The organism is Serratia sp. 22278, assembly GCF_052045405.1.
Taxonomy (GTDB): Bacteria; Pseudomonadota; Gammaproteobacteria; order Enterobacterales; family Enterobacteriaceae; genus Serratia; species Serratia marcescens.
This window is the reverse complement of record NZ_JBQEOW010000018.1, coordinates 1-57,671: the sequence shown is the minus strand read 5'-3', so window position 1 is coordinate 57,671 and position 57,671 is coordinate 1. Positions and strand designations below refer to the sequence as shown.

The following is a 57,671-nucleotide window of genomic DNA, read 5'->3' as shown; positions in this document are numbered from 1 at the left end:
TACCGGAACGGAACCGGCGGAGCAGGAAAGCATCAGGATGATGCAGCTTCAGGACGAAGAAAAGGATGCGCTCAGGCAAGAGCGAAGGATGGCGTCAGGAGATGCCCAGGATGTTTCAGGATAGAAACCAGGGACACCTCCAGGACGGAGATTGAGAGCCGACACAGGACTGTCGGCGGGTCAGGAAGGCTGAGGAACCGCGTCAGGACGATGCTGCAGGATGATGCAAGGATCACTTGGTCAGGATGGCCGCAGGAAAAGTTTTCAAGGATTGAGCAGGGAGCACACTGTGTAGCGGGATGGCTATAAAACGAACCGGGGGCACTGTTAACGCAGTGCCCCCAACTTTTTGTTCTCTCCCGCCGTGCGTGCTCTTCTGCTGCTTAATCCATCGTCAGCGTTAACCAATCGCGCCCAGCGTATCGCCTGCGCCCTGTTTTTTCGGCAGCAGGAACAGCGTGGCGTAGATATCCAGCAGGTAAATCGCCGCCAGCAGGCTGATGGCGGCGGTGAACGACACCTGCGTCACCAGCGCGCCGATCACCAATGGCCCCAGGCCGCCGACGCCGCGCCCGAGATTGAACAGAATGTTTTGCGCGGTAGCGCGCGCCTGCACCGGGTAGGTATCGGAAATCAATGCGCCGTAGCCGCCGATCATGCCGTTAACAAACATGCCCATCACGGCGCCGGCGAACAGCATCAGCATCGGATCGCTCAACTGGGCGTAGCCGATCACCATCACCACCGCGCCTATCTGATACAACACGAAAATCTTCCAGCGGGCGAAGCGATCGGCCAGCATGCCAAACAGCCAGATGCCGAACGTCATGCCGACCACCGTCACCGCCGTCCACAGGCCGGACTTGGTGAGCGAGAAGCCGAAGTTTTTCGCCAGGTAAGTCGGCATCCAGATCATCAGCCCGTAGTAACCGAAGTTCTGCACCGAACAGAGAATGAAGATGCCGATGCTGGCCTTGCCGGTGGCGCGATCCTTAAACAGCAGGCGCAAACGCTGGAGGAAGGAGAGCGGTTGTCCGGCGTCTTTCTGCCGCACGAATTCCTCCGGTTCGCCCAGCGTGCGGCGGATCAGGAATGACGCCAGCGCCGGCAGCAGGCCGACCAGGAACATGCCGCGCCAGCCGATATGTTCCAGCAGCAGCGGCGTCAGGAAAGCGGCCGCCAGCACGCCCAATTGCCAGCCCATGCCGACGTACGCCGAAGCGCGGTTGCGCTTCTCCGCCGGCCAGGCTTCCGCGATCAGCGCCATGCCGATGCCGAATTCGCCGCCCAACCCGATGCCCGCCAGGGTGCGATAGGCCAGCAGATCCCAATAGCCTTGCGCCACGGCGCACAGGCCGGTGAACAGGGAAAACATCAGAATGGTGATGGTCAGCACCCGGATACGGCCGAAACGATCGCTGAGGTGGCCGAAGATCACGCCGCCCAGCACCGCGCCGATCAGCGTCCAGGTGACCAGCGAACCGGCGGCCGATGAGGATAATCCCAATTCGATGCTGATGGCCGGCAGCATAAAGCCGAGGATCAGCAGGTCAAACCCGTCCATGGCATAACCGGTGACCGAGGCCAACATGGCCTTACCGGGCGTCGCGTGGTTTTTTTTCTCTGTTATTACGGACATGAATCTTTATCTGTGTGGTGAATTCGGTGGCCCTATTGTGCCGCGCGACGGTGAACGTCACCAGATAAAAACGGTGAGCTGTCTCAGGCGCGCCGAATTTGGGCTATAAAAATGCTATGCTTTGCCGCCTTTCAGCCAGAGCGCTGAATACCATGATGAAAAGAGATCGGGAATGCAGATGAGTATACATAACCAGGTGCGCCGCAGTTTGCAGGCGATTGAACAATCCATGCGCGATCTGGCGCTGTGGCAGGCCGCGCCGCCTGAGCATGAGGCTTTCTCCAGCACCGAGCCGTTCTGCATCGACAGCATGTCGGCCGAAGCCTGGCTGCAGTGGGTGTTCTTGCCGCGCATGTATGCGTTGTTGGACGCCGAAGCGCCGTTGCCGACGCGCTTCGCCATCACGCCTTATTTCGAAGAGGCGTTGAAAGATCGTGAACCGAGCAGTCTGCCGCTGCTGGTGCTGCTGCAACAGCTGGATTTGATGTTGAATAAAGAGCCGTAATGCGCCGGCGGCGCGCAGATTTTTGCCGCCCGGCAGTGTAGAGTACTCGCGCGGATGCCGGGCAGGAGAGCCGACGGCGTCTTTCGGCTCGGTTTAACCGCAGCGGTTGACCGGGGGCTGCATTAGGATGATGAGGTGCTGCAATAATGGATTTATTAAGGTTTATCCTGCGTTTGCCTTTTACCCTGGTTAAGGGCGTTTGTCGCCTGCTGGGCGGGGCGTTGTCGCTGTTGGGGCGGTTGCTGAGACCGCTGGTCGGCAACCTCAGCTGGCGCGCGCCGGCCTGGTGGGCTGCGCTGCCACGCGGTTTTTTGCGGCTGGAAAGCGGCGTGGATAAACACCCGAAAGCGATCGGTCTGGGCCTGCTGCTGTTGGCAGGCGCTGCGGGCGGCGCATTTTACGGTTGGCACTGGTGGCAAAACCGGCCCCAACCGATTGAACCGGCGCCGATGGTGGTTCAGGAGATCAACGCCGAGGTGGCCAACCCCGAGCCGATAGACTACACCGCCGCCCGGCTGGCGCCGCAAACGGTGAGCCTGACCTTCAGCGGCTCGGCTGCGCCGATAACCGCGGCGGGCAAAACCGTGAGCGCCGGCATCACTCTGAAGCCGACGGCGGAAGGGCAGTGGGCGTGGAGTAATGAATCAACGCTGGTGTTCACGCCGAAAAAACCGCTGCCGATGGGTGCGAAATATGATGTGACCCTTGAGCCCGCCACCTTGCTGGCACCGCAGGTCAAGCTCGCCAAAACCCGCTATGCCTTCACCGTGCCCGCGTTCGATTACCGTCTGGGGCAGGCCGAGTATTACCGCGATCCGCAAAATGCGCAGAAACGCAGCGCGATTTTCAATCTGCAGTTCAACGCGCCGGTCGATGTCGCCAGCTTTGAAAAACAGATTTCGCTGGGATTGAAGGAAGGCAGCACGTCCTCCGAGAAAAAGCTGAATTTCTCTCTGGTCTATGACGAGAAAAAACTGAACGCCTGGGTGCATTCCGAGCCGCTGCAGGCGCTGGATCAGGGCGGCGCGGTACATCTGACCGTCGGCAAGGGCGTTAAATCGACGGCGGCCGGCAACGCGGTCGAAGAGGCGAAAAGCAACTGGGTCAAGGTACCGACGCTGTACAGCCTGGCGCTGAGCGACGCCAGCGCCCAGGTGGTGGACACCGACGCCGGCCAAGGGCAGCGTGCGCTGGTGGTCGGTTTCAGCGATGCGGTGAAGGATAAAGAGCTGGCGCGGGCCGCGAAAGCCTGGCTGCTGCCGCAGCACGATCCGAGCGATGCCGAGGCTGCCAACGATGCTGAAGATTTCTATCAATGGACGGTCGACAGCGTCGGCAAAAACGTGCTGGCGCAGGCGACGGCACTGCCGTTGGCGCTTAACGAGGCGGAAGAGGCCTACCAACCGCAGTTCAGCTTCCGTTTCGACGCCCCGGCGCACCGCTTTGTGCTGCTCGAGATCGATAACCAACTGGTTTCCGCCGGCGGTTACAAAATGCCGAAGAAGGTTTACCGCGTGGTCGAAGTGCCGGAGTTCCCGAAATCGCTGCAGTTCATGTCGCAGGGCTCGCTGCTGTCGGTCAACGGCGACAAGCAGATCAGCGTGGCGGCGCGCAACGTGGCGGGCCTGCGGCTGGACATCAAGCGGGTGATCCCGAGCCAGCTGCAGCACATCGTCTCCTTCAAAAGCCGGGAATACTCGTCCACGGAATTCAACCGGCTCAACGACGAATATTTCACCGAGCATTTCAAATACCAGACGGCGCTCAACAACGAGCGGCCGGGGGAAGTGAACTATCAGGGCATCGATCTCTCCCGCTATCTCTCCACCAACGCCAGTTCCCATCGCGGGGTGTTCCTGCTGACGCTGTCTGAATGGCAGCCGAACCGAAAACCGGCGGCGGAAGAGGCGGGCGCCGAACAGGATCAGGAACAGGATGAGAGCGAAGGGGAAGAGCAGCCCGACGTCGGCGATTCGCGCTTTGTGGTGGTGACCGATCTGGGCATCGTCGCCAAGAGCTCGCAGGACAAGACGCGCGACGTCTTTGTGCAGTCGATTCAAAGCGGCGCGCCGGTCAGCGGCGCCACCGTGTCGGTGGTGGCCAAAAACGGCGTGACGCTGCTCAGCCAAACCACCGGCGCCGATGGCCACGTGCGTTTCCCGGCGCTGGATGTGTACACCAACGAGCGCCAGCCGGTGATGTTCCTGGTGGAAAAAGAGGGGGATGTCTCCTTCCTGCCGACCGGCAGCTATAACGATCGCGGGCTGGACTTCTCGCGCTTCGACGTCGCCGGTGAACAAACGCCGACCGATCCGCGCACGCTCAGCAGCTACCTGTTCTCCGATCGCGGCGTTTATCGGCCGGGGGATACTTTCAATATTGGCCTGATCACCCGTGCCGCCGACTGGGGCGTTGGCCTGGCCGGCGTGCCGGTGCGCGCCGAAATCCGCGATCCGCGCGACAAGCTGATGTCCACCGTGCCGCTGACGCTGGGCGCCAGCGGTTTCAACGAGCTGAGCTATACCACCGATGAAAACTCACCGACCGGCGAGTGGAACGTCTACCTGTATCTGATCGGCAAAAACAACGACACCTCCACGCTGCTCGGCCATACCGCAGTCAATGTGAAGGAGTTCGAACCGGATCAGCTGAAAGTGAAACTGGCGTTGACGCCGGACCGCCAGCAAGGCTGGGTAAAACCGTCTGAGCTGAAGGCCAGCATCGATGTGCAGAACCTGTTCGGCACCCCGGCGCAGGATCGCCGCGTGACCACCAGGCTGACGCTGCGGCCGATGTATCCGAGCTTCGATCGTTTCCCGGATTATGCGTTCTATGAAAACCGACAAAACAGCGACGGGTTCGAGACCGAGCTGGAAGATCGCTCCACCGATGAGCACGGCGCGGCCGATATTCCGCTCGATCTGAAATCCTACGCCGACGCCACCTATCAGCTGCAATTGCTGTCGGAGGCGTTCGTCGCCGGCGGCGGGCGTTCGGTGGCGGCTACCGCCCGCACGCTGGTTTCCCCTTACGATTATCTGATCGGCGTGAAGGCGGACGGCGATCTGGGCTACATCAACCGCGACGCGGAGCGGCATCTGAACGTGATCGCCATCGATCCGGCCCTGAAACAGATCGCCATGCCGAACCTGAAGCAGGTGTTGATCGAGCAGAAATACATTTCGGTGCTGACCAAACAGGATTCGGGCGTTTACAAATACCAGTCGAAGATGAAGGAAGTGCAGTTGTCGGAACAGCCGCTGGCGCTGGGCGAGCAGGGCGCGGATCTGCGGCTGGCGACCGATAAGCCGGGCGACTTCGTGCTGGTGATTGAAGATGCGCAGGGCAAGACGCTCAACCGCGTCGCCTACAGCGTGGCCGGCAACGCCAACCTGAGCCGTTCGCTGGATCGCAACGCCGAACTGAAGCTGAAACTCAACCAGGCGGAATACCAGCCCGGTGAGGAGATCGAGGTGGCGATCAACGCGCCTTATACCGGCAGTGGCTTGATCACCATTGAAAAGGAAAAGGTTTACGCCTGGCAGTGGTTCCACACCGACACCACCAGCTCGGTGCAGACGATCCGCGTGCCGGTCGGCATGGAGGGCAACGGCTACATCAACGTGCAGTTCGTGCGCGACATCAACTCCAGCGAGATCTTCATGAGTCCGCTGAGCTACGGCGTGATGCCGTTCAAGATCAGCACCAAGGCGCGCCAAAACAGCCTCGAGGTGACGGCGCCGGAGGTCATCAAGCCGGGTGAAAACCTGACGATGACGGTCAAGACCGATGCGCCGCAGCAGGTGGCGCTGTTCGCCGTCGATGAGGGCATTCTGCAGGTGGCGCGTTACCGTCTGAAGGATCCGCTGGAGTTCTTCTTCAGCAAGCGCGAACTGAACGTGAGCAGCTCGCAGATCCTCGATCTGATCCTGCCGGAGTTCAGCAAGCTGATGGCGCTGACCGCGGCGCCGGGCGGCGATGCGGGCGAAGGGCTGGATCTCAACCTCAACCCGTTCAAGCGCAAGCGCGATAAGCCGGTGGCCTATTGGTCCGGCATTACCGAGGTCAGCGGCGAGAAACAGTTCGTCTATCCGGTGCCGGATTACTTCAACGGCAAGATCCGCGTCATGGCGATTTCGGTGACGCCGGAGAAAATCGGTAAGGCGCAAACCGCCGCCACGGTACGCGACAGCTTCATCATGACGCCGAACGTGCCGGCGATGGTGGCGCCGGGCGACGAGTTCGACGTCAGCGTGGGCGTCAGCAACAACCTCGAAGGGCTGAACGGCCAGTCGGTGGCCATCAACGTCCTGTTGACGCCGCCGCCGCAGTTGGAGGTGGTGGGCAACGCGACGCAAAGCCTGACGCTGGCGGCAAAACGCGAAGGCGTGATCACCTTCCGTCTGCGCGCCAAAGCCGTGCTGGGCGATGCGCCGCTGGTGTTCGACGCCCGTTACGGCGACCAGGCCAGCCGCCGCACCGTCAGCACCTCGGTGCGGCCGGCGGCGCCGTACCGCACCCAGTCGGTGATGGGGCGCATGAGCGGCGGCAGCCAGAACGTCGATGGCCTGCGCCAGATGTTCGACGCTTTCGCGCAGCGCCGGGCGGCGGTGTCGAATTCGCCGCTGGTGCTGACCAGCGGGCTGGCGCAATACCTGGCGGATTACCCGTATTACTGTTCCGAGCAGATCGTCAGCCGCTCCATTCCGCTGATGCTGCAGAGCCGTCATCCGGAGATGAAAAGCAGCCTGAGCCAGGCGGAAGTCAGCAAGCAGTTGCGCAATCTGCTGGGCGTGCTGCGCGCCCGTCAGAACGACAGCGGGGCGATCGGCGCCTGGCGTTCATCGCCGGATGCCGATCCTTTCGTCACGCCTTATGTGGTGCAATATCTGCTCGAAGCCAAAGCGGCGGGCTACGCCCTGCCGGAAGGCATGCTGGATGAAGCCAACGGCGCGTTGCGCGAGCTGGCGGCCAGCGGTTTCGACGATCTGTATCTGCTGCGCCTGCGCAGCTGGGCGGTTTACCTGCTGACGCTGCAGGGCGAAGTGACCACCAACTCGCTGGCGGCGGTGCAGGATACGCTGCAAAAACGCTATGGCGAAGAGTGGAAAACCGATCTGAGCGCGCTCTATCTGGCCTCTTCCTATCGCCTGTTGAAGATGGACGACGAAGCCGCCGCGCTGCTGCAACCGAGCTGGCAGCAACTGAGCAAGGCGTATGACAGCGCCTGGTGGACGCAGAACTATTTCGATCCGCTGGTGCAGGATGCGACGCGGCTGTATCTGATTACCCGCCACTTCCCGGAGAAGGTGGCGTCGATCCCGCCGCAGGTGCTGGAGAATATGGTCAAGGCGTTGAAAGAAGAGCGCTACACCACCTACTCTTCCGCGATGAGCATTCTGGCGTTGGAAAGCTACTCGGCCCAGGTGGCGGCGCAGTCCGCCAATGCGGATGCATTGGGCATCGCGCAGGTGGGCAAAGCCGGCGGCGAGCCGCAGCGCATCAGCGATCTGCAAGGGCTGTTCGTTCAGGGGCAATTTAACGCTGACGCCACTGCGGTGCGCTTCACCAACGGCGGCAGCGCGCCGGCCTGGTATGTGGTGACGCAGGCCGGTTACGACCTGAATGCGCCGCAAAAAGCGCTGTCGCGCGGGATTGAGATCGTCCGCGATTACACCGACGAACAGGGCAAGCCGGTGACGCAGGTGACGCTGGGGCAGAAGATCAATGTCCATCTGAAGGTGCGCGCCAACTCGAAAGAGGGGCAGAGCAACCTGGCGATCGTCGATCTGCTGCCGGGCGGGTTCGAAGTGGTGCAGCAGACGCCGCCGGAGCCGGCCGACGCCGGCGAGGAGAGCGACGATCGCGGCGGCTGGCAGTCGCCGCTGGCCGCCTCCGGCTCCACCTGGGCGCCGGACTACAGCGATATCCGCGAAGATCGGGTGATTATCTACGGCAGTGCCGGCACCGAGGTGCAGGAGTTTGTTTATCAGATCAAGGCCACCAATACCGGCAGCTTTATTGTTCCACCGGCCTACGGCGAAGCCATGTATGACCGTGAAGTGCAGGCCATGTCGGCCGGCGGCGGCAAGTTGGTGGTGGTGCCGGCGGGCAACGACTAGGCCATATCCGGCACCAGGCCAGCGTCTGGCGCCGGAATGCTGAGAACGTATGAAGATCCTGACCGGGCGCGTGCTGCAAAACGGCTTGATGGCGGCGTTTTTACTGGCGCTGCTGTTGGCCGCGATTCGGCTGTGGCCGCATCCGCCCCTGTGGCTGGGGCTGCCGCAGTCTTCCGTTTATTACGACAGGCACGGCGCGCTGTTGCGCATCACGCTGGCCAACGACGATCGCTACCGATTGTGGACCCCGCTGGAACAGGTGTCGCCGCTGGCGGTGCGCGGGCTGCTGCTGCACGAAGATCGCTGGTTCTACTACAACCCCGGATTTAACCCCGTCAGCCTGATGCGCGGCTTCTGGCGCAGCTATGTCGCCGGCGGCAAAATGCAGGGCGGATCGACCATCAGCATGCAGCTGGCGCGGATGCGCTGGCATCTCAATACCCGCACGCCAGGCGGCAAGCTGCTGCAGGTGCTGCGCGCGGTGCAGCTGGAATTGAGCTACTCCAAGCGTGATATCCTGGAAGCCTACCTGAATTACGCGCCCTACGGCCGCAATATCGAAAGCATCGGCGCCGCCAGCCTGATCTATTTCGCCAAGTCGCCGAAGGCGTTGACCCTGCCGGAGGCGCTGACGCTGGCGGTGTTGCCGCAGTCGCCCAGCTACCGTCTGGAGCCGAAAACCGGCGTGCTCGGCGCCGCATTGACGCAGGCGCGCAACCGTCTGTTCCTGCGCTGGCAACAGGTTTACCCGACTGACGCCAGCCAGCAAACGCTGTTCCGCCTGCCGCTGGCGCTGCGGCAGCCTGAGCAAGTGCCCTATATTGCGCCGCACTTTATCGAACAGCTGCGCCTGCAGACGCAGCAACTGGTGCAGCGCGACACTCGCGTCGACACTACGCTGGACGCCGGGTTGCAGCGGCTGGTCGAGCGACAGGTTAACGCCTTTATCGCCCGCAACCGCAGCCGCGGCATTCAAAACGCCGCGGTGCTGCTGGTGGACAGCCGCGATATGGGGGTGCGCGCGCTGGTGGGCTCGGCGGACTATTACAGCCGTCCAATTCAGGGGCAGGTGAACGGCACCAACGCCAAGCGTTCGCCGGGATCGACGCTGAAGCCGTTCATCTACGCGCTGGGCATGGAGCAGGGCGTGCTGCATCCGATGACCATCCTGAAAGACGTGCCTTCGTCGTTCGGCGCCTATGCGCCGGAAAATTTCGACCGGCGCTTCCTCGGCCCGGTGACCGCCACCGACGCGCTAAATTTCAGCCGCAATATTCCGGCGGTATATGTCGCCTCGCAGCTGCGCCAGCCGACTTTTTATCAGTTCTTACGCCTGACCGGCGTCGCCAATATGGCCAATGAGAGCCACTACGGGCTGTCGCTGGTATTGGGCGGCGGCGAGGTAACGGCGCAGGAATTGGCGAAGCTGTATGCGCTGCTGGCGAATCGCGGTGAGCTGCGGCCGCTTCGCATGCAGTTGAACCAGGCCGAATCGACGCCGGTGCGGCTGCTGAGCGAGGAGGCCAGTTTCATCACGCTGGATATGCTGCGCCAGCACCGGCGGCCGGGCGATACGCTGGCGCAGCGTTCTTCGTCGCTGCCGGTGTACTGGAAGACCGGCACCTCCTGGGGCTTTCGCGACGCCTGGAGCGTCGGGATTTTCGGTCCTTACGTGCTGGTGGTGTGGGAAGGCAATTTCGACGGGCGCGGCAACAATGCGTTGGTCGGCGCCGAGGCGGCCGCGCCGCTGTTTTTCAATATCATCGACAGCGTCAACGCCAGCTATCCTGCCCTGCGGGAACCGAAACATCCGTTCCCCAAGCGGCTGCGGCGGGTAGACATTTGTCTCGCCAGCGGCGATCTGCCGACGCCGTGGTGCCAGCAAAAGGGCAAGACCTGGTTCATTCCCGGCAAGTCGCCGATCAAGGTAGACAGCGTCTACCGGCCGGTGGTGCTGGATATTCACAGCGGCGAGGTCGTTTGCCCGCCGTATGATGCGGCGCAGACCCGCACCGAAATTTTTGAATTCTGGCCTTCCGATTTGGCCAACGTGTTCGCCCAGGCCGGGCTGCCGAAGCGGGCGCCGCCGGTCAATCGCTGCAAGGACAACGGCATCGCCGTCGGCGGCAACGCGCCGCGCATCACCTCGCCGTTGAAAAACACCACTTATACCCTGCGCCAGTCGCAGCAGGGACGGGACAACATCGCCTTCAATGCGGTGACGGACGCCGACAGCAAGACGGTGTACTGGTTCGTCGATGATATCTATCTCGGCAGCAGCGCCAGTAAAAAACCGATCGACTGGCGGCCGATCAACAATGGGCGTTACCGCATTCGGGCGGTGGACGATCGCGGCCGCGCCGATACGCGCCTGGTGACCATCGAATGGGTGAACTAGCGTTGCGTCTCATGCCTGTTATACTCGCGCCCGAAACGGCTATTGACCTGGGAACGCGATGTGATTGAGATTTTGTATCAGGATGAACACCTGGTGGCGGTGAACAAACCGTCGGGCTGGTTGGTGCACCGCAGTTGGCTGGACCGTCATGAAACTCGCTTTATGATGCAGACGGTGCGCGATCAGCTCGGGCAGCATGTCTTTACCGTGCACCGTCTCGATCGCCCGACGTCCGGCGTATTGCTGATGGCGCTCTCCAGTGAGGTGGCGCGCCTGCTGTCGCAGCAGTTCGAGCAGCACCAGGTGCAGAAAACCTATCATGCGGTGGTGCGCGGTTACGTGCAGGAGGAGGCGACCCTCGACTACCCGCTGACGGCTGAGCTGGATAAAATCGCCGATAAACATGCCGATGCCGACAAGGGGCCGCAGCCGGCGGTGACGCACTACCGGCCGTTGGCGCAGGTAGAGATGCCGGTGGCCATCGGCCGCTACGACAGCGCGCGGTACAGTCTGGTGGAACTGCAGCCGGAAACCGGCCGCAAGCACCAACTGCGGCGCCACATGGCGCATCTTCGCCATCCGATCATCGGCGACAGCAAGCACGGCGATCTGCGGCAGAACCGCGGGATGGCGCAGCATTTCGGCTGCCCGCGCCTGATGCTGCACGCCAGCCACCTGCAACTGACGCACCCGGTGACCGGCGAGCCGCTGCAGGTAACGGCGCGCTGGGACGAAGCCTGGCAAGGGGTGATGGCGCAGTTCGGCTGGGCGGGGGTATTCCCTGAACTTGCCGGGGTTGAGTTTAGCGCGGCTAACGGTCAGGATAGCTGACAATTTTTAAAGGTAATGAAGGGAGTAGGAGCCATGGCTCAGGTTGGTATCTTCGTGGGAACGGTCTACGGCAATTCGCTGCTGGTGGCGGAAGAGGCGCAAAACATCCTCAGCGAGCAGGGCCATGAGGTCAAACTGTTCGAAGAGGGCACGCTGGAGGCCTGGCAGTATTATCGTCAGCACTACGCGCTGGTGATCACCTCCACCACCGGGCAGGGCGATCTGCCGGACAGCATCGCGCCGCTGTTCCACGCTATCCGCGGTCGGGTTGGCTATCAGCCGGAGCTGCGCTATGGGCTGATCGCCCTCGGCGACAGCAGCTATGACAACTTCTGCGGCGCCGGGCGCGCGTTCGACGCGCTGCTGCAGGAGCAGGGTGCCACCCGCGTTGGCGAAGTGCTGGAGATCGATGCGATGGAACAGCCGGAGCCGGAAGTGGCCGCCTGCCCGTGGGTCGAGCAGTGGGGCACGCTGCTGCAGTCATAACGTAAAAAGGCGCCGCAAAAGGGCGCCTTAACGATGATGCGGGTTAACCGAACCGCATTATTTGCCGCGGGTGAGTTTTTCCAGATCGGCTTCGATCTCGGCAATCTTGTGCGACACCACGCCCTCGAGATGGCGCAGGTCGTCGAGGATTTTACGCTTCAGATCCACTTCCACCTGATCGCGCTGGCACAGCTGATCCAGCTCGTCGATCACGTAACGCAGGTTCGGGTTGATCTCGTGAATTTCCTTGTAGCCCTGGCCGGCGTTGTCCGCCACCACGGTTTTACGCTGGCGCGGGTACTTGAACTTCACGCTCTTGGCGAAGAACTCGCCTTTGTCCTTGCGGAAATAGATCTTGAGGATGTCGTTGTTGGCCTCTTGACGCAGGCTATAGCGATCGACGTCTTCCGGTTGATTGATGCCCAAACTCTTCAAGTTATCGTACATACTGCGCCCTCTTTAGATGTGATCGTTATATTCCACGACTGCAATTATGGCGGAAAGCGAGATCTGCGACTGTGACTGCCAGCGAAACGCAGACAAAAAAATAGCGGGTGAATCACCCGCTATTTCAATTTAGTCGATAGTGCGCAATAACTCATTAATGCCGACTTTACCGCGGGTTTTGGCGTCGACTTTCTTGACGATCACCGCGCAGTACAGGCTGTAAGAACCGTCTTTCGACGGCAGGTTGCCGGAAACCACCACCGAACCCGCCGGCACGCGGCCGTAATGGATTTCGCCGGTCTCGCGGTCATAGATGCGGGTGCTCTGGCCGAGGTAAACGCCCATCGAAATCACCGAGCCTTCTTCCACGATCACGCCTTCCACCACTTCGGAGCGCGCGCCGATGAAGCAGTTGTCTTCGATGATGGTCGGGTTGGCCTGCAGTGGCTCCAGCACGCCGCCGATACCGACGCCGCCGGACAGGTGAACGTTTTTGCCGATCTGCGCGCAAGAACCGACGGTGGCCCAGGTGTCGACCATGGTGCCTTCGTCGACGTAGGCGCCGATGTTAACGTAAGACGGCATCAGCACGGTGTTGCGAGCGATGAACGCGCCCTGGCGCACGGTGGCCGGCGGCACGACGCGGAAACCTTCCTTCTGGAAGCGCGCTTCGTCGTAGTCGGCGAATTTCATCGGCACTTTGTCGTAGTAGCGGGTTTCCGCGCCGTCCATCACCTTGTTGTCGTTGATGCGGAAAGAGAGCAGCACGGCTTTCTTCAGCCACTGGTGGGTGACCCATTGACCGTCGATCTTCTCGGCAACGCGCAGGGCGCCGCTGTCCAACAGGCCGATCACCTGGTTTACCGCTTCGCGCGTTACGGTGTCTACGTTCGCCGGAGTGATGTCCGCACGGCGTTCGAAGGCGCTTTCAATAACGTTCTGTAATTGCTGCATGCTGTTCTCTTTCCTGATGTTGTCGGTAAAAAGTTACTTGTATCACATTTTATCGTTTGGGGTGAGGGCCTCTGTCAACCGTTGCTCCAACTTTCTGCGCGTTTCTTGGTCGAGCGCGCGCCGCTCGCCGTCGGCCAGGATAAACAAATCCTCGACCCGCTCGCCGATGGTGGAAATGCGCGCGCCGTGCAGCGACAGCCCCAGATCGGCGAACACTTCGCCCACCCGCGCCAGCAGGCCGGGTTGGTCGAGCGCGGTCAGCTCCAGGTAGCTGCGGCGATCGGTGTGGGTCGGCAGGAAAGTGACCTCGGTCGGCACGCTGAAGTGGCGCAGCTTGGAAGAGGGGCGGCGCACGCGCGGCGGCTGGTACTCCCGCTGGGTGATGGCCTGCAGCAGCGCCTGGCGGATCGCCGCGTGGCGATCCTGCGCCAGCGGGCTGCCGTCCGGCTCCAGCACGATAAAGGTGTCCATCGCCATACCGTCGCGGTTGGTGAAGATCTGGGCGTCGTGCACGCTCAGGTTGCGGCGATCCATCTCTCCGGCGACGGCGGCGAACAGGTAAGGGCGATCCGGGCTCCAGATGAAGATCTCGGTGCCGCCGCGCGTCGCCTGGCGGCTGACCAGCACCAGCGGCTGGGTGGAGTCGTGGGCCAGCAGGTGGCGGGCGTGCCAGGCCAGCTGATTCGGCGAGTGGCGCAGGAAGTAATCGGCGCGGCAGCGGCTCCAGATGCGGTGCAGCGCCTCTTCGTCGATGTTGTCCATGCGCAGCAGCGCCAGCGCCTGCAGGCGATGGTGGCGCACGCGTTCGCGCAAATCCGGGCTGTTTTGCATGCCGCGGCGCAGCTGTTTTTCGGTGGCGAAATACAGCTCGCGCAACAGGCTCTGCTTCCAGCTGTTCCACAGGGTTTCGTTGGTGGCGCAGATATCCGCCACCGTCAGGCACACCAGATAGCGCAGGCGGGTTTCGCTCTGCACTTCGCTGCTGAACTGCTGGATCACCGTCGGATCCTGGATATCGCGGCGCTGCGCGGTGACCGACATCAGCAGGTGGCAGCGCACCAGCCAGGCCACCAGCTGGGTTTCTCGCGAGTTGAGGCCGTGCAGTTCGGCGAACTCCACCACGTCTTCCGCGCCGAGGATCGAGTGATCGCCGCCGCGCCCTTTGGCGATATCGTGGAACAAGGCCGCCAGCAGCAGCAGTTCCGGGTGCGGCAGGCGCGGATACAGCTCCACGCACAGCGGATGGCGCGGCCGGGTTTGCGCATCGGCGAAGCTCTCCAGCTTCTGCAGCACGCGGATAGTGTGTTCGTCGACGGTATAGGCGTGGAACAGATCGAACTGCATCTGCCCGACGATCTTGCCCCACTGCGGCATATAGGCCCACAGCACGCTGTGACGGTGCATCGGCACCAGCGCGCGCGACACCGCGCCGGGGTGACGCAGGATGGCCATAAACAGATCGCGCGCTTCCGGGATGGTGCACAGCGGCTGTTTCAGGTGGCGGCGCGCGTGGCGCAGCTGGCGCACGGTGGTGGAGTAAATGCCCTTGATCTCGCGGTTGCGCACCATCAGGTAGAACATGCGCATGATGGCTTGCGGCTCGCGGATAAACAGCGTTTCGTCACGCAGATCGATCAGATCGCCGCGCAGCTGGAAATCGTCGTTCAGCGGACGCGGCTTTTCGGTGGCGTCCAGCGCCAGGATGGCTTCGTCGAACAGCTGCAGCAGCATGTGGTTCAGCTCGCCGACGCGGCGCGTCATGCGGTAGAAGTCTTTCATCATGCGCTCGACCGGCTCGTTGCCTTCGCCTTCATAGCGCAGCAGCTGCGCCACGCTGAGCTGACGATCGAACAGCAGACGGTTGTCGTAACGCGGCAGCACCAGATGCAGCGCAAAGCGGATGCGCCACAGGAAGCTCTGGCATTCGTTCAGCTCGTTGCGCTCGGCCTGGGTGAGGAAACCGAAACCGACCATTTCGTCCAGCGAGGTGGCGCCGAAGTGGCGGCGCGCCACCCACAGCAGCGTGTGGATGTCACGCAGGCCACCGGGGCTGCTTTTGATATCCGGTTCCAGGTTATAGCTGGTGCCGTGGTAGCGCTGATGACGCTCCTGCTGCTCGCTGATCTTGGCGTGGAAGAACTGCGGCGAGGGCCAAAAGCCGTCGCTGAAGATATGCTTTTGCATCTGCAGGAACAGCGCGACGTCGCCGCAAATCATGCGCGATTCGATCAGGTTGGTGGCCACGGTCAGATCCGCCAGCCCTTCCAGCAGGCACTCTTCCAGGGTGCGCACGCTGTGGCCCACTTCCAGCTTGAGATCCCACAGCAGGGTGATGAACTCGCCGACCCGCTGCGACTGTTGCTCCGTCAGCCGGCGCTGGCTGAGCACCAGCACGTCGATATCCGACAGCGGATGCAGCTCGCCGCGGCCATAACCGCCGACCGCCACCAGCGCGGTTTCCGGGATATCTTCAAAGCCGTAGAACGTCCACAGCCGGCGCAGCAGGCGATCGATGAAGTCGCTGCGCGCCGCCACCAGGCTTTCGGCGCTGGAGCCGGCGTCGAACGCCGCCGCCAGCCACAGCTGGAACTGCTCCAGCCGCTGTTTCAGCAGCGGGCAGGTGAGCTCGTCGTCGCCGTAGACGCTGGGAGAGGCGGGCGGCATCGGCACGGCCGGTTGAAGGAGATTGTCAGACATAGTGCGCAGCCCATAAAAAAGGCCGGCATAAGCCGGCCTGGTGACATTCTGCACGCGGCGTGCGCCGCAGTGCTTACATCTCGTGCGTAATGATGTTGGGGATGGTGTCATCCTTGCGCAACGTCATTATCTCGCAGCCGTTATCAGTGACCACAATAGTATGCTCATACTGCGCCGACAAGCTGCGATCTTTGGTTTTTACCGTCCAGCCGTCTTTCATGGTGCGGATACGGTAGTCGCCGGCGTTGACCATCGGTTCGATGGTGAAGGCCATGCCCGGCTGCAGCACCACGCCGCCGTCGTCCGCGTCATAGTGCAGCACCTGCGGCTCTTCGTGGAACACTTCGCCGATGCCGTGGCCGCAGTACTCGCGCACCACGGAGAACTTCTCGGCTTCGACGAATTGCTGGATGGCTTTGCCCAAGGTGCGCAGACGGATGCCCGGTTTGACCATCTTCAGCGCCAGATACAGGCTTTCCTGAGTGACGCGGCACAGGCGCTCGCCCAGAATGGTCGGTTTGCCGACGATGAACATCTTCGAGGTGTCGCCGTGGAAACCGTCTTTAATCACGGTCACGTCGATGTTGACGATGTCGCCGTCTTTCAGCGTTTTGTCATCGCTCGGGATGCCGTGGCACACCACTTCGTTCACCGAGATGCACACGGATTTCGGGAAGCCGTGGTAGCCGAGGCAGGCGGAGATGGCCTGCTGCTCGTTGGTGATGTACTCGTGACAGATACGGTCCAGTTCGCCGGTGGTCACGCCAGGTTTGACGTGCGGCTCGATGATCTCCAGCACTTCGGCGGCCAGGCGGCCGGCCACGCGCATTTTTTGGATGTCATCAGGTGTTTTAATTGAGATTGCCATGAAATTCGTCCGCAGGTGTCGTTATCGTCGACAATAAGAAGCAGTGACTTATGGTATCAGCCCGGCCGGGGGCTGCCAAATTTCATTTCCTGACGCCCGGCGAAACGCAACAAAAGTTGGTGTCTGCGGCGGGTTTATGGTATAAAGCGCGCCGGCGATCCGCGACTTGGTTCTTGTGACCTGGCGGGAATCGGCCGAAAATACTTTAACTGCACTCATTTTGTGTAAATAACACACACGTATCGGCACATCCGCCGGGGTGCCCTGAGGTGACTTGTCGCCGCCAGGGTCGGCGTTATGGGATACGTGGAGGCATAACCCCAATTAATCTATAGAGGTTTAATCATGGCAACTGTTTCCATGCGCGACATGCTCAAGGCTGGTGTTCACTTTGGTCACCAGACCCGTTACTGGAACCCGAAAATGAAGCCTTTCATCTTCGGCGCTCGTAACAAGGTTCACATCATCAACCTGGAGCAGACCGTACCAATGTTCAACGCCGCTCTGGCTGAACTGAGCAAGATCTCTTCCCGTAAAGGCAAGATCCTGTTCGTTGGTACCAAACGCGCAGCAAGCGAAGCGGTAAAAGACGCTGCGAACAGCTGTGACCAGTTCTTCGTGAACCACCGCTGGTTGGGTGGCATGCTGACTAACTGGAAAACCGTTCGTCAGTCCATCAAGCGTTTGAAAGATCTGGAAATCCAGTCTCAAGACGGCACCCTGGACAAGCTGACCAAGAAAGAAGCGCTGATGCGCACTCGTGAACTGGCCAAGCTGGAAAACTCCCTGGGCGGTATCAAAGATATGGGCGGTCTGCCAGACGCACTGTTCGTTATCGATGCCGATCACGAGCACATCGCGATCAAAGAAGCCAACAACCTGGGTATCCCGGTATTCTCTATCGTTGATACCAACTCCAACCCAGACGGCGTTGACTTCATCATCCCTGGTAACGACGACGCAATCCGTGCAGTAAACCTGTACCTGACTGCTGTTGCTGCCGCTGTGCGTGAAGGTCGTTCTCAAGATCTGGCCGTTCAGGCGGAAGAAGGCTTCGTAGAAGCTGAATAATAAGGCAAGCTCGTCACTGAGCCCTTATTAACCAGGTATTGACATATGTTGGTTAGGGGGGCCTGTTAAGGCCCCCTTTGCTTATCTGAATGAGAACTGTCTCCACGCGAGATAACCGAGGAAAAAGAAATGGCTGATATTACCGCTGCCCTGGTAAAAGAACTGCGCGAGCGTACCGGCGCTGGCATGATGGATTGCAAGAAGGCGCTGGTTGAATCCAACGGCGACATCGAACTGGCAATCGAAAACATGCGTAAGTCCGGTGCGATCAAAGCCGCTAAAAAAGCAGGCAACGTGGCTGCTGACGGCGTGATCAAAACCAAGATCGAAGGCAACTACGGCATCATTCTGGAAGTTAACTGCCAGACTGACTTCGTAGCAAAAGACGCCGGTTTCCAGGCGTTCGCCGACAAAGTGCTGGATGCCGCTATGGCTGGCAAAATCACTGACGTTGACGTGCTGAAAGCACAGTTCGAAGAAGAGCGCGTAGCGCTGGTGGCAAAAATCGGCGAAAACATCAACATTCGTCGCGTTGCTTCCCTGGAAGGCGACGTGCTGGGCAGCTACCTGCACGGCGCGCGTATCGGCGTTCTGGTTGCGGCTAAAGGCGCGGACGAAGAACTGGTTAAGCAAATCGCAATGCACGTTGCGGCGAGCAAGCCAGAGTTCGTGAAGCCAGAAGACGTGTCTGCTGAAGTGGTAGAAAAAGAGTACCAGGTTCAGCTGGACATCGCCATGCAGTCCGGCAAGCCGAAAGAAATCGCAGAGAAAATGGTTGAAGGCCGCATGAAGAAATTCACCGGCGAAGTTTCTCTGACCGGTCAGCCTTTCGTTATGGATCCGAGCAAATCCGTTGCTCAGGTGCTGAAAGAGCACAACGCTGACGTGACCAACTTCATTCGCTTCGAAGTGGGCGAAGGCATCGAGAAAGTCGAAACCGACTTCGCTGCTGAAGTTGCCGCGATGAGCAAACAGTCTTAATGACTGTCGATGGAACCGCCGTCTGGCGGTTCCATACTATCCAGCCAGAATTACACCGGTGGCAGGCCCTGCAGCGTGATACTCACCTCAGGCGCGTTTCATCGGCTGAAATCCCCACTACTAATACTGCTTCTTAGGACAGAACACCATGGCAACCAATGCAAAACCCGTATATCAGCGTATTCTGCTTAAACTGAGTGGCGAAGCCCTGCAAGGTGCAGAAGGTTTTGGTATCGACGCCAGCGTTTTGGATCGCATGGCTCAGGAAGTGAAAGAGCTGGTCGAACTGGGAATTCAGGTCGGTGTAGTTATTGGCGGCGGGAACCTGTTCCGCGGCGCGGGCCTGGCGCAAGCCGGCATGAACCGCGTAGTGGGCGACCACATGGGAATGCTGGCTACCGTGATGAACGGCCTGGCTATGCGTGATGCACTGCACCGTGCCTATGTGAACGCCCGCCTGATGTCGGCGATCCCGCTGAACGGCGTGTGTGATAATTACAGCTGGGCAGAGGCGATCAGCCTGCTGCGCAACAACCGCGTGGTGATCTTCTCCGCCGGTACCGGCAACCCGTTCTTCACCACCGATTCCGCCGCTTGCCTGCGTGGTATCGAGATCGAAGCCGACGTGGTGCTGAAAGCCACCAAAGTGGATGGGGTCTACTCCGCCGATCCGGTGAAAAACCCGGATGCGACGCTGTATGAACAATTAACCTATCAGGACGTGCTGGAGCGCGAGCTGAAAGTGATGGATCTGGCGGCGTTTACGCTGGCCCGCGATCACGGTCTGCCGATCCGCGTGTTCAACATGAATAAGCCTGGCGCGCTGCGCCGCGTGGTGATGGGTGAGAACGAAGGTACGCTGATCAGCAAATAAGGCTGTTCACACCCCTTTTTCGGAGCGCGTGACGCCAGGCGCCGCGCGCTCTTCGAGTACGATTACGGGCTATACTTGAGTATCGCCTGCCAAGTAACCAGCTTCCAAGGGTTTGCAACGTGACTAATGAAATCAGAAAAGATGCTGATTCACGCATGGAAAAAAGCGTAGAAGCATTCAAAAACCAAATCAGCAAGATCCGCACCGGCCGCGCTTCGCCAAGCATTCTGGACGGCATCATGGTGGAATACTACGGCGCCGCTACGCCGCTGCGTCAACTGGCCAACGTGACTGTGGAAGACTCCCGCACGCTGAAAATCAACGTGTTCGACCGCAGCCTGAGCCAGGCCGTTGAGAAAGCGATCATGAGCTCCGATCTGGGCCTTAACCCGTCTTCCGCCGGTTCTGACATTCGTGTTCCGCTGCCTCCGCTGACCGAAGAACGCCGTAAGGATCTGATCAAGATCGTACGCGGCGAAGCCGAGCAGGGCCGCGTAGCGGTGCGTAACGTGCGTCGCGACGCCAACGACAAGGTCAAGGCGCTGCTGAAAGACAAAGAGATCAGCGAAGACGAAGAACGTCGTTCACAAGACGAGATTCAGAAAATGACCGACGCTTACATCAAGCTGGTCGACGCCGCGTTGGCGGAGAAAGAAAAAGAGCTGATGGATTTCTAATCAGCATCGTGCAGAAAAAAAGCGTCGCCTGGGCGGCGCTTTGTTTTTTGTGGCGCAGATCCCGTTTCATCGTACTGAAAGATCATGGACAAGCGGTGTCCAAGGTTCCACACTGGAGCACCTCCGATCTCATCAGACAGTTATTCAGAGTGAACTCATGAAGCAACTGACCATTCTTGGCTCGACCGGCTCGGTAGGGACCAGCACCCTGGCCGTGGTCAGGGCGAATCCCGAGCGTTTTGCGATCAAAGCGCTGGTGGCCGGCCGCAACGTCGCGGTCATGGCGCAGCAATGCATCGAATTCCGGCCCGCCTTCGCCGCGATGGCGGATGAAAGCGCCGCCCGCGAGCTGCGCGTCATTCTGGCGGAAAACGGCGTCGCTACCGAGGTATTGGCCGGGGAGCAAGCGGCTTGCGAACTGGCGGCTTTGGACGACGTCGATCAAGTGACAGCGGCCATCGTCGGCGCTGCGGGGCTGTTGCCGACGCTGGCGGCGATCCGCGCCGGCAAGCAGGTGCTGCTGGCTAACAAAGAGTCGCTGGTCACCTGCGGCCGCCTGTTTATGGACGCGGTGCGGCAAAGCCAGGCGCAACTGCTGCCGCTCGACAGCGAGCACAACGCGATTTTTCAGAGTTTGCCTGAGAGTATTCAGCGCCAGTTGGGATACTCTTCACTGGACAGTCATGGTGTTTCGCGCATCGTGCTTACCGGCTCTGGCGGTCCGTTCCGCACCACGCCGCTGGACCAGTTCGCCGCGATGACGCCGGATCAAGCCTGCGCCCACCCGAACTGGTCGATGGGCCGCAAGATCTCGGTGGACTCCGCCACCATGATGAACAAAGGTCTGGAATACATTGAGGCCCGCTGGCTGTTTAACGCCTCGGCCGAGCAAATGGAAGTGATCCTGCACCCGCAGTCGGTGATTCACTCGATGGTGCGCTATGCCGACGGCAGCGTGCTGGCGCAGCTGGGTACGCCGGATATGCGCACGCCGATCGCCCACGCGATGGCGTATCCGCAGCGCGTGAACTCCGGCGTGGAAGCGCTGGACTTCTGCCGCATCGGTTCGCTGACCTTCGCTGAACCGGAACGCGAGCGTTATCCTTGCCTGTATTTGGCGATCGACGCGTTCGAGGCCGGCCAGGCGGCGACCACCGCGCTGAACGCGGCCAACGAAATCGCCGTGGCGGCATTTTTGCAGCAGCAGATCCGCTTTACCGACATTGCGGCGGTCAACCGCCAGGTGGTGGAGCGTCTCGCGCTGCAGGAACCGACCTGCATCGACGCGGTCTTAGACATTGACCGCCAGGCGCGCGCCGCCGCCGAGGAACGCGTTCGCGCGTTGTGCGGCTGATCACGGCGATTATCCGATTTTGCTCGTAATTCGCGCGTGCCGCCGCGGGGTCGTTTGTTCATGCCCCGCTGAGGTGGTATAGTCTGCGCCACCTGTCAGCGGTTATACCGTTGAATTATGACCCGATTGGCGCCTTGTGCGCCAATGGCGACCCGGCTGCGTCGGGTATCGCGAGGGCAGGCTGAAAGCCGTGTCGGGCACACGGCTTTTTTTGCGCGTAAGGGCCTGATGTTCCGGAAAGGCAGTTATATTTCTATTGAGGAAATAAGTACGAGTTATGTCGTCCGCAAACCAACAAGAGGCTAATCCATCTTCCCCGGGGCCGCGCCATGTCGCCATTATCATGGACGGTAACGGACGCTGGGCCAAACGTCAGGGCAAGTTACGTGTCTTCGGTCATAAAGCAGGGGTGAAATCGGTTCGCCGCGCGGTCAGTTTTGCCGCCAGCCACCATTTAGATGCACTCACGCTTTATGCCTTCAGCAGCGAAAACTGGAACCGTCCGGTGCAGGAAGTCTCCGCCCTGATGGAGCTTTTTGTCCGCGCTTTGGATAGTGAAGTAAAAAGCCTGCATAAACATAACGTCAGGCTGCGGGTGATCGGCGATATTAGCCGGTTCAGCGCGCGTTTGCAGGAGCGGATCCGCCGCTCTGAAGCACTGACGGAAAATAACGATGGCCTGACGCTCAATATCGCTGCCAACTATGGCGGCCGTTGGGATATCATTCAGGGAGTAAGGGAGCTGGCCGAGCGGGTACGGGGCGGTGAGTTGCACCCGGATCAGATCAGCGAGGAATTATTGAGCGAACGGGTTTGCATGAGCGACCTGGCGCCGGTGGATCTGGTTATCCGCACCGGTGGCGAGCATCGCATCAGTAACTTCCTGCTGTGGCAAATCGCCTATGCTGAACTTTACTTTACTGATGTGCTCTGGCCTGATTTCGATGAACTTGTCTTTGAAGGTGCGCTGAATGCATTTGCACAACGTGAGCGCCGCTTCGGGGGAACAACACCTATCGGCGCCGATGCGTCCTAGGGAGAACTTTTGCTGAAGTATCGCCTCATAACTGCTCTGATTTTAATCCCGATCGTTATCGCGGCGCTGTTCCTGTTGCCGCCGCTGGCCTTTGCTCTGGTAACGCTCGTCGTGTGCATGTTAGCAGCCTGGGAGTGGGGCCAATTGGCCGGTTTTACCTCCCGTTCGCAGCGCATCTGGCTGGCGATACTGTGCGGTTTTCTGCTGGCGCTGATGATGCTCAGCGTTCCCGCCTACCATCAATCCGTGCCGCAGGTAAGCGGCTCGCTGTGGCTGTCGCTGGCCTGGTGGCTGGCGGCGCTGCTGCTGGTGCTGTTTTACCCCGGCTCGGCCGCCATCTGGCGCAATTCGCGCCCGCTGCGCCTGCTGTTCGGCCTGCTGACCATCGTGCCGTTTTTTTGGGGCATGCTGGCACTGCGCCAGTTCGGCTATGAGCAAAACCCGTTTACCGGCGCCTGGTGGCTGCTGTACGTGATGCTGCTGGTGTGGGGCGCGGATTCCGGCGCCTATATGTTCGGCAAGCTGTTCGGCAAGCATAAGCTGGCGCCGAAGGTCTCGCCGGGTAAAACCTGGGAAGGGTTGATCGGCGGGCTGCTGACATCGGCGGTCATTTCCTGGCTGTTCGGCCGCTACGCGCCGCTAAACGTGGTGCCGACCACGCTGTTGGCCTGTTCGGTGATCGCCGCGCTGGCTTCGGTGCTGGGCGATTTGACCGAAAGCATGTTCAAACGCGAAGCGGGCATCAAGGACAGCGGTCATTTGATTCCCGGTCACGGCGGCATACTGGATCGTATCGACAGCCTGACCGCGGCGGTGCCGGTGTTTGCCTGCCTGATGCTGTTGGTGTTTTAATCCGTCAATGACGGAAAGTGAGGGATGATGGTCAGCGTGCTTTGGAACCTGGTGGCGTTTCTGATTGCGCTCGGTATTTTGATTACCGTGCACGAGTTCGGACACTTTTGGGTTGCCCGTCGTTGCGGCGTGCGCGTTGAACGTTTCTCCATCGGCTTCGGCCGGGCGCTGTGGCGCCGCACCGATCGCCAGGGCACCGAGTACGTTATCGCTTTGATTCCGCTTGGCGGCTACGTGAAGATGCTGGACGAGCGCGTGGAGTCGGTGGCGCCGGAAATGCGCCATCAGGCCTTCAACAACAAAACCGTCTGGCAGCGCGCGGCCATCATCAGCGCCGGCCCCATCGCCAACTTCCTGTTTGCTATCCTTGCCTATTGGCTGGTGTTCATCATCGGCGTGCCGAGTTTCCGCCCGGTGATCGGCGAAATCGCGCCGCAATCCATCGCCGCCAAGGCTGAAATTTCGTCTGGCATGGAACTAAAGTCGGTTGACGGCATCGAAACGCCTGATTGGGAGTCAGTTCGTCTGGCGCTGGTGGCGAAGATCGGCGATGCGCAAACCGAAGTCGGGGTCGCGCCGTTCGGCTCTTCGCAGGTCGTGACCAAAACCCTGGATTTGCGCCAGTGGAACTTTGAACCGGACAAGCAGGATCCCGTTGTCGCGCTGGGCATTATGCCGCGCGGCCCGCAGATCGAATCCGTGTTGGCGGAAGTGCAGCCTAACTCGGCGGCGCAAAAGGCGGGTTTACAAGCGGGGGACAGGATCGTTAAAGTCGATGGTCAGCCGTTGGGTCGTTGGCAGACGCTGGTGAAGCGTATCCACGATGGCCCGGGGCAATCGCTGGCTTTGGAGATTGAAAGAAACGGCGCCCCCTTGTCTTTGACGCTGATACCGGATACAAAGCCGGTGGGAAAAGACAAATCGGTGGGGTTTGCAGGCATCATTCCAAAAGTGCTGCCGCTGCCGGACGAGTATAAAACGATTCGCCAGTATGGACCGTTCCCGGCGCTGTATCAGGCCGGCGACAAGACCTGGCAGCTGATGCGGCTGACGGTCAACATGCTGGGCAAATTAATAACCGGTGATGTAAAGCTGAACAACCTGAGTGGCCCGATCTCGATTGCACAGGGAGCTGGGGCGTCAGCCGGAGTCGGGTTCGTGTATTATCTGATGTTCCTGGCGTTGATTAGCGTCAACCTGGGTATCATCAACCTGTTCCCATTACCGGTGTTAGATGGTGGGCATCTCCTCTTCCTGGCGATAGAAAAGCTGAAGGGTGGGCCGGTTTCCGAGCGAGTACAGGACTACAGCTACCGCATAGGTTCGATCGTGCTGGTGTTGTTGATGGGTCTTGCACTTTTCAATGATTTTTCCCGCCTCTAGGGGCGGGGATAGGTTAGGAAGAACGCATAACAACGATGGCGATGAAAAAGTTGCTCATAGCGTCGCTGCTGTTTGGCAGCGCCACCGTATACGGTGCAGACGGGTTCGTAGTGAAAGACATTCATTTCGAAGGCCTGCAGCGAGTCGCCGTCGGTGCGGCGTTACTCAACATGCCGGTTCGCGTCGGCGATACCGTCACTGACGATGACATCAGTAATACCATCCGTGCCTTGTTTGCCACCGGCAACTTCGAGGACGTGCGCGTGCTGCGCGATGGTAATACCTTGATCGTGCAGGTGAAGGAACGTCCTACCATCGCCAGCATCACTTTCTCCGGCAATAAGTCGGTGAAGGATGACATGCTCAAGCAGAACCTGGAAGCCTCCGGCGTCCGGGTGGGCGAGGCGCTCGACCGCACCACGATCTCCAGCATTGAAAAAGGGCTGGAAGACTTCTACTACAGCGTCGGTAAATACAGCGCCTCGGTGAAAGCCGTAGTCACGCCGTTGCCGCGTAACCGTGTCGACCTGAAACTGGTGTTCACGGAAGGGGTCTCCGCCAAGATTCAACAAATCAACATCGTCGGCAACCATGCCTTCACCAACGACGAACTGATCTCACGCTTCCAACTGCGTGATGAAGTGCCATGGTGGAACCTGGTCGGCGATCGCAAATACCAGAAGCAAAAACTGGCGGGCGATCTCGAAACCCTGCGCAGCTTCTATCTGGATCGCGGCTATGCCCGCTTTAACATCGATTCTACCCAGGTGAGCCTGACGCCGGATAAAAAAGGCATCTACATCACCATCAACATCACCGAAGGCGAGCAGTACAAGCTTTCCGATGTTGTCGTGAACGGCAATCTGGCCGGCCACTCGGCGGAAGTCGCTCAGATCACCAAAATTGAGCCAGGCGAGCTGTACAACGGCAGCAAGGTGACCAAAATGGAAGACAACATCAAAACGATGTTGGGCCGTTATGGTTACGCCTACCCGCGCGTCGGCACTCAGCCTGAGATCAACGACGCGGATAAAACCGTCAAACTGCACGTCAACGTTGACGCGGGCAACCGCTTCTACGTGCGTCGCATCAAGTTCGAAGGTAACGACACCAGCAAGGATTCCGTACTGCGTCGCGAAATGCGCCAGATGGAAGGCGCCTGGCTCGGCAACGAGCAGGTCGAGCAGGGCAAAGAGCGTCTGAACCGTCTGGGCTACTTCGAAACGGTTGACGTGGAAACCCAGCGCGTGCCGGGCACCGCCGATCAGGTCGATGTGACCTACAAGGTAAAAGAACGCAACACCGGTACCTTCAACTTCGGCGTCGGTTACGGCACCGAGAGCGGCGTCAGCTTCCAGGCCGGCGTGCAGCAGGATAACTGGTTGGGTACCGGCTACTCGGTCGGCATCAGCGGCACCAAGAACGACTACCAGACCTATACCGAACTGTCGGTCACCAACCCGTACTTCACCGTTGACGGTGTGAGCCTGGGCGGCCGCATCTTCTACAACGACTTTAAGGCGGATGACGCGGATCTGTCGGACTATACCAACAAGAGTTACGGTATCGACGGTACGCTGGGCTTCCCGATCAACGAAAACAACTCGTTGCGTACCGGCCTGGGCTACGTCCACAACGGCCTGTCGAACATGCAGCCGCAGATCGCCATGTGGCGTTACCTCGACTCGATGGGCGTGGATGCGAACAAGACCGACCGCGCCAGCTACTCGACCGACGACTTTACGCTGAACCTGGGCTGGACCTACAACAACCTGGACCGCGGCTACTTCCCGACCTCGGGTAACCGCACCACGTTGAACGGCAAGGTCACCATTCCGGGCTCGGACAACGAATACTACAAGGTGACGCTGGACAGCGTACAGTACGTGCCGATCAACGACGATCGCACCTGGGTGCTGTTGGGCCGTGGCCGTCTGGGTTACGCGGATGGGCTGGGCGGCAAGGAAATGCCGTTCTACGAGAACTTCTACGCCGGTGGTTCGAGCACCGTGCGCGGCTTCCAGTCCAACACCATTGGTCCGAAGGCGGTGTACTACAACTCCAACTCGTACCAGTGTCAGTTCAACGCCGGCAGCACGACCGATCGTCAGAGCATCTGTAGCTCGGATGACGCGGTGGGCGGTAACGCCATGGCGGTCGCCAGCCTGGAGCTGATCACCCCGACGCCGTTCATCAGCGAGAAATACGCCAACTCGGTGCGGACGTCGCTGTTCATCGATGCCGGTACCGTGTGGGACACCAAGTGGAAGAATACCAACGAAACGCTGATGTACGGCGTGCCGGACTACAGCAAAGCCAGCAATATTCGTTCTTCCGCCGGTATCGCGCTGCAGTGGATGTCGCCACTGGGGCCGTTGGTGTTCTCTTACGCCAACCCGATCAAGAAATACGAAGGCGACAAGTCCGAACAGTTCCAGTTTAACATCGGTAAGACCTGGTAACGGGTCTCGCCTCTGGGCATAACAGTTATTAAGAATCGCAATGGCCAGGCGCCCGCCGGCAGAGGGAGATGATTCTCATTGTTTGGTGGGACAAGTCTGGCAAATTGTGTACTTCAGTGTCATATGACACAAATGGGTGATGGTAAGGAGTTTATAGTGAAAAAGTGGTTGTGTGCCGCAGGCCTCGGTTTAGCAATGGCTGCTTCAGCTGGCGTTCAGGCAGCAGATAAGATCGCTGTCGTTAACGTCTCCAGCATTTTCCAACAGCTGCCGGCCCGCGAAGCGGTCGCTAAACAGCTGGAAAACGAGTTTAAAGGCCGTGCAAGCGAACTCCAGAACATGGAACGTAGCCTGCAGACCAAAATGCAACGTCTGCAGCGTGACGGCGCTACCATGAAAGCCAGCGACCGCAGCAAGTTGGAAAAAGACGTGATGGCGCAACGCGAGCAGTTCTCTCAGAAAGCCCAGGCTTTCGAGCAGGACAACCGCCGTCGCCAGATGGAAGAACGTAACAAGATCCTGAGCCGCATTCAGGACGCGGTGAAATCTGTCGCCAGCAAAGGCGGTTATGACGTGGTGATCGACGCCAACGCCGTTGCCTATGCAGACTCTTCCAAAGATATCACTGCTGACGTGCTGAAACAGGTTAAATAACACATGCTTTCAATTCGACTGGCTGATTTAGCGCAGCAGTTGGATGCACAATTGCACGGTGATGGCGATCTCGTCATCACCGGCATTGCTTCTATGCATTCGGCACAGCCTGGCCAAATCACGTTTTTGTCAAACAGCCGCTATCAAGAGCAGCTGTCTTCCTGCCAGGCAAGCGCCGTGGTGCTTACCGAAGCGGATTTACCACACTGCCGTGCTGCGGCGCTGGTGGTTAAAAACCCTTATCTGACCTACGCGCGCATGGCGCAACTGATGGACACTACGCCGGCGCCGGCGCAGGATATCGCGCCAAGCGCGGTGATCTCGCCTGAAGCGCAGCTGGGGCAGAACGTCGCCATTGGGGCGAACGCGGTGATCGAGTCGGGTGCTGTGCTTGGCGATAACGTGGTTATCGGCCCGGGCTGTTTCATCGGCAAACACGCACGCATCGGCGCGGGTACGCGTCTGTGGGCGAACGTAACGATTTATCATGCGGTCGAAATCGGCCAGCGCTGCCTGATTCAGTCGGGCACCGTGATCGGCGCGGACGGTTTCGGCTATGCGAATGAGCGCGGCGAGTGGATCAAGATCCCTCAGTTGGGCACGGTGATTATCGGCGATCGCGTCGAAATCGGCGCTTGCACCACCATTGACCGCGGCGCTTTGGATAACACCCAAATCGGGAATGGTGTTATCATCGACAACCAATGCCAGATTGCACATAACGTCGTGATTGGCGACAATACCGCCGTCGCCGGCGGTGTGATCATGGCCGGCAGCCTGAAAATCGGCCGCTACTGCCAGATCGGCGGCGCCAGCGTGATCAACGGTCACATGGAGATTGCCGACAAGGTTGTTGTTACCGGAATGGGAATGGTTATGCGACCAATCACCGAACCTGGGGTATACTCTTCGGGCATTCCGTTGCAGCCTAACAAGGTTTGGCGTAAAACCGCTGCGTTGGTGATGAATATCGATGAGATCAGCAAACGCTTGAAAGCTGTCGAACGTAAAGTCGGAAAAGACTAATCATTGCCGCCCGCCCTGGCGGGTACAAAACGAAACGCGTTGGTCGTGAGACCAAAAGCGCAAAGAGATGTTAATTTGCGGCCTGCATGATGATCTCCTTTTGGGGTCAGCGCAGGCCGTGTTGTTGATGCCATCAGTTTTTAGAGACAGGAAGAGTATTTTGACTACTGACACTCATACTCTGGATATTGCAGAAATTTTGGATCTGCTTCCTCACCGTTACCCGTTCTTGCTGGTCGACCGCGTCCTCGAGTTTGAAGAGCACAAATATCTGCGTGCGGTGAAGAACGTATCGGTGAATGAACCGTTTTTCCAGGGCCATTTCCCTGGCAAACCGATTTTCCCAGGCGTATTGATCCTGGAAGCCATGGCGCAGGCCACCGGTATCCTGGCGTTTAAAAGCGTCGGCAAACTGGAGCCGGGCGAGCTGTATTACTTCGCCGGTATCGACGAAGCACGCTTCAAGCGCCCTGTGGTGCCAGGCGATCAGATGGTCATGGAAGTCACCTTCGAGAAAACTCGCCGCGGTCTGACTCGCTTCAAAGGCGTGGCGACCGTTGACGGTAAAATTGTCTGCGAAGCAACCATGATGTGTGCCCGCAGCCGGGAGGCTTAATCCGTGATTGACCAAACCGCCTTTATCCATCCTAGCGCGATAGTCGAAGAAGGCGCCGTGATCGGCGCCAACGTGCATATCGGCCCTTTCTGCTACGTCGGCTCCCAGGTGGAAATCGGCGCCGGCACGGTGCTGAAATCCCACGTGGTGGTGAACGGCATTACCAAGATTGGCTGCGATAATCAGATTTATCAATTCGCCTCTATCGGCGAAGTGAATCAGGATCTGAAATACGCGGGCGAACCGACGCGCGTTGAAGTGGGCGATCGCAACCGCATCCGCGAAAGCGTGACCATTCATCGCGGCACCGCGCAGGGCACCGGCCTGACCAAAGTGGGCAACGACAACCTGCTGATGGTCAACGTGCACATCGCCCACGATTGCGTGGTCGGCAATGCTTGCGTGCTGGCCAACAACGCCACGCTGGCGGGGCATGTGGAAATCGACGATCACGCCATCATCGGCGGCATGACGGCGATCCACCAGTTCTGCATTATCGGCGCACATGTGATGGTAGGCGGTTGTTCCGGTGTCGCTCAGGACGTGCCTCCTTTCGTCATCGCTCAGGGCAACCACGCTACGCCGTTCGGCGTCAACGCGGTCGGCCTGAAGCGCCGCGGTTTTGACAAGGATGAAATGCAGGCAATCCGCAACGCCTACAAAATCCTGTATCGCAGCGAGAAAACGCTGGATGAAGCGAAAGCGGAAATCGAAGCCCTGGCCAAAGAACAGCCGGTAGTGCAGCAATACCTCGATTTCTTCACCCGTTCCACCCGTGGCATCATTCGCTGAGTTATGTCGAATCGTCCATTGACTATCGGACTGGTCGCCGGAGAAACCTCCGGTGACATTCTCGGCGCCGGCTTGATCCGTGCGCTCAAGGCGCAGATCCCCGACGCGCGTTTTGTCGGCGTCGCCGGCCCGCTGATGCAGGCCGAAGGCTGCGAAGCCTGGTACGAAATGGAAGAGCTGGCGGTCATGGGCGTGGTGGAAGTGCTTGAGCGCTTGCCACGCCTGTTGAAGATCCGCAAGGATCTCACCCGCCGTTTCGGTGAGCTGCGGCCGGACGTGTTTGTCGGCATCGACGCGCCGGACTTCAACATCACGCTGGAAGGCCGCCTCAAACAGCGCGGCATTCGCACCATCCACTACGTCAGCCCTTCCGTGTGGGCCTGGCGGCAAAAACGCGTTTTCAAAATAGGCAAAGCCACCGATCTGGTGTTGGCCTTTCTCCCTTTCGAAAAAGCGTTTTACGATCGTTTCAACGTGCCTTGCCGGTTTATTGGCCACACCATGGCGGACGCCATGCCGTTGCAGCCCGACCGGCTGGCGGCGCGCGCTCAGCTTGGCATCGCTCCGCAGGCGAGCTGTCTGGCCTTGCTGCCGGGCAGTCGCGGCGCCGAAGTCGAAATGCTGAGCGCCGATTTCCTCAAAACCGCGCAGTTGCTGCGCACCCGTTATCCCGAGCTGGAAGTGGTGGTGCCGCTGGTCAACGCCAAACGGCGCGAGCAGTTTGAGCGCATCAAGGCCGAGGTTGCGCCGGATTTGACCGTACACCTGCTGAATGGGCAGGGGCGCGAAGCGATGATCGCCAGCGACGCGGCGCTGCTGGCATCCGGTACGGCGGCGCTGGAGTGCATGTTGGCCAAGTGCCCGATGGTGGTGGGCTATCGCATGAAGCCGTTCACTTTCTGGCTGGCGCAGAAGCTGGTGAAAACGCCTTACGTTTCGCTGCCGAATCTGCTGGCGGGGCGCGAGATCGTCACTGAGCTGCTGCAGCATGACTGCGTGCCGGACAAACTGGCCGCCGCCGTGATGCCGCTGCTGGAAGAGAGCCCGGAAACCGACGCGTTGAAACACACTTTCCTTACCTTGCACCAAAGCATCCGTTGCGGTGCGGACGAACAGGCCGCTCAGGCTGTGTTGGAGCTGGCGAAAGCATGATTGAACCCTTTATCTATCCCGCTGCCACGCTGATTGCCGGTGTGGACGAAGTGGGCCGCGGCCCGTTGGTCGGCGCGGTGGTCACCGCCGCCGTGATCCTCGATCCGGCGCAGCCGATCGTCGGTCTGGCGGACTCCAAGAAACTCAGTGAAAAACGCCGCCTGGCGCTGTATGACGAAATCGTCGCCAAGGCGCTCTCCTGGAGCCTGGGGCGCGCCGAACCGGCAGAAATCGACCAATTGAACATTTTGCACGCCACCATGTTGGCGATGCAGCGCGCGGTGGCCGGGTTGCATATCGCGCCGGACATGGTTTTAATCGACGGTAACCGTTGCCCGAACCTGCCGATGCGTTCGCAGGCGGTGGTGAAGGGCGACAGCCGCGTGGCGGAGATCAGCGCGGCGTCCATTCTGGCGAAGGTCACGCGCGATCGCGAAATGGCCGAGCTGGACAGCGAGTACCCGGACTACGGTTTCGCGCAGCATAAAGGCTACCCGACCGCCTTCCACCTGGAGCGGCTGGCCGCGCTGGGCGCCACCGAGCATCATCGCCGCAGCTTCGCGCCGGTGAAAAGAGCGCTGGCGCTGTAGTCTGCGGGCCTGACCGGGCTCGACGATAGCATTAACCCGGGCTCAGCCTGCTGAGCCCCTTCAATCAGGTATCTGGAGATGGCCGAACCTCGTTTTATTCACCTGCGCGTCCACAGTGACTACTCCATGATTGATGGATTGGCCAAGACGGCGCCGCTGGTGAAAAGAGCCGCCGCGTTAGCCATGCCTGCACTGGCAATCACCGATTTCACCAACCTGTGCGGGCTGGTGAAATTCTATGGCAGCGCGCACGGCGCCGGGATCAAACCGATCATCGGCGCGGATTTCCATGTGCAAAGTGAAGAGCTGGGCGATGAACTGGCTCAGTTGACGGTGCTGGCCAGCAACAACGAAGGCTACCAGAACCTGACGCTGCTGATTTCCCGCGCCTATCAGCGCGGCTACGGCGCCGCCGGCCCGACTATCGATCGCGACTGGCTGATTGAACATCGCGAAGGGCTGATCCTGCTTTCCGGCGCGCGTCAGGGCGACGTCGGCAAGTTCCTGCTGCGCGGCAACCAGACGCAGGTGGATCAGTGTCTGGACTTCTATCAGCAGTATTTCCCAGACTGTTACTATCTGGAACTGATCCGCACCGGCCGCCAGGACGAAGAGAACTACCTGCATGCGGCGGTGGCGCTGGCCACCGAGCGCGGCTTGCCGGTGGTGGCCACCAACGACGTGCGCTTCCTGGTGGAAGATGACTTCGACGCCCATGAGATTCGCGTCGCCATTCACGACGGCTTTACGCTGGACGACCCCAAGCGGCCGCGCAACTACAGCCCGCAACAGTACATGCGCAGCGAAGACGAGATGTGCGAACTGTTCGCCGACATCCCGGAAGCGCTGCTGAACAGCGTCGAAATCGCCAAGCGCTGCAACGTCACCATTCGCCTTGGCGAATACTTCCTGCCGCAGTTCCCGACCGGCGATATGAGCACCGAGGACTTCCTGGTGCTCAAATCGAAAGAGGGGCTGGAAGAGCGTCTGGAGTTCCTGTTCCCCGATCCTGACGTGCGCGCGCAGCGCCGCCCGGAATACGATGAGCGTCTGGACGTCGAGCTGAAGGTGATCAACCAGATGGGCTTCCCTGGCTACTTCCTGATCGTGATGGAGTTTATCCAGTGGTCGAAGGACAACAACGTGCCGGTTGGCCCGGGGCGCGGCTCCGGCGCCGGTTCGCTGGTGGCCTATGCGTTGAAAATCACCGACCTCGATCCGCTGGAGTTCGATCTGCTGTTCGAACGCTTCCTGAACCCGGAACGTGTCTCAATGCCCGACTTCGACGTCGACTTCTGCATGGAGAAGCGTGACCAGGTAATCGAGCACGTGGCGGAGATGTACGGCCGCGAAGCGGTATCACAGATCATCACCTTCGGCACCATGGCGGCGAAAGCGGTTATCCGCGACGTGGGCCGCGTGCTGGGGCACCCGTACGGCTTCGTCGATCGCATTTCCAAGCTGGTGCCGCCGGATCCGGGCATGACGCTGGAGAAAGCCTTCGCCGCCGAACCGCAGCTGCCGGAGATTTACGAGGCCGACGAAGAGGTCAAGGCGCTGATCGACATGGCGCGCAAGCTGGAAGGGGTGACGCGCAACGCCGGTAAACACGCCGGTGGCGTGGTGATCGCGCCGACCAAGATCACCGACTTCGCGCCGCTGTACTGCGATGCCGAAGGGAACCACCCGGTGACCCAGTTCGACAAGAACGACGTGGAATACGCCGGGCTGGTGAAGTTCGACTTCCTCGGTCTGCGCACCCTGACCATCATCGACTGGGCGCTGGAGATGATCAACGCCCGGCGCGCCAAGACCGGGCTGGAACCGATCGACATCGCCGCCATCCCGCTCGACGACAAGAAAAGCTTCGACATGCTGCAGCGCTCGGAAACCACGGCGGTGTTCCAGCTTGAATCGCGCGGCATGAAAGATTTGATCAAACGTCTGAAGCCCGACTGCTTCGAAGACATGATCGCACTGGTGGCGCTGTTCCGCCCGGGGCCGCTGCAGTCGGGCATGGTGGATAACTTCATCGACCGCAAACACGGCCGTGAAGAGATCTCCTACCCGGACATTCAGTGGCAGCACGAGTCGCTCAAGCCGGTGCTGGAACCGACCTACGGCATCATCCTGTATCAGGAACAGGTGATGCAGATTGCCCAGGTGCTGGCCGGCTATACGCTGGGCGGCGCGGACATGCTGCGTCGTGCGATGGGTAAAAAGAACCCGGTCGAAATGGCCAAGCAGCGCGGCGGCTTTGAAGACGGCGCCAAAGCGCGCGGCATCGACGGCGAACTGTCGGTGAAAATCTTCGACCTGGTGGAAAAATTCGCCGGTTATGGCTTCAACAAATCGCACTCCGCCGCCTATGCGCTGGTGTCGTATCAGACGCTGTGGCTGAAGGCGCACTATCCGGCCGAGTTTATGGCGGCGGTGATGACCGCCGATATGGACAACACCGACAAAGTGGTGGGTCTGGTGGACGAGTGCTGGCGCATGGGGTTGAAGATCCTGCCGCCGGACATCAACAGCGGCCTGTATCACTTCCACGTCAACGACGACGGCGAGATCGTTTACGGCATCGGCGCCATCAAGGGCGTGGGGGAAGGGCCGATCGAAGCCATTATCGAAGCGCGCAACAGCGGCGAGCAAGGTTATTTCAAAGACCTGTTCGATCTCTGCGCGCGCTCCGACATCAAGAAACTGAACCGCCGCATTCTGGAAAAACTGATCATGTCCGGGGCGTTCGATCGCCTAGGGCCGCACCGCGCCGCGCTGATGAATTCGCTCGGCGACGCGTTAAAAGCGGCGGATCAGCATGCGAAAGCCGAAGCTATTGGCCAGGTGGATATGTTTGGCGTGCTGGCGGAAGCGCCGGAGCAGGTGGAGCAATCCTACGCCAATATCGCGCCCTGGCCGGAGCAGGTGGTGCTGGACGGTGAACGGGAGACGCTGGGGCTGTACCTGACCGGCCACCCAATCACCCAGTACCTGAAGGAGATCGAACGTTACGCCGGTGGCCAGCGTTTGAAAGACATGCACCCGACGGATCGGGGCAAAATGACTACCGCCGTCGGGTTGGTGGTCGCCGCGCGGGTGATGGTGACCAAGCGCGGCAACCGCATCGGCATCTGCACGCTGGATGACCGTTCAGGCCGTCTGGAAGTGATGTTATTCACCGAAGCGTTAGAAAAATACCAGCATTTGTTGGAAAAAGACCGTATCCTTATCGCCAGTGGACAGGTCAGCTTTGATGACTTTAGCGGCGGGCTTAAAATGATGGCCCGCGAGGTAATGGACATCAGTGAAGCCCGGGAAAAATACGCTCGCGGGCTTGCTATCTCGCTGACTGACAGGCAAATTGATGACCAGCTTTTGAACCGTCTCCGTCAGTCGTTGGAACCCCATCGATCGGGGACGATTCCAGTGCATCTCTACTATCAACGGGAAGATGCGCGAGCCAAGCTGCGTTTTGGCGCAACCTGGCGCGTGACGCCCACCGACCGCTTGTTGATCGACTTGCGGACGTTGGTAGGCAATGAGCAGGTGGACTTGGAATTTGACTAAAATAGGAATGCTATGAGTCTGAATTTTCTTGATTTTGAACAGCCGATTGCAGAGCTGGAAGCGAAAATTGACTCGCTGACTGCAGTCAGCCGTCAAGACGAAAAATTAGATATTAATCTGGACGAAGAGGTTCAGCGCCTGCGTGAAAAGAGCGTTGAGCTGACGCGCAAGATTTTTGCCGATCTTGGGGCTTGGCAAATTGCCCAATTGGCACGCCACCCGCGCCGTCCTTATACCCTGGATTATATCAAACACATCTTTACCGACTTTGAAGAGTTGGCGGGCGATCGCGCTTACGCTGACGACAAAGCGATCGTCGGCGGCATTGCGCGCCTGGATGGCCGTCCGGTGATGATCATCGGGCACCAGAAAGGCCGTGAGACCAAAGAGAAGATCCGCCGCAACTTCGGCATGCCGGCGCCGGAAGGCTACCGCAAGGCGCTGCGCCTGATGGAAATGGCCGCGCGCTTCAAGATGCCGATCATCACCTTTATCGATACCCCTGGCGCTTATCCGGGCGTGGGCGCGGAAGAACGCGGCCAGTCGGAAGCTATCGCGCGCAACCTGCGTGAGATGTCGCGTCTGAACGTGCCGGTCATCTGCACCGTCATCGGCGAAGGCGGCTCCGGCGGCGCGCTGGCGATCGGCGTGGGCGACAAGGTGAACATGCTGCAGTACAGCACTTACTCGGTGATTTCGCCGGAAGGCTGTGCTTCCATCCTGTGGAAGAGCGCCGATAAGGCACCGCTGGCCGCAGAAGCGATGGGCATCACCGCGCCGCGTCTGAAAGAGCTGAAGCTGATCGACTCGGTGATCCCGGAGCCGCTCGGTTCCGCGCACCGCGACGTGCCGGCGATGGCCGCCGCGCTGAAAGCGCAGCTGCTCGCCGATCTGAAAGATTTGGATGGCCTGAACGACGAAGAGTTGCTCAACCGCCGTTACCAGCGTCTGATGAACTACGGCTACTGCTGAGTTCTGTGTTTCGCTGCAAGAAACCGCCTCCGGGCGGTTTTTTTTGGGCTACACACCGTCGGATTTTCGTGGTGTTATAGAGACTTGGCCGTTAACTGACAGGAGCTGCCGATGAATATCATCGCCATCATGGGCCCGACGGGCGTCTACTACAAAGATGAGCCGATTCGCGAGCTCCACGCTGCGCTGGCCGCCATGGGATTCCAGCTGGTGTACCCCAAAAACAGCGGTGACCTGCTGAAGTTGATCGAAGCCAACGCCCGCATCTGCGGGGTGATCTTCGACTGGGACGACTACAGCCTGGAGCTGTGCAGCGAGATCAACGAGCTGAACGAATACCTGCCGCTGTATGCCTTTATCAATACCCACTCCACTTTCGACGTCAGCCTGCATGAAATGCGCATGGTGCTCTATTTCTTCGAGTATGGCCTGAATGCGGCAGACGACATCGCGCAGCGCATCCAGCAGTACACCGCGGAATACATCGACACCATTACGCCGCCGCTGACCAAGGCGCTGTTCAACTACGTGCGCGAAGGGAAGTACACCTTCTGCACGCCGGGCCACATGGCCGGCACCGCGTTCCAGAAAAGCCCGGTAGGCTGCCTGTTCTATGACTTCTTCGGCGCCAATACCCTGAAGGCCGATATCTCGATTTCGGTCACCGAGCTCGGGTCGCTGTTGGATCACACCGGCCCGCATCTGGAGGCCGAAGAGTACATCGCGCGCACCTTCAACGCCGAGCAGAGCTATCTGGTCACCAACGGCACCTCCACCGCCAACAAGATCGTCGGCATGTATTCGGCGCCGGCGGGCAGCACGGTGCTGATCGACCGCAACTGCCACAAATCGCTGTGCCACCTGCTGATGATGAGCGATATCACGCCGATCTATCTGCGCCCGCTGCGCAACGCCTACGGCATCCTCGGCGGGATTCCGCAGCGCGAGTTCACTCGCGAGAGCATCGCCGCCCGGGTGCAGGCGACGCCGAACGCCACCTGGCCGGTGCACGCGGTGATCACCAATTCCACCTATGACGGCCTGCTGTACAACACCGACTACATCAAGCAGACGCTGGAGGTGCCGTCGATTCACTTTGATTCCGCCTGGGTGCCTTACACCAACTTCCACCCGATTTACGACGGCAAGAGCGGCATGAGCGGCGAGCGGGTGCCCGGCAAGGTTTTCTACGAAACCCAGTCTACCCACAAGCTGCTGGCCGCCTTCTCGCAGGCCTCGATGATTCATATCAAGGGTGACTACGATGAGAGCACCTTCAACGAAGCCTACATGATGCACACCACCACTTCGCCGCACTACGGCATCGTGGCGTCGATGGAGACCGCCGCCGCCATGCTGCGCGGCAACCCGGGGCGCCGTTTGATCAACCGTTCGGTGGAGCGCGCGCTGCATTTTCGCCGGGAGGTGCAGCGGCTGCGCGAGGAGAGCGACAGCTGGTTCTTCGATATCTGGCAGCCGGAAGAGATCGATGAGGCACAGTGCTGGCCGCTGGATCCGGACGATAACTGGCATGGTTTCGGCCAGACCGATCGCGATCATATGTATCTCGATCCGATCAAGGTGACGATCCTGACGCCGGGCATGAATGAGCTGGGCGCGCTGGAAGAAGAGGGGATCCCGGCGGCGCTGGTGGCGAAGTACCTCGACGAACGCGGCATCGTGGTGGAGAAGACCGGGCCGTACAACCTGCTGTTCTTGTTCAGCATCGGCATCGATAAAACCAAGGCGATGAGCCTGCTGCGCGGCCTGACCGACTTCAAGCGCGCCTACGATCTCAACCTGCGGGTGAAGAACATGCTGCCGGATCTGTACGCCGAGGATCCGGATTTCTATCGCCATATGCGCATCCAGGATTTGGCCGCCGGCATTCATCGCCTGATCCGCCAACACGATCTGCCAGGCCTGATGCAGCGGGCGTTCGATGTGCTGCCGGAAATGAAGCTGACGCCGCACCAGATGTTCCAGGAGCAGGTGCGCGGCAATGTCGAAACCTGCGATCTGGATCAGTTGGTGGGCAAGGTGGCGGCCAATATGATCCTGCCTTATCCGCCGGGCGTGCCGTTGGTGATGCCGGGTGAAATGATCACCGAAGAGAGCCGGGCGGTGCTCGATTTTCTGCTGATGCTGTGTTCGATCGGCGAGCGCTATCCCGGGTTTGAAACCGATATCCACGGCGCCAAGCTGACGGAGGATGGGCGTTATCTGGTGAAGGTGCTGAAAGCCCCACAGCCATAATGGCATAACGCGCCCGGCGGTTTGGCAGGATACGTCGGGCTTTTTCATTGACGGCATTGTCGCCGCCGGATACCGTGCCTCATCAAAACGAATAGAAGAGAGTTTCTATGCTGGCGTTACGTCAGGTGCACCACATCGCGATCATTGGCGCGGACTACGCCGCCAGCAAGCATTTCTACTGCGACATTCTCGGATTTACCCTGCTGAGTGAAGTCTACCGCGAGGAGCGCGACTCCTGGAAAGCGGATCTGGCGCTCAACGGGCAATACACCATTGAGCTGTTTTCGTTCCCCTCGCCGCCGGCTCGCGTCAGCCGCCCGGAGGCCTGTGGCCTGCGTCATCTGGCGTTCAGCGTCGACGACATCGATCAGGCCATCGCTCATCTGCAGGCGGCCGGCGTCGCCTGCGAACCGGTGCGTGTCGATCCCTACACCCAATCCCGATTTACCTTTTTCAGCGATCCCGATGGTTTACCGTTAGAATTATACGAGAGTTAACGGCTTAATCGCCTCCCGGCGGCCACAGCCGGGGGCGATTATGCTATGATCGCGCCCTTGCCCTACATGCCTACAGAGTTATTTCCGCCATGCAAGAGCCTGCTTTTCGCGTCGGGGAGTGGCTGGTTACTCCTGCCGACAACACCATCAGCCGCGATGGTCGCCAGAAAACGCTGGAACCGCGCCTGATCGACATGCTGTGTTATTTTGCCCGGCACCCCGACGTGGTGCTGAGCCGCGACGAGCTGATCGACAACGTCTGGAAGCGCAATATTGTCACCAACCACGTGGTGACCCAATGTATTTCAGAGCTGCGCAAGTACCTGAAAGACGGCGACAGCGACAGCCCGGAATACATTATCACCGTGCCCAAGCGCGGGTATAAGCTGGCGACGTCGGTGATCTGGTGTGAAGAGGAGGAGACACAACCCGCTATTGCACCGGCGCCGCAGATCGCGGTGATCATGCATGAGCCGGAAGACGGCAGCGATGATGACGACGAGACGCCGTACGTGCCGCCGCGCCGGGCAAGCGGCGCGCCGTCTGACGCGCCTGGCGAAAAGCAGCCGCGTTTTTATCGTCGCCCGACCTTCTGGGTGTGGCTGGCGTTTCTGGCGGCGCTCAGCGTTTGCGTGGCGTTTGTCGGCATCGCCACGCTGTCGCAGCGCGTGCCGGTATCGACCATGCCGGTGCTGCTCAACCCGCGCGATATCGATATCCGCATCCAGGGCGGCGAGAGCTGCAGCAACTGGATGCCCCAGCTCTCTTACGTGGTGGGCGTCAGCGAGCTGATCACCGATTCGCTCAACACCTACTCGACCTTCCTGGTGCATGACCAAACCAATTACAACTATTCCGGCCCCAGCAATTCGGGCAAGTCGCTGTATATCGAGTTCGTCAATCAGCGCCACTACCGCGCCCAGCAGTGTTTCCTCTCCGTGCGGCTGGTGGATAACGCCGACAGCTCTGTCATGCTGGACAAGCGTTACTTCATTACCGCCGATAATCAGCTGAAGATCCAAAGCGACTTCCTCTCCAGCCTGTCCGCCGCGCTGAAACAGCCCTGGCCGCCGCAGCTGGAACAGCGTCTGGCGCAGCTGCTGCCGGACAACGGGCCGCTGCTGCAGCGCTTCTACCAGGCGCATCAATTGTTGATCCACGGCGACGCCGATTCGTTGACTCGCGCCAGCGCGCAGCTGAGCGAGCTGATTAAAAGCGCGCCGAATTTCCACTACCTGCTGGCGGAAAAAGCGCTGGTGGATCTGCTGCGCAACTCTTATCAACCGTTCGACAGCCAGGGGCTGGCTCAATTGCGTGCCGATATCAGCCATCTGGCGACGATCCCGGAATTGAAAAACACGCCGATCGTGCAGCAAGTTCTGGCGGTAGATGCCTTGACGCAGGGGCGGATTGACGAGGCGCACCGGGCGATCGATCTGGGGATTGAGTTGCAAATGTCGTGGCTGAATTATGTGCTGCTGGGCAAGGTGTATGAAATGCAGGGGCAGAATCATTTGGCGGCCGACTCTTATATTACCGCCTTCAATCTTCGCCCCGGTGAGGATACCTTGCATTGGATCTCCAATGGCGTATTCCAGACGTCATTGACCAACGTAGTGCCTTATTTAAATAACTATCAGCGCCAATAATTAATCCAATATCACGCCGCCCTTATTCTTCGGGAATCATGGCGGCGTTATTTATTGGTGAAGCAATGTTGCATGAATGTATTATTTTGCTGCGCGATATTATTTCTTTTTTGCCATTTGTTATGCGTCATTAACCTTGTCATCTTTTTGTTTTTAAATGATGTTTATCTTTTCTTTAGCCTGTCTTTTTATCTTGATGTGTTAATGAAAAACCTCAGGTTATCATTTGTATGATCATGAGCGTAATCTCACTTTATCTTTATGACTTTATTCCCCCCGATGGTTAGCATCCTGACAATCAAGCCGGCTCATTAAAATCTTTTATTTATGGGTGTGGCTTATAAGAAACGTAAATCAGGAGAAACTGACCATGGCTTCACCCAAGAAAATAGGGCTTATTGCCTGCACCGGCGTGGTCGCCGGTAATATGATGGGGAGCGGGATTGCCTTATTGCCCGCCAACCTGGCGAGTCTCGGATCCATCGCTATTTGGGGATGGGTGATCTCGATTATCGGGGCGATGTCGCTGGCTTATGTGTATGCCCGCCTCGCCACCAAAAACCCGCAGCAGGGCGGCCCTATCGCCTACGCGGGTGAAATTTCCCCGGCCTTCGGTTTCCAGACCGGCGTGCTTTATTACCATGCCAACTGGATCGGCAACCTGGCCATCGGCATTACCGCCGTTTCTTATCTCTCCACCTTCTTCCCGGCGCTGAACAACCCGGTGCCCGCCGGCATCGCCTGTATCGCCATCGTGTGGGTCTTCACCTTCGTCAACATGCTGGGCGGAACCTGGGTCAGCCGTTTGACCACGCTGGGCCTGGTGCTGGTGCTGATCCCGGTGATCGTGACCGCCACCCTCGGATGGCACTGGTTTGACGCCGCCACCTATCAGGCTAACTGGAATACCTCCGGCACCACCGACAGCCATGCGGTCATCAAAAGCATCCTGCTGTGCCTGTGGGCGTTTATCGGCGTGGAGTCCGCAGCGGTCAGCACCGGCATGGTGAAAAACCCGAAACGCACCGTGCCGCTGGCGACCATGCTCGGCACCGGCCTGGCGGGCATCATCTACATCGCCGCCACCCAGGTGATCAGCGGCATGTTCCCGGCGTCTGAAATGGCCGCCAGCGGCGCGCCGTTCGCCATCAGCGCCTCGGCGATTATGGGCAACTGGGCCGCACCGATGGTTTCCGCCTTCACCGCCTTCGCCTGCCTGACCTCGCTCGGTTCGTGGATGATGTTGGTCGGCCAGGCTGGGGTGCGCGCCGCCAACGACGGCAACTTCCCGAAAGTGTACGGCGAGCTGGATAAAAACGGCATTCCGAAGAAAGGCCTGCTGCTGGCCGGCTGCAAAATGACCGCGCTGATGGTGCTGATCACCCTGATGAGCTCCGCCGGCGGCAAAGCCTCCGACCTGTTCGGCGAGCTGACCGGCATCGCGGTGCTGCTGACCATGCTGCCTTACTTCTACTCCTGCGTAGACCTGATCCGCTTTGAAGGGGTCAACGTGCGCAATCTGCTGAGCCTGATCGCTTCAGTGTGCGGCTGCGGCTTCTGCTTCATCGCGCTGATGGGCGCCAACTCTTTCGAACTGTCCGGCACCTTTATCATCAGCCTGATTATCCTGATGTTCTACGCCCGGAAAATGAATACCCGCCAGGCTGCCAACGCCGCGGCGGTCGATGAAAACACCACGGCCAAAGCGCACTGATTCGCGTCCGCTGACCGACTGAATTTACCCAGCCCCTTTCTTTCCGACCTGTCAGCCGCGACGGGAAGGGGCTTGCTTTGCCAGGAGAAATGCATATGAACGTTATCGCCATCATGAATCACATGGGTGTCTACTTCAAAGAAGAGCCCATCCGTGAACTGCATCAGGCGCTGGAAAGTCTGGATTTCCGCATCGTTTACCCTAACGATCGCGAAGACCTGCTGAAACTGATCGAGAACAACGCCCGTCTGTGCGGGGTGATCTTCGACTGGGACAAATACAACCTGGAGCTGTGCGAAGAGATCAGCCAACTGAACGAATACATGCCGCTGTACGCATTCGCCAACACCTATTCGACGCTGGACGTCAGCCTGAACGATCTGCGCATGCAGGTGCGCTTCTTCGAATATGCGCTCGGCGCGGCAACCGACATCGCCGCCAAGATCAAACAGAACACCGACGAGTATATCGACACCATCCTGCCGCCGCTGACCAAGGCGCTGTTCAAATACGTGCGCGAAGGCAAATACACCTTCTGTACGCCGGGCCACATGGGCGGCACCGCGTTCCAGAAAAGCCCGGTGGGCAGCCTGTTCTACGATTTCTTCGGCCCGAACACCATGAAGTCGGATATTTCGATTTCGGTGTCCGAGCTGGGATCGCTGCTGGATCACTCCGGCCCGCACAAAGAGGCGGAAGAGTACATTTCCCGCGTGTTCAACGCCGAACGCAGCTACATGGTGACCAACGGCACCTCCACCGCCAACAAGATCGTCGGCATGTATTCGGCGCCGGCGGGCAGCACGGTGCTGATTGACCGTAACTGCCACAAGTCGCTGACTCACCTGATGATGATGAGCGACATCACGCCGATCTACTTCCGCCCGACCCGCAACGCCTACGGCATCCTCGGCGGTATTCCGCAGAGCGAGTTCCAGCGCGCCACCATCGCCAAACGCGTGAAGGAGACCCCGAACGCCACCTGGCCGGTGCACGCGGTGATCACCAACTCCACCTATGACGGCTTGCTGTACAACACCGACTTTATCAAGAACACCCTGGACGTGAAGTCTATCCACTTCGATTCCGCCTGGGTGCCTTACACCAACTTCCATCCGATCTATAAAGGCAAGTGTGGCATGAGCGGCGGCCGCGTGGAGGGCAAGGTGATCTATGAAACCCAGTCCACCCACAAACTGCTGGCGGCCTTCTCGCAGGCATCGATGATCCACGTGAAGGGCGACATCAACGAAGAAACCTTCAACGAAGCCTACATGATGCACACCACCACTTCGCCGCACTACGGCATTGTGGCCTCGACCGAAACCGCCGCGGCGATGATGAAAGGCAACGCCGGCAAGCGCCTGATCCACGGCTCTATCGAACGCGCGATCAAGTTCCGTAAAGAGATCAAACGCCTGAAAGTCGAATCCGACGGCTGGTTCTTCGACGTCTGGCAGCCGGAGCACATCGATGAGCCGGAGTGCTGGCCGCTGCGCTCTGACAGCGCCTGGCACGGTTTCAAGAATATCGACAATGAACACATGTACCTCGATCCGATCAAGGTCACCATTTTGACGCCGGGGATGAGCAAGGAAGGCGAGATGCAGCCATTCGGCATCCCGGCCAGCATCGTGGCGAAATACCTCGACGAGCGCGGCATCATCGTCGAGAAAACCGGGCCGTACAACCTGCTGTTCCTGTTCAGCATCGGCATCGACAAAACCAAGGCGCTCAGCCTGCTGCGTGCGATGACCGACTTCAAACGCTCGTTCGACCTGAACCTGCGGGTGAAAAACATGCTGCCTTCGCTGTATCAGGAAGCGCCTGATTTCTATGAAAACATGCGCATTCAGGATCTGGCACAGAACATTCACCGCCTGGTGGAGCAACACAACCTGCCGGACCTGATGTACCGCGCGTTCGAAGTGCTGCCAACCATGGTGATGAATCCGTACCAGGCGTTCCAGAAAGAGCTGCACGGCGAAGTGGAAGAGGTCTATCTGGAAGAGATGGTCGGTAAGGTCAACGCCAATATGATCCTCCCATACCCGCCGGGCGTGCCGCTGGTGATGCCGGGCGAAATGCTGACCGAGGAGAGCCGGCCGGTGCTGGAGTTCCTGCAGATGCTGTGCGAAATCGGCGCGCATTATCCGGGCTTTGAAACCGACATTCATGGCGCCTACCGTCAGGCGGACGGACGTTATCGGGTGAAAGTGCTGAAGGCGAAATAACCGCAGCCAATCACAGGGGAGGCCTCGCGCTTCCCCTTTGTCGTTCACCGACTGATGGGAGACCACCATGAAAACACCCTCACAGCCGCGCGCAATCTACTATGTCGTAGCGATACAAATTTGGGAATATTTCAGCTTTTACGGCATGCGTGCGTTACTGATCCTCTATCTGACCCACCAACTCGGCTATACCGACAGCCGCGCCATCGATCTCTACAGCGCTTACGCTTCGTTAGTTTACGTCACTCCGATTCTTGGCGGCTGGCTCGCCGACCGCCTGCTGGGCAACCGCGTCGCGGTGATCGCCGGCGCGGCGCTGATGACCCTGGGGCATATCGTGCTCGGCCTGAGCGCGGTTTCTGCCCAGTCGCTCTATCTGGCGCTGGCGATCATCATCTGCGGCTACGGCCTGTTCAAATCCAATATCAGCTGCCTGCTGGGCGAGCTGTATCCGGCCCAGGATCCGCGGCGCGAAGGGGGCTTCTCGCTGCTGTACGCCGCCGGCAACGTCGGTTCCATTTTGGCGCCGATCGCCTGCGGGCTGGCGGCCGAGCGCTATGGTTGGCACGTCGGCTTTGCGTTGGCCGGGATCGGCATGTTCGCCGGCCTGGCGATCTTCCTGCTGGGTGGGCGTCATTTCCGCCACACTCGCGGCGTGAATGCCCCGCTGATGCGCGCCAGAAGCCTGGGCCTGCCGCACTGGGGCTGGCTGTTGGCGGCGTTGCTGGCATCGCCGCTGTTCTTCACGCTGTTGTTTATGCGCGACTGGGCCGGCTATTTGCTCGGGCTGGTGTGCGTGGCGGCGGTGGCGCTGGTGGCGCGCATTATGCTGCGCGCGGACGCCGGCCAGCGCCGGGGGCTGTGGCAGATCGTGGTGTTGATGCTGTTGGGCACGCTGTTCTGGGCCTTTGCCCAGCAGGGCGGCAGCTCCATCAGCCTGTTTATCGACCATTTCGTCGACCGGCGCTGGTTCGGCTGGACGGTGCCGACCGCCTTGTTCCAGTCGGTTAACGCTTGCGCGGTGATGCTGGGCGGCGTGGCGCTGGCATGGCTGGCGAGCGGCGATGGCGACCGCACGCTGCGCATCTGGTGCAAGTTCGCCTTCGGTCTGCTGTTGATCGGCGTCGGCTTTACGCTGATGGCGCTTAATACGCGGCTGCACGGGCCGGGGTCGATGGGGCTGATGATCGCCGGCCTGGCGGTGATGGGCTTCGCCGAACTGTTTATCGATCCGGTGGCGATGGCGCAGATCACCCGGCTGAATATCCCCGGCGCCACCGGCGTGTTGACCGGCATCTATATGCTGGCGACCGGTTCTATCGCCAACTACCTGGCGGGCATCATCGCCAATCAGACCGCCGAAGATCACCTCGAGGGGGCGGCGATGCAGGCGTATGGCCGCATTTTCGCCCAGATCGGCTGGGGAGCGGCCGGATGTGCGCTGGCGGTGATCGCGGTGCTGGGCGGCTGGTGGCTGCTGACGCGACGCCAGGCCCGGACGGTTAATGCTTGATTGATGACGGTAGGCGGGGTTAACGTGCAGCTATGTAGAAGTGACAAAGCCTACCGATGGATACTGATCAATTAACAACGCGGGTGGCGGACCAGCTGGGCGCGCAGCAGCGGCTGCTGGTGGCGTTTAGCGGCGGCCTGGATTCCAGCGTGCTGCTGCATCTGCTGGCGGCGTTGCGCCGCCAACGTCCGGCGCTGCAGCTGCGCGCGTTGCACGTGCATCATGGCCTGAGCGCCTTTGCCGACCGTTGGGTTGAGCATTGCCGCAGCCGGTGCGCCGAGTGGCGGATCCCGCTGACGGTGACGCACGTGCAGGTGGATGCCCGTCAGGGCGGCATCGAAGCGGCGGCGCGTGAGGCGCGCTATGCCGCCTTCAGCGCCGCCCTGGCGGAGGGCGAAGCGCTGCTCACCGCTCAACACCTTGACGATCAAAGCGAAACTTTCCTGTTGGCGCTCAAGCGCGGCAGCGGGCCGGCGGGGCTATCGGCGATGGCGGCGCGCGCCACGCTGGGCGAGCATTTGCTGTTGCGGCCGTTGCTGGGCTGCTCGCGTCAAACGCTGGAAAGCTACGCGCAGCGCCACGCCTTAAGCTGGATAGATGACGACAGCAATCAGGACACGCGCTTCGATCGCAATTTCCTGCGTTTGCAGGTGTTGCCGCAGCTCAACCAGCGCTGGCCGCACTTCGCTTCGGCGGTGGCGCGCAGCGCCAGCCTGTGCGCCGAGCAGGAGCAGCTGCTGGACGAACTGCTGGCGGAACCGCTGCAAAGCCTGTTGGCGGCGGACCGCTCATTGGCGATCGACGGCCTGACCGACTGTTCGCCGGTGCGGCGCTTCGCTTTGTTGAGGCGCTGGATCGCGTTGTTTAACGTCACTATGCCGGCGCGTGAGCAGCTACAGCGCCTGTGGGAGGAGGTGGCGCTCAGCCGGGAAGACGCCGAACCGCAGCTGCAGCTCGGCGCCTATCAGATCCGCCGTTTCCGCGGTCGGTTGCACCTGTTGCCGCCGCTGGCGGCGCTGCGCGATGTGCATCTGCCTTGGCAGCCTGACGAGACGCTGACGTTGCCGGACGGGCTGGGGCAGTTGGTTGCCGGTGAGGGCGATCTGGCGCTGCGCGCGCCGCTGCCATCGCAGCAGATCAGCATTCGTTTCGGCGGCGTGCAGGGCGCGGTGCGCATCGTGGGGCGCGCCCATTCGCGGCCGATAAAAAAACTGTGGCAGGAACTGGGTATTCCCCCCTGGCAGCGTGAACGCATCCCGTTGATTTACTATGATGAGCAGCTGATCGCCGCGCTGGACGTATTTGTCTGTGAGGCGGGGCAGGTGCCGGAAGGCGAACGCCCGTGGCGGCTGCGCTGGGAAAAAAATCATAATCGCGAGGAGCACTGATGAAGTTAGTGGGGATCACGCTGTTGGCCGCCGGCCTGTTCAGCCTGCCGGCGTTGGCGGCGGGGGATACGGCCGCCGGTCAGGCGAAAGCCGCCGCCTGTGCGGCGTGCCACGGCGCGCAGGGCAAGGTGACGGTGCCGATGTACCCGAATCTGGCCGGGCAGAACGCCATGTACCTGCAGCACGCGTTGCAGGCGTACAAGAAAGGGGAGCGCAACGGGGGCCAGGCCGAGGTGATGAAGGCCTATGTGTCGGGGCTGTCGGATGACGATATCGCCGATCTGGCGGCCTATTACGCCAGCCTGAAGCCGTAAATGACGAGGGCAGCCGTTGGGCTGCCCTGTTGGGATGGGGTTACCGCTGCTCAGTCCGACAGGCTGACGACCACGGTACCGATTTCCGGATGACTGAAACTGCTGATATGGTCCAGGCGCAGGTCGCGCTGCTGGCCGTTCTGTTCGATGGTCAGATACTCAACGCGTTTCTTTTGCAGCAGGTCGATCGCCTTGGCCTCGATCACTTCTCCGTCGCGTAACTCCAGCTTCAGAATAAGTTTATGCTGACAGGCGAGTTCCAGGTTGTCGTAGTCATCGCAATTGATGGGTTGGTACTCATCATTCATCAACATAGTCGCTCACCAATAAGTTAGCGGCGGCAAAGGCCGCCTGTTCCCTAACGGAGGACGGTAGCGCATCGTTCGCTGCGACATCGTCCAATGCCTTTAACGCACAAGCCAGCGCATCAGGCACGTAGCCAAGATCTCCACTGCCAATCTCGGCGTAAGTACGGCGTACTAACTCACAGTATTGTTGCACAGTTTCCTCCCTTAAGAACCTCTGCATCATCAAGACCGCTCTCGCGATGAGGCGCAGGCTCTCGGAGTTTTATCCTATCCTAGACGACTATAGCACAGCTGTTATGGAGTTATCAGCACCCCGGCACGCCTTTCGCACTGCCGCAGCCTGGCCGCGCTGGCGGGGTTTGGCCCTGATCAAGTACACTGTCGCCGGATAATAACGAGGTCACCCATGGCGCTGAAAGCAACCATTTATAAAGCCGCGGTCAATATTGCTGATATGGATCGTCACTTCTACCACGACGCCACGCTGACGCTGGCGCAACACCCGTCCGAAAACGAGCAGCGCATGATGCTGCGCCTGTTGGCCTGGATCTGTCATGCCGACGAGCGGCTGGTGTTCACCAAAGGGCTGAGCGCCGACGACGAGCCGGAGATCTGGCAGCGCAACGACCACAACGGGCTGGAAATGTGGATCGAGATGGGATTGCCCGACGAAAAACGCATCCGCAAGGCCTGCAATCAGTCGCCGCGCGTGGTCTTGTACGCTTACGGCGAGCGCGCCGCGCACGTGTGGTGGCAGGCGATGCAGGGAAAAGTGGCCGGCTACAAGAACCTGAGCGTGCGCTTCCTCGATGACGAACAGCTGGCGCGCCTGACGGCATTGGCCAGCCGCACCATGACGCTGCAGGCGACGCTGCAGGAGGGAACTATTTGGCTGTCCGATGCTCAGAATAGTCTGGAAATCCAGTTTGCCGAGTGGCAGCGGGCACAGGTGTGACCGGTGCTGGAACTGTCAAGAAACGTCGCCATACCGGATAATGAGCTTGAGTTGACGGCGATCCGCGCGCAGGGCGCGGGCGGCCAGCACGTGAACAAAACCTCAACGGCGATCCATTTGCGCTTTGACATTCGGGCCTCCAGCCTGCCAGAGTATTATAAGGAAAGGCTGCTGGCGCTGAATCACCATCTAATTACCGCCGATGGCGTGGTGATTATCAAGGCGCAAGAGTATCGCAGTCAGGAATTGAATCGCGAAGCGGCGTTGGCCAGGCTGGCCGCGCTGATTCGGCAGGCGATGGTGGTGGAAAAAACGCGCAAGGCGACCAAGCCGACGAAAGGGGCGAAATTGCGCCGTTTGGAAGGCAAGGCGCGTAAAGGCGCCACCAAGGCGCTGCGCGGCAAGGTTCGCACTTAGGAATACATGAACACAGTAGGAGAATAACTGTGAAGAAAATTACGGTAGCCCTGTTCTTGGCGGCAGGCGCACTCTCGTTGTTGGGATGCAACAATCATTATCAGCCGAAGGAACAACCGCTGCAGGCGATGCCGCAGAGTTATCAAGGATTGTTGCCTTGCGCCGATTGCGGCGGGCTGGATACGGCGCTGTTCCTGGATGAAGACGGCACCTTTGTGCTGCAGGAAACCTATCGCGGCACTAAAGACGGCGATCAGACCTTTGCCGACTATGGCAAATGGGCGCGCACTGCGGATAAGCTGGTGCTGACCGACAGCACCGGTGAAAAACGTTACTTCCGTCCGGTGGGCAAAAGCCTGGAGATGCTGGATCGCAGCGGCGCGCCGATCGAGTCCAAGCTGAATTACCGTCTGGAGCCGATTGAAAAACCGTTGCCTAAAACCCCGATGGTGATGAAAGGCAGTTACACCTATATGGCGGATGCGGCAGTCTTTAAGGACTGCGCTACCGGCATCACGTTCCCGGTGGATAATAACATCGCGCTGGAGCAAGGTTACGCCAAAGCCAACAAAAATGCCGGCGAGCCGGTGTTCCTGACCTTCAATGCGCACTTCAGCGTGCAGCCATCGATGGAAGAAGGGCAGATAGAGAAGGCGGTGGTGCCGGACGGCAAAATCGCGTTCGACCGCAGCAAGAACTGCAGCAGCAAGTAAGCGTTTTCGGACATAAAAAAACCCGCCTAGGCGGGTTTTTTATTTTCTGGCGTTCGTCGCTCAGCGTTTGATCTGGCCCAGCAGGAAATCAACGATTTCACCGGTTTTGATCATTTGCTTTTCGCCGACGCGGCGGTTTTTGTACTCGATCTCTTCGTTGTCGAGGTTACGGTCACCGATAACGATAGAGTGCGGCACGCCGATCAGCTCCATATCCGCGAACATCACGCCCGGACGCTCTTTGCGGTCATCGAGGATCACATCGATGCCGTGGGAGCGCAGGGTGTTGTACAGCTCTTCCGCCAGCGCCTGCACGCGGAACGACTTGTGCATGTTCATCGGCAGGATCGCCACCTGGAACGGCGCGATGGCGTCCGGCCAGATGATGCCGCGTTCGTCGTGGTTCTGCTCGATGGCGGCGGCCACGACGCGCGTGACCCCGATGCCGTAGCAACCCATGGTCAGCACCTGGTTGCGGCCGTCTTCACCCTGCACGGTCGCTTTCATCGCTTCCGAGTACTTGGTGCCGAGCTGGAAGATATGGCCCACTTCGATGCCGCGTTTGATCAGCAGCGTGCCCTGACCATCCGGGCTGGCGTCGCCTTCCACCACGTTACGGATATCGGCCACCTGCGGCAGCGGCAGATCGCGCTCCCAGTTGATGCCGAAGTAGTGTTTGCCGTCAACGTTGGCGCCGGCGCCAAAGTCGCTCATCGCCGCCACGCTGCGGTCGGCTACCACCGGCATCGGCAAGTTGACCGGGCCGAGTGAACCCGGGCCGGCGCCGACGATGGCGCGAATTTCTTCTTCGGTGGCGAAGGTCAGCGGCGCGGCAACCTGCGCCAGCTTCTCTGCCTTGACTTCGTTCAGCTCGTGATCGCCGCGCACCAGCAGGGCGACCAGCTTGTGGCCGCTCTCTTCGGTGGCGCGCACCATCAGCGTCTTCACGGTTTTTTCCACCGGCAGCTGGAATTGCTCGACCAGCTCGGCGATGGTTTTGGCGTTCGGCGTATCCACCAGGCGCAGCTCTTCGCTGGCCGCCGCGCGCGGCGCTGCCGGCGCGACCGCTTCCGCCAGCTCGATGTTGGCGGCGAAATCGGAACCGGTGGAGAACACGATATCGTCTTCACCGCTCTGCGCCAGCACCTGGAATTCGTGCGAGGCGCTGCCGCCGATCGAGCCGGTATCCGCCTGCACCGGGCGGAAATCCAGGCCCATGCGGCTGAAGATTTTGCTGTACGCTTCGTACATCGCGTCGTAAGTCTCCTGCAGAGACTCCTGTGAGGTGTGGAAGGAGTAGGCATCCTTCATCAGGAACTCACGGGAACGCATCACGCCGAAACGCGGGCGCACTTCATCACGGAACTTGGTCTGGATCTGGAAGAAGTTCAGCGGCAGCTGCTTGTACGAGCTGATCTCGTTGCGGATCAGATCGGTGATCACTTCTTCATGCGTTGGGCCCAGCACGAACGGACGATCGCCGCGGTCGACGAAGCGCAGCAGCTCGGGGCCGTATTGCTCCCAACGGCCGCTTTCCTGCCACAGATCGGCAGGCTGAACCACCGGCATGGAAACTTCGATCGCGTTAGCATTGTTCATTTCTTCGCGAACGATGTTTTCAACCTTCTTCAGAACGCGCAGGCCGGTCGGCAGCCAGGTGTAAAGACCGGAGGCCAGCTTGCGGATCATCCCGGCGCGCAGCATCAGCTGGTGGCTGATCACTTCGGCGTCGGCAGGTGTCTCCTTCAGTGTGGAGAGCAGATATTGGCTAGTACGCATGGTGTTTTGGTTCCGTTAGAACTGCAAATTGCATCGGGCTGCCAGAGTGGCGGCCAAAAGTGACAAAAGTGGTTTAGTTTACCAGCGCGAGCGGGTCGCCAAAAGAGAGGCGGCGGAATTTTAACGCGGGTCGAGCGCCAACACTTCGGTGTGGCCGTCCACGACACGCCAGCGCACGTTGAAATCCAACAGCCAGACGGCGTAATCCCGTTCGATGTCCTCTCCTTTACGATAGGCGGGACGGGGGTCTTGCGCCAGCACCTGGCTGATAAAACGCCTTAATTGCGGGTAGCGCGCCTGATGTTGCTGCAGCTGTTGCTCGGCCTGCGGTGCGAAACGCACCGGCATATCGCCGGCGGGCGCGGCCTGGGCAAAGCCGGCGCGGGCCTGCGGCTGGCTCTCGGCGAACGGCAGATAAGGCTTGATGTCCACCACCGGGGTGCCGTCGACCAGGTCGAGGCTGCCCAGTTCCAGCGCCACTTCACCGTTTTTCACCCGCACGCCCTTCAGCTCAATGAGCGACATGCCGAGCGGGTTGGGGCGGAAGGTGGAGCGGGTGGCGAACACGCCCATGCGGGCATTGCCGCCTAAACGCGGCGGACGCACCGTCGGGCGCCAGCCGCCTTCCATGGTTTGATGGAAAATGAACATCACCCACAGATGGCTGAAATCGCTGAGGCCGCGCACCGCTTCCGCCTGGTTGTAAGGCGGCAGCAGCAGCAGTTCGCCGCCGCCGTCTTCGACCAGCCCCGGTTGGCGGGGCACGGCGAATTTTTCTTTATAGGGCGAGCGGATCACGCCGATCTGCTCGAAAACGAATTCGGTCATTTGGACGAGACGTTAAGCGCCGAGCCCTGGCAAACGGCCTGCTGGTAACAACCGGCGACGCCGCTGACAATCTGGCAGTCGTGCAGCAGCACGGCGTTGGCCTTCATGTAAGACGCACGGATTTGCATGCGTTTACGGGCGGTAGCCAGATTCGGTGGGGAGTCTTGCACGGTGGTTTGGCACGATTCGCCGGACACTTCACCCAGATCGCGGAACGGCTTGCCCACGAGTTCTTCTGCACTTTTATACAGTTTTACCGGAGCGGGGCGGGCGGCCGGCGTGGTCTTGGCCGGGGCGGTCGTGGTCGGCTTGCTGGTGCTGTTTGTTGAGGATGGCGCGATACGTTGCGATGAACATCCGGCCAGCGCGAGCGCTAACAAACAGAGAGGTAAAACACGCATTGAGATTCCTCTGCCTTAATGAAAGTGGCGCTATTGAAGCAATCTATGGCGGAAATAACAAGACGGGCCTTGGCCCGTCTTGCAATTATAGGAATAAAATGGGTGAATAAGCGCTTACCAGCCTTTCACCGCACCGCCGTTGAAGATTTTGTTGGCGGCGGCGTCAACGTCGTCAGACTGATAGGCCTGCACGAATTTCTTCACGTTTTCCGCATCTTTGTTATCTTCGCGCGCAACCAGCAGGTTGACGTAAGGTGAGTCTTTATCTTCCACGAACAGACCGTCTTTCGCCGGCGTCAGGCCGATCTGGCTGGCGTAGGTGGTATTGATCACCGCCAGCGCGATCTGCTGATCGTCCAGAGAGCGCGGCAGCTGAGGCGCTTCCAGCTCAACCAGTTTCAGGTTTTTCGGGTTCTCGGTCACGTCCAGCACGGTCGGCAGCAGGCCAACGCCGTCTTTCAGTTTGATCAGACCGACTTTTTGCAGCAGCAACAGCGAACGGCCCAGGTTGGTCGGATCGTTCGGCAGCGCGATCTGAGAGCCCTCTTTCAGTTCGTCCAGCGATTTGATTTTCTTGGAGTAACCGGCGATCGGGTAAACAAAGGTGTTGCCGACCGGCACCAGTTTGTAGCCGCGATCTTTGATTTGCTGATCCAGATATGGCTTGTGCTGGAAAGCGTTCAGGTCGATATCGCCTTTGCTCAACGCTTCGTTAGGCAACACGTAGTCGTTGAAGGTGACCAGTTCAACGTCCAGACCGTATTTCTCTTTCGCCACTTTCTGCGCCACTTCAGCCACTTGCTGCTCTGCGCCGACGATTACGCCGACCTTGATGTGGTTCGGATTCTTTTCATCCTGGCCACAGCCCGCCAGAGCCAGCGTGCCGATCAGTGCGCCAATTGTCGCGATGGATTTAAATGTTAACGACATATCCCTTCCTCATTAGACTCGCATTAATATGCGGTGAAATTATTTATGGGTAACGGCTTTGACGATGCGATCGCCGCAGAATTGGATCAGATAAACCAAAACTACCAGTAATACTAATACGGTATTCATAACTGTGGCGTTATAACCGATATAACCGTATTGGTAACCGATTTGGCCCAGACCACCGGCGCCGACCGCGCCGCCCATGGCGGAGTAGCCCACCAGGGTGATCAGGGTGATGGTCGCGGCGTTGACCAGGCCCGGCAGGGCTTCCGGCAGCAACACTTTCTTGATGATCTGCATCGGCGTGGCGCCCATGGCGCGCGCCGCTTCCACCAGACCGGACGGGATCTCCAGCAGGGCGTTTTCCACCATGCGCGCGATGAACGGCGCGGCGCCGACGGTCAGCGGCACGATGGCCGCCTGCAGGCCGATCGAGGTGCCGACGATCATGCGGGTAAACGGAATCATCCAAACCAGCAGGATAATGAAGGGGATGGAACGGAAGATGTTCACCAGCCCGGACAGGATCTTATACAGCGAATTGTTGGCGATGATCTGCCCCGGGCGGGTGACATACAGCAGCACGCCTACCGGCAGGCCGAGCACGAAACCGAAGAAGCCGGAGACAAAGGTCATCATGACGGTTTCCCACACGCCACGCGCCATCAACCACATCATTGCCTCAGACATAACCCAGAACCTCTACTTTTACCTGATTTTCTTGCAGGAACTTAATCGTCGCCAGCGCGTCTTCGTCGCTGCCGTGCAGCTCCGCCAGCATCACGCCGAATTTTACGCCGCCGGCATAATCCATCTGGGCGCTGATAATGTTGTTGTTCACGTTGAAGCGGCGAGCGGCTTCAGACAGCAGCGGCGCATCGACCGACTGACCGGTGAACTCCAGGCGCAGCAGCGGCTGACGGTCGCCCTGGCGCTCCGGCGACAGGCGCGCGGCGTAGTCGTCCGGAATATCCAGATGCAGCGTGGACTGAATGAACTGCTGGGCCAGCGGGGTTTTCGGGTGTGAGAACACTTCGCTGACGCTGTCTTTTTCGATCAGCTGCCCCTGGCTGATGACCGCGACCTGGTCGCAGATGCGTTTCACCACATCCATTTCATGGGTGATGAGCAGAATGGTCAGACCCAGACGGCGGTTGATGTCTTTCAGCAGTTCCAGGATGGAACGGGTGGTGGCCGGATCCAACGCGCTGGTGGCTTCGTCGCACAGCAGCACTTTGGGATTGCTGGCCAGCGCACGGGCGATCGCCACGCGCTGTTTCTGGCCGCCGGACAGATTGGCCGGGTAGGCGTCGTGTTTGTCCGCCAGGCCGACCAGCTCCAGCAGTTCGGTCACGCGCTTTTTGATCTCGGCGCGCGACGTATTGTCCAGTTCCAGCGGCAGCGCCACGTTGCCGAACACCGTGCGGGAAGAGAGCAGGTTGAAGTGCTGGAAGATCATGCCGATTTGGCGACGGGCGCGCGTCAGTTCGCTTTCCGACAGAGACGTCAGATCCTGGCCATCGACCAGCACCTGGCCGGAGGTCGGGCGCTCAAGCATGTTGGCGCAGCGAATCAGCGTGCTTTTGCCGGCGCCGGAAGATCCGATAACGCCATAGATTTGCCCGGCAGGGACGTGAAGGGTCACGTCAGAGAGCGCGGTAATGGTGCGCGAACCCTGCTGGAACACTTTAGTGATGTTAGAAAGTTTAATCATATTCTTCTTATTTTAGCGTGGTTGCCCGTGGCTAGATAAAAGTAAACCTCGGCGTGGAACCAAGGTATGGATCAGATGTTAAGGCGTCTAGACGTCTAAGTCAACGACCAGCGACGTTCTCCGGCGTTCTCAGTGCGGGGTAAAACATGCGATACTGTCAGCGTATTCAGCCCCTCAGGAGCAAAGCGGTGACACAAAGCGTTCCAGCAATTTTTCTCGATCGTGACGGTACGATTAACGTTGACCATGGTTATGTCCATGAAATCGACAACTTCCACTTTATTGACGGCGTGATTGACGCCTGTCGCGAACTCAAAAAGATGGGGTTCGCGCTGGTGATGGTGACCAACCAGTCGGGCATTGCGCGCGGCAAGTTCAGCGAAGACCAGTTTATGTACCTGACCGAGTGGATGGACTGGTCGCTGGCCGATCGCGACGTCGACTTCGACGGCATCTATTTCTGCCCGCATCATCCTGAGGCGGTAGTGGAAGAGTATCGTCAGGTCTGTGACTGCCGTAAACCGCAGCCGGGCATGCTGCTGCAAGCGCAGCAGGAATTGAACATCGATATGGCCGCTTCTTATATGGTGGGCGATAAACCGGAAGACATGCAGGCGGCGATCGCGGCCGGCGTCGGCACCAAGGTGCTGGTGCGTACCGGCAAGCCGGTGACGGAGCAGGGCGAAAAGCTGGCCGATTGGGTGCTAAATAGCCTGGCGGACCTGCCGGCAGCCATCAAAAAGCGGGTTTAATAGGCGTTACGAATGAATAGTGAGCGGTCAGATAAAAAATGCATATTATCGCTTGTCATTCTGAACCGGCTCCCTATAATGCGCCTCCATCGACACGGCGCAAGTGATTCACTTCACACAGCGGCCGGGAAGAAAGAGAAAAAATCCTGAAAATTAGGGTTGACTCTGAAAGAGGAAAGCGTAATATACGCCACCTCGAGTTAGCAAGCGAAAGCGCCTAACTCACTGCTCTTTAACAATTTATCAGACAATCTGTGTGGGCACTCCACAAGACGATATCCAGCATCTTCGGATGCAAAA

The 57,671-nt window shown here is 59.6% G+C and carries 47 protein-coding genes; 34 read left to right on the top strand and 13 right to left on the bottom strand.

From position 1 onward, the window contains the following. Nucleotides 1-400: 400 nt before the first annotated feature. Nucleotides 401-1,639, bottom strand: coding sequence for an MFS transporter (locus tag ACTJJ6_RS22275; protein WP_028127530.1), 1,239 nt, complete (start codon nucleotides 1,637-1,639; stop codon nucleotides 401-403). Nucleotides 1,640-1,817: 178 nt separating this feature from the next. Here ACTJJ6_RS22275 and ACTJJ6_RS22270 point away from each other — a divergent pair, with 178 nt between their 5' ends. From ACTJJ6_RS22270 to ACTJJ6_RS22250, 5 genes are all read left to right on the top strand, one after another. After that, nucleotides 1,818-2,144: a YqcC family protein gene (locus ACTJJ6_RS22270; RefSeq protein ID WP_028127529.1), complete on the top strand. Its 327-nt coding sequence runs from the start codon at nucleotides 1,818-1,820 to the stop codon at nucleotides 2,142-2,144. A gap of 146 nt (nucleotides 2,145-2,290) precedes the next feature. Beyond that, a complete protein-coding gene (locus ACTJJ6_RS22265) occupies nucleotides 2,291-8,266 on the top strand; it encodes an alpha-2-macroglobulin (protein ID WP_440804412.1) in 5,976 nt (1,991 codons plus the stop codon). A gap of 49 nt (nucleotides 8,267-8,315) precedes the next feature. Then, a complete protein-coding gene (gene pbpC / locus ACTJJ6_RS22260; RefSeq protein WP_193843051.1) occupies nucleotides 8,316-10,664 on the top strand; it encodes a penicillin-binding protein 1C in 2,349 nt (782 codons plus the stop codon). Between the two features lie 60 nt (nucleotides 10,665-10,724). Continuing rightward, complete coding sequence (gene truC / locus ACTJJ6_RS22255; RefSeq protein ID WP_049299602.1) at nucleotides 10,725-11,495, top strand: tRNA pseudouridine(65) synthase TruC; 771 nt, start codon at nucleotides 10,725-10,727, stop codon at nucleotides 11,493-11,495. Nucleotides 11,496-11,528: 33 nt separating this feature from the next. Beyond that, complete coding sequence (locus tag ACTJJ6_RS22250; RefSeq protein ID WP_440804409.1) at nucleotides 11,529-11,981, top strand: flavodoxin; 453 nt, start codon at nucleotides 11,529-11,531, stop codon at nucleotides 11,979-11,981. A gap of 57 nt (nucleotides 11,982-12,038) precedes the next feature. On the opposite strand, the gene ACTJJ6_RS22245 is transcribed toward ACTJJ6_RS22250, so the two are convergent. The 4 genes from ACTJJ6_RS22245 to map form a co-directional block, all read right to left on the bottom strand. After that, a complete protein-coding gene (locus ACTJJ6_RS22245) occupies nucleotides 12,039-12,428 on the bottom strand; it encodes a DUF3461 family protein (RefSeq protein ID WP_004931929.1) in 390 nt (129 codons plus the stop codon). 129 nt (nucleotides 12,429-12,557) lie between these two features. Continuing rightward, nucleotides 12,558-13,382 carry a 2,3,4,5-tetrahydropyridine-2,6-dicarboxylate N-succinyltransferase gene (gene dapD, locus ACTJJ6_RS22240; RefSeq protein ID WP_004931932.1) on the bottom strand — a complete coding sequence of 275 codons (825 nt, stop codon included), beginning with the start codon at nucleotides 13,380-13,382 and terminating at the stop codon, nucleotides 12,558-12,560. Nucleotides 13,383-13,424: 42 nt separating this feature from the next. Further along, a complete protein-coding gene (glnD, locus tag ACTJJ6_RS22235; RefSeq protein WP_028128316.1) occupies nucleotides 13,425-16,079 on the bottom strand; it encodes a bifunctional uridylyltransferase/uridylyl-removing protein GlnD in 2,655 nt (884 codons plus the stop codon). 73 nt (nucleotides 16,080-16,152) lie between these two features. Then, nucleotides 16,153-16,947, bottom strand: a complete 795-nt coding sequence (gene map, locus ACTJJ6_RS22230) for a type I methionyl aminopeptidase (RefSeq protein ID WP_028127527.1) — start codon at nucleotides 16,945-16,947, stop codon at nucleotides 16,153-16,155. A 345-nt stretch (nucleotides 16,948-17,292) separates the two neighbouring features. Here map and rpsB point away from each other — a divergent pair, with 345 nt between their 5' ends. The 25 genes from rpsB to ACTJJ6_RS22105 all read left to right on the top strand — a co-directional run bounded on the left by rpsB (nucleotide 17,293) and on the right by ACTJJ6_RS22105 (nucleotide 48,571). Then, on the top strand, nucleotides 17,293-18,018 hold the full coding sequence (rpsB, locus tag ACTJJ6_RS22225; RefSeq protein ID WP_016929891.1) for a 30S ribosomal protein S2: 726 nt from the start codon (nucleotides 17,293-17,295) through the stop codon (nucleotides 18,016-18,018). 129 nt (nucleotides 18,019-18,147) lie between these two features. After that, entirely contained in the window at nucleotides 18,148-18,999 is an 852-nt protein-coding gene (tsf, locus tag ACTJJ6_RS22220) for a translation elongation factor Ts (RefSeq protein WP_016929890.1), read from the top strand. Nucleotides 19,000-19,147: 148 nt separating this feature from the next. After that, on the top strand, nucleotides 19,148-19,873 hold the full coding sequence (pyrH, locus tag ACTJJ6_RS22215; protein WP_004931940.1) for a UMP kinase: 726 nt from the start codon (nucleotides 19,148-19,150) through the stop codon (nucleotides 19,871-19,873). A 119-nt stretch (nucleotides 19,874-19,992) separates the two neighbouring features. Beyond that, the gene (gene frr / locus ACTJJ6_RS22210) at nucleotides 19,993-20,550 is read left to right on the top strand and encodes a ribosome recycling factor (protein WP_004931943.1); all 558 of its coding nucleotides are present in this window, start codon (nucleotides 19,993-19,995) and stop codon (nucleotides 20,548-20,550) included. A 157-nt stretch (nucleotides 20,551-20,707) separates the two neighbouring features. Then, nucleotides 20,708-21,904 carry a 1-deoxy-D-xylulose-5-phosphate reductoisomerase gene (ispC, locus tag ACTJJ6_RS22205; protein ID WP_049299599.1) on the top strand — a complete coding sequence of 399 codons (1,197 nt, stop codon included), beginning with the start codon at nucleotides 20,708-20,710 and terminating at the stop codon, nucleotides 21,902-21,904. 277 nt (nucleotides 21,905-22,181) lie between these two features. After that, entirely contained in the window at nucleotides 22,182-22,940 is a 759-nt protein-coding gene (ispU, locus tag ACTJJ6_RS22200) for a (2E,6E)-farnesyl-diphosphate-specific ditrans,polycis-undecaprenyl-diphosphate synthase (protein ID WP_049299600.1), read from the top strand. A gap of 9 nt (nucleotides 22,941-22,949) precedes the next feature. Further along, nucleotides 22,950-23,792, top strand: a complete 843-nt coding sequence (gene cdsA, locus ACTJJ6_RS22195) for a phosphatidate cytidylyltransferase (RefSeq protein ID WP_004931949.1) — start codon at nucleotides 22,950-22,952, stop codon at nucleotides 23,790-23,792. A 27-nt stretch (nucleotides 23,793-23,819) separates the two neighbouring features. Beyond that, nucleotides 23,820-25,175: a sigma E protease regulator RseP gene (gene rseP / locus ACTJJ6_RS22190; protein WP_028127525.1), complete on the top strand. Its 1,356-nt coding sequence runs from the start codon at nucleotides 23,820-23,822 to the stop codon at nucleotides 25,173-25,175. A 35-nt stretch (nucleotides 25,176-25,210) separates the two neighbouring features. Then, entirely contained in the window at nucleotides 25,211-27,637 is a 2,427-nt protein-coding gene (bamA, locus tag ACTJJ6_RS22185) for an outer membrane protein assembly factor BamA (protein WP_033639522.1), read from the top strand. A gap of 156 nt (nucleotides 27,638-27,793) precedes the next feature. After that, nucleotides 27,794-28,291: a molecular chaperone Skp gene (gene skp / locus ACTJJ6_RS22180; RefSeq protein ID WP_004931958.1), complete on the top strand. Its 498-nt coding sequence runs from the start codon at nucleotides 27,794-27,796 to the stop codon at nucleotides 28,289-28,291. Nucleotides 28,292-28,294: 3 nt separating this feature from the next. Next, entirely contained in the window at nucleotides 28,295-29,317 is a 1,023-nt protein-coding gene (gene lpxD / locus ACTJJ6_RS22175; protein ID WP_004931959.1) for a UDP-3-O-(3-hydroxymyristoyl)glucosamine N-acyltransferase, read from the top strand. Nucleotides 29,318-29,477: 160 nt separating this feature from the next. After that, on the top strand, nucleotides 29,478-29,933 hold the full coding sequence (gene fabZ / locus ACTJJ6_RS22170; protein WP_004931962.1) for a 3-hydroxyacyl-ACP dehydratase FabZ: 456 nt from the start codon (nucleotides 29,478-29,480) through the stop codon (nucleotides 29,931-29,933). 3 nt (nucleotides 29,934-29,936) lie between these two features. Then, the gene (lpxA, locus tag ACTJJ6_RS22165) at nucleotides 29,937-30,725 is read left to right on the top strand and encodes an acyl-ACP--UDP-N-acetylglucosamine O-acyltransferase (RefSeq protein WP_016929882.1); all 789 of its coding nucleotides are present in this window, start codon (nucleotides 29,937-29,939) and stop codon (nucleotides 30,723-30,725) included. 3 nt (nucleotides 30,726-30,728) lie between these two features. Then, the gene (lpxB, locus tag ACTJJ6_RS22160; RefSeq protein WP_151254487.1) at nucleotides 30,729-31,877 is read left to right on the top strand and encodes a lipid-A-disaccharide synthase; all 1,149 of its coding nucleotides are present in this window, start codon (nucleotides 30,729-30,731) and stop codon (nucleotides 31,875-31,877) included. Next, a complete protein-coding gene (rnhB, locus tag ACTJJ6_RS22155; RefSeq protein WP_016929880.1) occupies nucleotides 31,874-32,467 on the top strand; it encodes a ribonuclease HII in 594 nt (197 codons plus the stop codon). The genes lpxB and rnhB overlap by 4 nt, the downstream gene beginning before the upstream one ends. Before the next feature lie 78 nt (nucleotides 32,468-32,545). After that, nucleotides 32,546-36,034, top strand: coding sequence for a DNA polymerase III subunit alpha (dnaE, locus tag ACTJJ6_RS22150; protein ID WP_016929879.1), 3,489 nt, complete (start codon nucleotides 32,546-32,548; stop codon nucleotides 36,032-36,034). A gap of 12 nt (nucleotides 36,035-36,046) precedes the next feature. Beyond that, nucleotides 36,047-37,006, top strand: coding sequence for an acetyl-CoA carboxylase carboxyl transferase subunit alpha (gene accA, locus ACTJJ6_RS22145; RefSeq protein ID WP_004931972.1), 960 nt, complete (start codon nucleotides 36,047-36,049; stop codon nucleotides 37,004-37,006). A gap of 111 nt (nucleotides 37,007-37,117) precedes the next feature. Further along, nucleotides 37,118-39,262: a lysine decarboxylase LdcC gene (locus tag ACTJJ6_RS22140; protein ID WP_016929878.1), complete on the top strand. Its 2,145-nt coding sequence runs from the start codon at nucleotides 37,118-37,120 to the stop codon at nucleotides 39,260-39,262. A 107-nt stretch (nucleotides 39,263-39,369) separates the two neighbouring features. Further along, a complete protein-coding gene (locus ACTJJ6_RS22135) occupies nucleotides 39,370-39,759 on the top strand; it encodes a VOC family protein (protein ID WP_079450528.1) in 390 nt (129 codons plus the stop codon). An 89-nt stretch (nucleotides 39,760-39,848) separates the two neighbouring features. Beyond that, complete coding sequence (cadC, locus tag ACTJJ6_RS22130; protein WP_049299751.1) at nucleotides 39,849-41,408, top strand: lysine decarboxylation/transport transcriptional activator CadC; 1,560 nt, start codon at nucleotides 39,849-39,851, stop codon at nucleotides 41,406-41,408. Between the two features lie 370 nt (nucleotides 41,409-41,778). Next, nucleotides 41,779-43,122, top strand: coding sequence for a cadaverine/lysine antiporter (cadB, locus tag ACTJJ6_RS22125; protein WP_033639529.1), 1,344 nt, complete (start codon nucleotides 41,779-41,781; stop codon nucleotides 43,120-43,122). A 95-nt stretch (nucleotides 43,123-43,217) separates the two neighbouring features. After that, nucleotides 43,218-45,356 carry a lysine decarboxylase CadA gene (gene cadA / locus ACTJJ6_RS22120; RefSeq protein WP_016929874.1) on the top strand — a complete coding sequence of 713 codons (2,139 nt, stop codon included), beginning with the start codon at nucleotides 43,218-43,220 and terminating at the stop codon, nucleotides 45,354-45,356. Between the two features lie 67 nt (nucleotides 45,357-45,423). Beyond that, the gene (gene dtpD / locus ACTJJ6_RS22115; RefSeq protein ID WP_440804404.1) at nucleotides 45,424-46,869 is read left to right on the top strand and encodes a dipeptide permease DtpD; all 1,446 of its coding nucleotides are present in this window, start codon (nucleotides 45,424-45,426) and stop codon (nucleotides 46,867-46,869) included. A gap of 56 nt (nucleotides 46,870-46,925) precedes the next feature. Then, the gene (gene tilS, locus ACTJJ6_RS22110; protein ID WP_164053598.1) at nucleotides 46,926-48,257 is read left to right on the top strand and encodes a tRNA lysidine(34) synthetase TilS; all 1,332 of its coding nucleotides are present in this window, start codon (nucleotides 46,926-46,928) and stop codon (nucleotides 48,255-48,257) included. After that, complete coding sequence (locus ACTJJ6_RS22105; protein ID WP_016929871.1) at nucleotides 48,257-48,571, top strand: c-type cytochrome; 315 nt, start codon at nucleotides 48,257-48,259, stop codon at nucleotides 48,569-48,571. Before tilS ends, ACTJJ6_RS22105 begins: the two co-directional genes overlap by 1 nt. A gap of 50 nt (nucleotides 48,572-48,621) precedes the next feature. On the opposite strand, the gene rof is transcribed toward ACTJJ6_RS22105, so the two are convergent. Both rof and ACTJJ6_RS22095 read right to left on the bottom strand, forming a co-directional pair. Then, a complete protein-coding gene (rof, locus tag ACTJJ6_RS22100; RefSeq protein ID WP_004931991.1) occupies nucleotides 48,622-48,885 on the bottom strand; it encodes a Rho-binding antiterminator in 264 nt (87 codons plus the stop codon). Then, complete coding sequence (locus ACTJJ6_RS22095; protein ID WP_004931993.1) at nucleotides 48,872-49,072, bottom strand: YaeP family protein; 201 nt, start codon at nucleotides 49,070-49,072, stop codon at nucleotides 48,872-48,874. Before ACTJJ6_RS22095 ends, rof begins: the two co-directional genes overlap by 14 nt. Before the next feature lie 213 nt (nucleotides 49,073-49,285). On the opposite strand from ACTJJ6_RS22095, the gene ACTJJ6_RS22090 reads away from it, so the two are divergent. From ACTJJ6_RS22090 to nlpE, 3 genes are read left to right on the top strand one after another with little or no spacing between them, the layout of a single operon-like run. Continuing rightward, nucleotides 49,286-49,834 (top strand): YaeQ family protein, encoded by a 549-nt coding sequence (locus ACTJJ6_RS22090; protein WP_015378883.1) that lies wholly within the window; start codon nucleotides 49,286-49,288, stop codon nucleotides 49,832-49,834. Nucleotides 49,835-49,837: 3 nt separating this feature from the next. Then, entirely contained in the window at nucleotides 49,838-50,251 is a 414-nt protein-coding gene (gene arfB, locus ACTJJ6_RS22085; RefSeq protein ID WP_028127523.1) for an alternative ribosome rescue aminoacyl-tRNA hydrolase ArfB, read from the top strand. Between the two features lie 29 nt (nucleotides 50,252-50,280). Next, entirely contained in the window at nucleotides 50,281-50,964 is a 684-nt protein-coding gene (gene nlpE / locus ACTJJ6_RS22080; RefSeq protein ID WP_151254489.1) for an envelope stress response activation lipoprotein NlpE, read from the top strand. 60 nt (nucleotides 50,965-51,024) lie between these two features. On the opposite strand, the gene proS is transcribed toward nlpE, so the two are convergent. The 6 genes from proS to metN all read right to left on the bottom strand — a co-directional run bounded on the left by proS (nucleotide 51,025) and on the right by metN (nucleotide 56,619). Continuing rightward, entirely contained in the window at nucleotides 51,025-52,743 is a 1,719-nt protein-coding gene (gene proS / locus ACTJJ6_RS22075; protein WP_028127522.1) for a proline--tRNA ligase, read from the bottom strand. 120 nt (nucleotides 52,744-52,863) lie between these two features. Then, nucleotides 52,864-53,571, bottom strand: coding sequence for a tRNA (N6-threonylcarbamoyladenosine(37)-N6)-methyltransferase TrmO (gene tsaA, locus ACTJJ6_RS22070; RefSeq protein WP_004932003.1), 708 nt, complete (start codon nucleotides 53,569-53,571; stop codon nucleotides 52,864-52,866). Continuing rightward, the gene (gene rcsF / locus ACTJJ6_RS22065; protein ID WP_025304011.1) at nucleotides 53,568-53,972 is read right to left on the bottom strand and encodes an Rcs stress response system protein RcsF; all 405 of its coding nucleotides are present in this window, start codon (nucleotides 53,970-53,972) and stop codon (nucleotides 53,568-53,570) included. Before rcsF ends, tsaA begins: the two co-directional genes overlap by 4 nt. A 114-nt stretch (nucleotides 53,973-54,086) precedes the next feature. Further along, nucleotides 54,087-54,902: a MetQ/NlpA family lipoprotein gene (locus tag ACTJJ6_RS22060; RefSeq protein WP_033639535.1), complete on the bottom strand. Its 816-nt coding sequence runs from the start codon at nucleotides 54,900-54,902 to the stop codon at nucleotides 54,087-54,089. Nucleotides 54,903-54,941: 39 nt separating this feature from the next. Beyond that, nucleotides 54,942-55,595, bottom strand: coding sequence for a methionine ABC transporter permease MetI (locus ACTJJ6_RS22055; RefSeq protein ID WP_004932010.1), 654 nt, complete (start codon nucleotides 55,593-55,595; stop codon nucleotides 54,942-54,944). Further along, nucleotides 55,588-56,619 carry a methionine ABC transporter ATP-binding protein MetN gene (gene metN, locus ACTJJ6_RS22050; protein WP_016929862.1) on the bottom strand — a complete coding sequence of 344 codons (1,032 nt, stop codon included), beginning with the start codon at nucleotides 56,617-56,619 and terminating at the stop codon, nucleotides 55,588-55,590. Before metN ends, ACTJJ6_RS22055 begins: the two co-directional genes overlap by 8 nt. 188 nt (nucleotides 56,620-56,807) lie before the next feature. Between metN and gmhB the strand changes: the two genes are divergently transcribed. Further along, on the top strand, nucleotides 56,808-57,371 hold the full coding sequence (gene gmhB, locus ACTJJ6_RS22045; protein ID WP_015378880.1) for a D-glycero-beta-D-manno-heptose 1,7-bisphosphate 7-phosphatase: 564 nt from the start codon (nucleotides 56,808-56,810) through the stop codon (nucleotides 57,369-57,371). The last annotated feature ends 300 nt before the right edge of the window (nucleotides 57,372-57,671 follow it).

What these genes read in the sequence shown, in the direction of transcription:
- ACTJJ6_RS22275 (WP_028127530.1), bottom strand. Translation starts at nt 1,639, where the DNA reads ATGTCCGTAATAACAGAGAAAAAAAACCACGCGACGCCCGGTAAGGCC.
- ACTJJ6_RS22270 (WP_028127529.1), top strand. Translation starts at nt 1,818, where the DNA reads ATGAGTATACATAACCAGGTGCGCCGCAGTTTGCAGGCGATTGAACAA.
- ACTJJ6_RS22265 (WP_440804412.1), top strand. Translation starts at nt 2,291, where the DNA reads ATGGATTTATTAAGGTTTATCCTGCGTTTGCCTTTTACCCTGGTTAAG.
- pbpC (WP_193843051.1), top strand. Translation starts at nt 8,316, where the DNA reads ATGAAGATCCTGACCGGGCGCGTGCTGCAAAACGGCTTGATGGCGGCG.
- ACTJJ6_RS22250 (WP_440804409.1), top strand. Translation starts at nt 11,529, where the DNA reads ATGGCTCAGGTTGGTATCTTCGTGGGAACGGTCTACGGCAATTCGCTG.
- ACTJJ6_RS22245 (WP_004931929.1), bottom strand. Translation starts at nt 12,428, where the DNA reads ATGTACGATAACTTGAAGAGTTTGGGCATCAATCAACCGGAAGACGTC.
- dapD (WP_004931932.1), bottom strand. Translation starts at nt 13,382, where the DNA reads ATGCAGCAATTACAGAACGTTATTGAAAGCGCCTTCGAACGCCGTGCG.
- glnD (WP_028128316.1), bottom strand. Translation starts at nt 16,079, where the DNA reads ATGTCTGACAATCTCCTTCAACCGGCCGTGCCGATGCCGCCCGCCTCT.
- map (WP_028127527.1), bottom strand. Translation starts at nt 16,947, where the DNA reads ATGGCAATCTCAATTAAAACACCTGATGACATCCAAAAAATGCGCGTG.
- rpsB (WP_016929891.1), top strand. Translation starts at nt 17,293, where the DNA reads ATGGCAACTGTTTCCATGCGCGACATGCTCAAGGCTGGTGTTCACTTT.
- tsf (WP_016929890.1), top strand. Translation starts at nt 18,148, where the DNA reads ATGGCTGATATTACCGCTGCCCTGGTAAAAGAACTGCGCGAGCGTACC.
- pyrH (WP_004931940.1), top strand. Translation starts at nt 19,148, where the DNA reads ATGGCAACCAATGCAAAACCCGTATATCAGCGTATTCTGCTTAAACTG.
- ispC (WP_049299599.1), top strand. Translation starts at nt 20,708, where the DNA reads ATGAAGCAACTGACCATTCTTGGCTCGACCGGCTCGGTAGGGACCAGC.
- ispU (WP_049299600.1), top strand. Translation starts at nt 22,182, where the DNA reads ATGTCGTCCGCAAACCAACAAGAGGCTAATCCATCTTCCCCGGGGCCG.
- rseP (WP_028127525.1), top strand. Translation starts at nt 23,820, where the DNA reads ATGGTCAGCGTGCTTTGGAACCTGGTGGCGTTTCTGATTGCGCTCGGT.
- bamA (WP_033639522.1), top strand. Translation starts at nt 25,211, where the DNA reads ATGGCGATGAAAAAGTTGCTCATAGCGTCGCTGCTGTTTGGCAGCGCC.
- lpxD (WP_004931959.1), top strand. Translation starts at nt 28,295, where the DNA reads ATGCTTTCAATTCGACTGGCTGATTTAGCGCAGCAGTTGGATGCACAA.
- lpxB (WP_151254487.1), top strand. Translation starts at nt 30,729, where the DNA reads ATGTCGAATCGTCCATTGACTATCGGACTGGTCGCCGGAGAAACCTCC.
- rnhB (WP_016929880.1), top strand. Translation starts at nt 31,874, where the DNA reads ATGATTGAACCCTTTATCTATCCCGCTGCCACGCTGATTGCCGGTGTG.
- dnaE (WP_016929879.1), top strand. Translation starts at nt 32,546, where the DNA reads ATGGCCGAACCTCGTTTTATTCACCTGCGCGTCCACAGTGACTACTCC.
- accA (WP_004931972.1), top strand. Translation starts at nt 36,047, where the DNA reads ATGAGTCTGAATTTTCTTGATTTTGAACAGCCGATTGCAGAGCTGGAA.
- ACTJJ6_RS22140 (WP_016929878.1), top strand. Translation starts at nt 37,118, where the DNA reads ATGAATATCATCGCCATCATGGGCCCGACGGGCGTCTACTACAAAGAT.
- ACTJJ6_RS22135 (WP_079450528.1), top strand. Translation starts at nt 39,370, where the DNA reads ATGCTGGCGTTACGTCAGGTGCACCACATCGCGATCATTGGCGCGGAC.
- cadC (WP_049299751.1), top strand. Translation starts at nt 39,849, where the DNA reads ATGCAAGAGCCTGCTTTTCGCGTCGGGGAGTGGCTGGTTACTCCTGCC.
- cadB (WP_033639529.1), top strand. Translation starts at nt 41,779, where the DNA reads ATGGCTTCACCCAAGAAAATAGGGCTTATTGCCTGCACCGGCGTGGTC.
- cadA (WP_016929874.1), top strand. Translation starts at nt 43,218, where the DNA reads ATGAACGTTATCGCCATCATGAATCACATGGGTGTCTACTTCAAAGAA.
- dtpD (WP_440804404.1), top strand. Translation starts at nt 45,424, where the DNA reads ATGAAAACACCCTCACAGCCGCGCGCAATCTACTATGTCGTAGCGATA.
- tilS (WP_164053598.1), top strand. Translation starts at nt 46,926, where the DNA reads ATGGATACTGATCAATTAACAACGCGGGTGGCGGACCAGCTGGGCGCG.
- ACTJJ6_RS22105 (WP_016929871.1), top strand. Translation starts at nt 48,257, where the DNA reads ATGAAGTTAGTGGGGATCACGCTGTTGGCCGCCGGCCTGTTCAGCCTG.
- rof (WP_004931991.1), bottom strand. Translation starts at nt 48,885, where the DNA reads ATGTTGATGAATGATGAGTACCAACCCATCAATTGCGATGACTACGAC.
- ACTJJ6_RS22090 (WP_015378883.1), top strand. Translation starts at nt 49,286, where the DNA reads ATGGCGCTGAAAGCAACCATTTATAAAGCCGCGGTCAATATTGCTGAT.
- proS (WP_028127522.1), bottom strand. Translation starts at nt 52,743, where the DNA reads ATGCGTACTAGCCAATATCTGCTCTCCACACTGAAGGAGACACCTGCC.
- tsaA (WP_004932003.1), bottom strand. Translation starts at nt 53,571, where the DNA reads ATGACCGAATTCGTTTTCGAGCAGATCGGCGTGATCCGCTCGCCCTAT.
- rcsF (WP_025304011.1), bottom strand. Translation starts at nt 53,972, where the DNA reads ATGCGTGTTTTACCTCTCTGTTTGTTAGCGCTCGCGCTGGCCGGATGT.
- ACTJJ6_RS22060 (WP_033639535.1), bottom strand. Translation starts at nt 54,902, where the DNA reads ATGTCGTTAACATTTAAATCCATCGCGACAATTGGCGCACTGATCGGC.
- ACTJJ6_RS22055 (WP_004932010.1), bottom strand. Translation starts at nt 55,595, where the DNA reads ATGTCTGAGGCAATGATGTGGTTGATGGCGCGTGGCGTGTGGGAAACC.
- metN (WP_016929862.1), bottom strand. Translation starts at nt 56,619, where the DNA reads ATGATTAAACTTTCTAACATCACTAAAGTGTTCCAGCAGGGTTCGCGC.